The sequence below is a fragment of the Halomonas sp. GT genome (assembly GCF_002082565.1).
Classification (GTDB): domain Bacteria; phylum Pseudomonadota; class Gammaproteobacteria; order Pseudomonadales; family Halomonadaceae; genus Vreelandella.
In genome coordinates, this window is sequence record NZ_CP020562.1 from 2,412,564 (window position 1) to 2,470,234 (window position 57,671).

Genomic DNA, 57,671 nt, shown 5'->3' on the forward strand with positions numbered 1-57,671 from the left:
ATATAGCGCTCGGATTCGGTATCCAACGCTGATGTTGCTTCGTCCAAGATTAGAATTGGCGCATCTTTAAATATCGCCCGGGCGATTGCCAGACGCTGACGTTGCCCACCGGAGAGCATTACACCATTTTCACCCACTACCGTGTCATATCCCTGGGGCAGCTTCTCAATAAACTCACTTGCGTAAGCCGCCTGGGCGGCCGCTTCAATAGAGGCTGGATCTGGATTGCTAACGCCATAGCCAATGTTATCTGCGATGGTTGCATTGAATAGCGTGACTTGTTGCGATACCAACGCAATATGCTGACGCAAAGGGCCCAATGCATAGTCATCGGCATTTACCCCATCTATCAAAATACGCCCTTCACTAGGACGATAAAAACGCGGCAGCAGGCTGACTAATGTTGATTTACCGCTACCAGAGCGCCCAACAATCGCGACTAACTCACCAGGGGCAACACTAATATTAATGTCGTGCAATACATTAGGTTGATCATCAGCATAGCGGAAACTGACGTTATCAATCACCACGCTACCTGTTAACTGACGAGGGATGCTCTTACCTTCATCTTGCTCAGGGGTCAGGTCAAGCAAGCCAAAAAGCTCAGAAGCCGCCGCAATGCCTTTCTGAATCTCGCTATTCACTTCAGTGAGTTGTCGAACGGGCTTGATCATCAGCGCTGCTGCGGTAATAAAGGCGACAAACTCACCCGGCGTCATGTCAGCCATAAACGCTGGAGCCATGGCAAGCCAAACCAAAATTGCCATGGAAATTGCTACCAGCATCAAAATCACTGGCGAGCTCACGGCACGCGTCATCGCCTCTTTCATGCTTTGGCGACGATTTTCTTCGCTTACCCGCTCAAAGCGCTTTTTTTCGTACTCTTCAGCGCCATGCGTGCGCACGACACGATAACCAGAGAGCGCTTCAGAAGCGACGTGAGTGACATCTCCCATAGAATGCTGGATACGCTTAGAGATACGCCTGAAACGTTTACTGGCATAACTCACCACAACAGCAATCACGGGTGTTACGCCTAGAAATAGCAGCGTTAACATCCAGTTAGTCCACAACAGATAGCCGATCAGTCCGATAACGAACAGACCTTCACGCAGAATGATAGTGACGGCTTTCGTGGCAGCACCTGCAACCTGCTCTACGTGATACGTTACCCGAGATACCAAATGACCACTGGAATGATGATCGAAAAACCGCCCTGGTAAATGCAGTAAGTGCGCAAATACGTCACAGCGCAGCGTGTGAATCACATAACGTCCAACATAAGACATAAAGTAAGTGCTTAAAAATGTCCCTACCCCCCGTGAAGCAAACATAATCACCACAAATAGAGGGAGCAGTAACCGGAAGGTAGCATCGGGGTTTTGAATGCCATCAATAAGTTGCTTCATCATTTCAGCTAATGCCGTACTGGAGGCGGCATAAATGATAAAACCGACTATCGCTAACGCAAACGCACGCCAATGAGGTTTGACGTAAGTTAATAATCGCTTGTAGAGAACCCAACCTGAATCAGTCACACGCGCTCCTGGCTATAGTGTGCAATTGTCAGAATTCTACCTTATGGCGTCCCGCATCAACACCGCTTACGAACGCTCGGTTGTTTTCGCATGGGTATGATCTGAACAGGCTGAGTGGCGATTAGGCTAAATTCGAGAGCGCCATCATGGGCGGTACTCCATAAACAACTCTGCTGTTGACGAAAGCGGCGCACTACCGCGTCAGCCGGATGGTTAAAAGGATTATCTTTCCCAGCACTAAAAATGACATGTCGTGGACGGCTTACTTGAACGAACTGCGCACTCGAACTCGTGTTGCTGCCATGATGCCCAGCCACTAACACGCTAATCGGCGTAATAACATTCGCTAAGATTCTCCTTTCAATGTCCTTGCTCACGTCACCCGTGATCAGCAAACGTTGCTCACCGGTGCTTACCTGAAGTACACAGGAGCGATCATTTGAGGACAGTACATTATCCCCCTTTGGAGGCCATAGTATCTGGTAGTGAATGCCATCACGTCGCCACTGCTGTCCTTGAACACACTTTGTACTAGCAACAGGTAGAAGCTCTCCACGGGGTGCCCACCATTGCGCTACCTGATGGTCTTTTAAGAGCGCACTAACTCCACCGGCATGATCAGTATCGGCATGACTGACAATAACATGATCGAACGATTGGTTTGGAGGCCAAAGGGTTTGCAGCGGCATAAAACCACTGCGAAAGCGAGGCCCCGTGTCGTACAGCAATCGGTAGTTAACACTACGTAACTCAATTAATTGGCCTTGCCCAACGTCATAGACAATGACACGTAACTCGCCCTGGTTAAGCTGCTCGTTTGCTGACCACCATGGAAAGCTTAAAAGTAGTAATGTCGCACCAACACGTAGCCACCCCGGAACATTAGGGAGCCCCCAACATAGCGAGATTAATAACAGCGCACCTACTAGCGGGAACACCAGTATTGACGGTGGCTGCCAAAGCGGTGCCCACTGCACGGTAACGACTAGCAACTGATGAAAAATCTGCAGTGCCAGCTCAAAACACCACCATACAAAAAGCCCTATCCCAGGCAGTGGCGACAGCACCCATCCCAATAACGCACTAGGCACCATAACGGAGCTGACCCAAGGTACAGCAACAAGATTCACCAAAGGTGCCGCAGGGGCGACTCTCCCAAACGCCACCAGCACCGCTGCCGCCATTAGCGGTGCGATGAGGAGTTGAGAACGCAGTAATGCCCAACACCACCCCTTCAGCCCTTGTGGTCGGGGACGACCTTGCCAAATAATAATCAACCAACCTACCGCAATAAACGATAGCCAAAGACCGGGCCTCCAGAGTGCAAGCGGATCAACGACTAACACTATCCCAAGTGCAAGCCACCAAGCTTGCCAAGCGCCTGGTGCATGGCGTCCGCTAAGCACCCACAAGCCTAACAGCGTCATGATCATGGCTCGCATGGCAGGAGGCGCTAGTCCAGCTAACATGGCGTAACCCACCGCCGCCGCTCCTGCTAGCCACCAGGGCCAAATACGCAGACGCCAATTGGTAGGCGTCATCAGCCGGGCACTAAAACGAGCAAGCAGCAGCACAAATGAAGCGACAAGCCCAACATGCAATCCAGAGATAACCACTAAATGCGTCGTACCCGTTGCATTGAGCAAGGTCCAATCATCTTGGGTCAACTGCTCACTATCACCCAGCGTTAGCGCCGCAAGCCAGCGCCGAGTTCGTTCTTGTAATGGTTGGCTAGACAGCGTTTCTATTGCTTTCTGACGAAGTGTTTGCGTAGCCCCCGACAAGCGTTCAGGCGTAGGCTCTTGCCGCACATAGCCCGTTGCATGTATGCCTTCGCGCCATAACCACTGCTGAAAATTAAACGTATGCGGGTTAGCAAAGCCACTGGGAGGGCGTAGCCGCAGCGTCATCTGCCAGCGCTCTCCAACAAGGTAGCGCTGGTCACCATAGGCACTTACTCGTACGCTACGCAGTCCACTACAGCTGGGAAGTCCTTCAGGAGAGAGGCAAGAGTCAACTGCCAGACGCATGCGTGACGACCCCGCTTCCGTTTGCACATTGATTACTCGAGCCTGCAAGGTGACATCTTCACCACTGAGCCCAGGTGGCAAACGGTGCCCCCACTCTTGCTGTACGCCAACAAAAACCCAGCTAGAAATTAACAACCAAATCAATAAACTACGGCGAAAAACAACCCAAAAAAGCGCCACCACCAACACACTTGGCAAGAGAACCTGTAGATGCGCTTCAGGACCGCTTAACCACGCTGCTAGCGCACCCATCAATACAGCCAAGGCAGCAGGTAGTGCAGCACCTAATTGCATAGTCCCTCCTTGGAACTGGATCATTCATATCCGCGCCATAGCCGAAGCACGCTGCTATATGGATAATAGGATGCACCAATTAAATGAGTACCTGACATGCCGCGCCGTTTCCTGCAGCGCTACATGCCAAAACCCGACACATTAAGGCAACAGCGTTCACTACGCTTTATTGCGCCATTAATTGCAGACCCTGGGTTATGGCTTTTAACACGTCGAAGCGTTGCAAACGCATTCAGCGTGGGGCTTTTTTGCGCCATGCTGCCTATACCATTTCAGATGGTAGTGGCAGCACTAGGGGCAAGGTTTAGCCGTTGTAACTTGGCACTTTCAGTAGGGTTGGTGTGGATTACGAACCCACTCACCATGCCGGTTATTTTTTATTTTAATTATCGGATTGGTACGTTTCTGTTAGAAGCTCCAGTGAGAGAAGCGCCATCGCGCATATCAACACGCTGGATTGCAGAACAAATGCACGACATCATGCCACCGCTGATGCTTGGATCATTAATTTCAGCCGTACTTTTAGCCATTATTGCCAATATCGTCATACGGTTAATTTGGCGCTGGCATGTTTCCCATCATTGGAAACGCCGCCGCCTGAAGAGACGGCAGCGCCGGGCTCGTATTGAGTCAGAGTTCGACGACTAATCCCTCGAATTAATCGTTGCTCTGCTCTATTAACTGCCCACCATCCAGCTTCAACACACGATCCTGATGAGCAGCCAAGCTGACATCATGAGTCACAATAACAAACGCACAGGCGCTCTCTTTCGCCAATTCGTCCATAAGCGCTAATATGGTTCCTGCTGTGGTTTGGTCAAGGTTCCCGGTAGGCTCATCCATCAGCACAAGACTAGGGTCTGTCACTAACGCACGAGCAATGGCCACCCGCTGACGCTCACCACCCGAAAGCTCGCCAGGTTTATGATCAGCTCGCGCCTTCATGCCCACCCGTTCAAGCAACTGCATAGCGCGCTGCTCCGCTGCTTTTTTAGACTGACCGCGAATAATTAACGGAAGCGCGGCATTCTCTACCGCGGTGAACTCAGCTAGCAAGTGATGAAACTGATAGACAAAGCCGATATAGCGGTTCCGAAAACGACCTAGTGCCGCTTCGTTAAGACCAGCTAGCGGCTCGCCAGCAATCACTACGCTACCAGCACTGGGACGATCAAGTCCTCCCAGCAGGTTTAACAGTGTTGTTTTACCTGAGCCTGAGCTCCCCACAATGGCAACGCGCTCTCCAGCATGGACCTTAAGCTCGAGCTGATCTAATACGGTGAGATCCTGGGGGCCTTCGTTATAAACCCGTGTCAGGCTGTTACATTCCAGCATAACTGCTGCTGAGTGCTGTGTACTTGAGGTCATCGTTGCTTCCTTATTCATAACGCAGTACGTCGGCAGGCTGAACCCGAGCGGCCCGCCAAGCGGGATAAAGCGTCGAGAGGAAGGTCAGACCAAAGGCAGCGATGACAATATCTCGCACATCGCCCCACTGTAGCTGAGAGGGCAAGTCACTAATAAAGTAAACTCCAGCATCTAAGAACTGAATACCGAAAGTTGTTTCAAACCAACTGATCAAATCAGAGATAGTCAGTGCCAGGAGAACACCTGCAGCCACGCCAATCGCAATACCGATCAGACCGATGGTTAGCCCTTGCACGATAAAAATACCCATGATCGAACGTGGGGTGGCACCTATGGTACGTAAAATGGCGATATCCGCTCGCTTATCGGTCACGACCATCACTAGCGTAGATACTATATTAAATGCGGCAACGGCAATAATGACCGTCAGCAGCAACGCAATCATGCGCTTTTCCATCTGAATCGCTTGAAATAGACTCCCATGGGAAGCAGTCCAATCCGTGCCGCGGTAACCTGAGCCAAGCTCGTTAACAATCGCTTGAGTTTCACTACCAGCCACAAACAGGTCATCTAACTCTAGCCGTAAGCCACCCACCGCATCGCCCAAACGCGCTAACGTTTGCATATCTTCAATATTGGCATAGGCCAAATTAGCGTCTAAATCAGCGCCTACACTAAAAATACCGCTAACAGTAAATCGCTTTAGTCTTGGAAAAACTCCAGCGGGCGTAATCGATGCTTCTGGAACAAGTAGCGTGACTCGATCACCTACACCTACGCCCAAGCGACGTGCCAGCATAGATCCCAGCACTACGTTCCACTCGCCAGGCACCAGATCGGAAAGCTGACCTTGGCGCATATGCTCACCAATAATCGACACTTGACCTTCCCAGTCCGGATGAATGCCATTCACCATGGCGCCTTGGTTTCTACCACCCGCTGAAAACATACCCTGCTGTTCAACATACGGCGCTGCACCAATAACTCGCTCTCGTTCAACAAGCTGTTCTGCTAACGCTTGCCACTCAACTAACCCTTCTCGTGATTCAATTTTAGTATGAGGCACCATTCCCAAAATTCGAGTACGAAGCTCGTGATCAAAACCATTCATCACCGACAGCACAAGAATGAGCACTGCCACGCCAAGCATTAACCCCAGCATTGAAGTTAACGAAATAAACGAAATAAAGTGGTTCCGGCGTTTAGCGCGCACGTAGCGCAGCCCCACCAGAAAAGGCAAACGATCAAGCATGGCATCATTCCTTAGTAATAAGCGTCCATGGTACGGTTTTTTTAGCATGGGTGCATGTGCGAACGCTGCGTTAGAGTAACAAGTCTGCCTACCGTTCCCTTAAGCACGGTATCGCTTGCATGTTGGTAAACAAGCCCCTAAATTGCGCCCATTCCCCTTGTCTTTTAGAGGTCGCCTCTAGGGCAAGCATTTTTTCTATTATCATTTTCTTCGACTATTAAGAGCATCTGTGACGTTGGCTAACAAGACTTACCGTTTATTGCCTGAGTGGCACCCCCAAGACGGCTTGCAACTGACTTGGCCCCGTCCAGACGGCGACTGGGCATCGCTGTTATCACGTATTGAAGCAACGCTTGAGCGTATAGTGATTGCCACAACACGCTATCAGCGCGTGTTAATCAGCGTTCCTGATGACGCCACCCAGCGCCGCTTGGCTGCTACGTTTGGGGCCTATGGCATTTCCCAACAACAATTCATACTCATTGTCGCTCCCACTGATGACACTTGGGCCAGAGACCATGGGCCAATCACCGTGGTAGACGAAGCACAGCAGCCACTCATGTTGGATTACACGTTTACCGGCTGGGGTGGTAAATTTCCTGCCGAGCATGACAATCGCCTCACCCAATGGTTGGACGATGCAGGGGTCTGGAACTGCCCCATCACTCCGCGCAGCTTGGTGCTAGAAGGCGGCGCTATTGAAACCGACGGAGAAGGCACGCTGCTAACCACAGAAGCCTGCTTACTGAACCCAAACCGCAACCCGTCACTTTCGCGTACGGATATTGAAACCCAGTTAGCGGAAGATTTTGGCGTCGATCGAGTCCTATGGCTAGCAAGTGGGCATCTTGAAGGTGACGATACCGACAGTCATGTTGATACACTCGCACGCTTTTGCAACGCCTCTACCATTGCGTATGTCCGCTGCGACGACCCCACCGACTCTCACTATCCAGCGCTAAACGCAATGGAGCAAGAGCTCATGGCGTTTCGCCAGCGCAACGGTGAACCCTACCAATTAATTGCTTTGCCGTGGCCACAGGCCTGCTTTGATCCTGAAGACGGTCATCGCCTCCCGGCTACCTACGCGAATTTTTTAATTATCAATAATGCCGTACTGGTGCCTACGTATGGCGATCCAGCCGACCTAATCGCGCTGCAAGCGTTGAGTATTGCCTTTCCAGAACACACCCTGATTCCTATCGAGTGTAATAGCGTCATTCGCCAGCATGGCAGCCTCCACTGTTTAACCATGCAGCTACCGAAAGGCACCCTTGCCCCTGCGCTTAGTCAATCCTAAGGAGCCATCATGTCTAACAGCTTAACCGTCGGTGTTGTTCAACAGCCAGCGTGGCCAGATAAAGCACGTAGTCTTGCAGCCAGCGAAGCAGGCATACGCTCAGTTGCTAGCCAAGGCGCTCAATTAGTATTGCTGCAGGAGCTGCATGCCACGCACTACTTTTGCCAGTACGAAGACCCTGCACTGTTTGATTTGGCTGAACCACTAGACGGCCCTACTGGTCAGCACCTAGCTGAATTAGCTAAGGAGCTGAATATTGTGCTGGTGGGGTCGCTGTTTGAAAGGCGTGCGGCGGGGCTTTACCACAATACAGCCGTTGTTTATGACCGCGCAAAAGGACGTGTTGGGGAGTACCGTAAAATGCACATCCCGGATGATCCGGCCTTTTACGAAAAGTTTTACTTTACCCCTGGCGATTCTGACGACGGACGTGGCCAAGGCTTCACGCCCATTGACACCTCTGTTGGGCGGCTAGGTGTCTTAGTTTGCTGGGATCAATGGTACCCGGAAGCGGCACGTTTAATGGCACTAAGTGGTGCGGAGCTACTTCTCTACCCAACGGCCATCGGCTGGGATCCAAATGATGATGACGCTGAAAAAGCCCGCCAGAAAGATGCTTGGACAATTATACAGCGCTCCCATGGCGTCGCTAACGGGCTGCCCGTATTGGTCGCGAACAGAGTCGGCTTTGAGCCCGACCACTCTGGTGTTGGTAACGGCATTGCGTTTTGGGGAGGAAGTTTTGTATGCGGCCCGCAAGGAGAAATGCTAGCGCATGCAGGGGAAGAGACACAGCAACTAGTGGTCAATATTGATATGGCGCGTAGCGAGAACACCCGGCGTATTTGGCCTTATTTGCGCGACCGCCGCATTGATGCCTACGGTGATCTAACACGTCGCTATCGCGATTGATAACCAACTCGCTGGATAACTAACCTCGCCTGATAAAACATAAACTGACAAAAACATAGACGCCTGCTCTCATCGAGAGCAGGCGCAGCGTTCAAAAAACTAACCTGTAGCGATTGGTTTTATTTCCAAAAATCACGAATAGACGCAATTCCCTGAGCACCAACAGCGCGTGCATGGTTAGCATCAAAGCGGGTCATGCCACCCAGTGCAAACACCGGCATGCCAGCACGTTCAACTAGCTGCTGGAAGTCATGCCACCCCAATGGGGCTACCTCAGGATGAGACGGCGTAGTGCGCAACGGCGACAGCGTGACAAAATCACAACCTAAAACCGCAGCCTGAGAAAGCTGTGTTTGATCATGAGTCGACGCCGAGAGCCATTTATTTTCTGCAATTGGGCGTCGCTCAAGGTCCATTAACCGTGCGCTCGTTAAATGAATTCCGTCAGCATCAATAGCGTCAAGCAATGCTGGCTCGCCGTTCAACAACAACTTTGCATCATACTGACGACAAAGGCGCAGGGCGCGCTCAGCACGGGCAATGTATGCCGCTTCATCAAGATTTTTTGCCCGCAGCTGTACGAGCCTTACACCATCTTCACTGAGCGCTCGTTCCAATAAGCTATCGAAACGTTCTTCGTCAGCTTCCTCGCCAGTAATCAGATAGTCAGTGGGCAACATCACCGCACGCAAAATAGGCAAGTTAGCAGCAGGGAAAGGGTAATTTACTAACTCTTCCATGGGCACCCAGCGTACTGCCTGCCCCTCTCGGCCAAACGGCTCACCCGCAAACTCCTGCACTTGCCAAACATCCAGAAGGATATGCTTATCAGGATACTCATGATGAACGCGGATAAGTGGCCGGGCTCGTACAATCTCAACACCAAGCTCTTCATGAAGCTCGCGCTTGAGGCCTTCAAGCCCCGTTTCATAAGGCGCCAGCTTGCCACCAGGAAACTCCCATAGACCGCCTTGATCAACATTAGAGGGCCGACGCGCAATCAGAACCCGCTTTTGATCGGCGCTGATCATTGCAGCCGCCGCGACATGAACTCGTCGTTTTACCATTACACTCATTACGTCTTTACCCACTTTTTGCGCGCCGCCCTAAACAAAGACGGCGCTATCTCACTGCATTAGCACGTCACTGCAACTGTTTTTGGCTACTTTTCAGTACGCTTCAGCTACGGTAATCCGCGTTGATAGTCACATAGTCATGAGATAGGTCCGAGGTCCACACAGTGGCACTCTCTTCACCACGACCCAAATTAATGCGAATGATGATTTCTTCCTGCGCCATGACGGCGCTGCCCGCTGCTTCTGTATAACTGTCGGCACGGCCGCCCTTTTCAACTAAGCGAACGTCACCCAAATCAATGACAACTTGATTGACATCGAACGACTCAACCGGCGCGCGCCCAACAGCGGCTAAAATACGCCCCCAGTTAGCATCAGAAGCGTAGAGCGCAGTCTTCACCAGTGGCGAGTGAGCAACAGTAAAAGCAACATCCAACGCTTCCTGCCGAGTGGTCGCCTCATTCACCTGGAGCGTCACAAACTTTGTCGCTCCTTCGCCATCACGAATAATCGCTTGGGCAAGCTCGGTCATCACGCGTTGTAGCGCATTGCGGAAAATGGCCACCTGCTCCCCGCTTTCAACTCGAGCGCCTGTACCCGTCGCCGCCAGCATGCAAGCATCGTTGGTTGATGTATCGCTATCGACAGTGATGCAGTTAAAAGATCGATCCACCGTTTCACGTAATAAACTCGCTAACAACGGCTGCTCAATCGCCGCATCCGTCACCACAAAACCCAACATGGTAGCCATATTGGGCTTAATCATGCCTGACCCTTTGGTAATGCCATTGATCGTAACCCGCTGATCACCGATTGAAACGGTTATCGTTGCACCTTTGGCTCGGGTATCAGTGGTCAGAATCCCCTCACCGGCCTGCTGCCAAGCAAGACTAGTATCCGCTAGGGAACTTAGCGCATTAGGCATACCGGCAAGCAGGCGTGCCATCGGTAGAGGCTCGCCGATCACACCGGTTGAAAAGGGTAAGACCTGGCTTTTATCAACACCCATTTGCTCAGCAAGCGCTTTACAGCTGGCATAAGCGTCCTGCAAGCCCGATGCGCCAGTACCAGCATTGGCATTGCCAGTATTTACCAGCCAGTAGCGAGGAACATGCCCAGCGCTTGCACACTCTTCAAGGTGCGCTTTCGCAACGACCACTGGAGCAGCACAAAACGCATTGCGAGTAAAAACCCCGGCTACCGTGGCAGTTTCAGGTAACTCAATCACCACTACATCACGGCGATCTGGCTTTTTAATACCTGCCATTGCACTGCCCAGGCGCACCCCGTTAAGGGGTGGCAATTCCGGAAAAGCAAGATTTCCCACCGCCATGTTTTTCTCCTTTGCGCTCAATTTCGCCACGCGTGATTAGCTTAGTTTTCCACAGCACTGCTTATACTTTTTACCGGACCCACATGAGCACGGATCATTGCGCCCTACTTTTGGCCCTTCACGACGCAACGGACGTCCGTCAGCCCCAGGTGCTTCCTGTGAAACATCTTCCGGCTGGGCGTTAGGATCATCGTGGCGACTTGCCGCTGTCGCACGTTCCCGCACTGACTCTTCACGGCGCTTCTGCTCTAGCGCATCAACCTCTTCAGGCTGGCGAACCTGCACGTGGCTTAAAATTCGCGTAACGTCAGCTTTAATGTTCGTTAGCAGATGCTGGAACAACTCGAAGGATTCACGCTTGTACTCCTGCTTAGGATTCTTCTGGGCATAACCACGCAAGTGAATGCCACGACGCAGGTGATCCATCGACTGAAGATGCTCTTTCCAACGGGTATCCAACACCTGGAGCATTACCTGTTTTTCAAAACGGCGAATTAACGTGGCGCCAGCAGCCTCAATTTTGGCTTGATACGCATCGCGGTGCATCGCTTGTAAACGCTCACGCAGTTTCTCTTCACTGAAGCGCTCGTCTTCTGCCGCCCATTGCGTAACGGGAGCATCAAGATTGAATTCAGTTTTAAGATGCGCCTCTAACCCAGGCAAATCCCACTGCTCAGCCAAGCTCTGAGGTGGCACATAATCACTGATGGCATCTTCCATGACTTCTTCACGAATACCGATGACGGCGTCGGAAACCTCATCAGCGGACAGAATTTCATTACGCTGTTCGTAGATAACTCGACGCTGATCATTAGCGACATCATCGTATTCAAGCAGTTGCTTGCGGATATCAAAGTTGCGCCCCTCTACTTTTTTCTGGGCACGCTCGACAGCGTTAGACACCATCTTGTGCTCAATTGCCTCACCGCGTTCTAGTCCAAGAGCCAGCATCAGGCGCTTCACTCGGTCAGAACCAAACAAACGCATCAAACTGTCTTCTAACGAGAGGAAGAAGCGTGTAGAGCCTGGGTCGCCTTGACGTCCCGCACGACCACGCAGCTGGTTATCAATACGACGGGACTCATGACGTTCAGAACCAACAACATGCAAACCACCTGCTTCTAAAACACCGTCATGGCGCTTTTGCCACTCCGCCTTGAGAGCTTCAATCTGTTCTTGGGTGGGATTTTGCAGCTTAGCCGCTTCTGCTTCCCAGTTCCCCCCGAGGACGATATCGGTACCACGTCCCGCCATATTCGTTGCAATAGTAATGGCGCCCGGACGACCTGCTTGAGCGATGATTTCTGCTTCGCTTTGGTGTTGTTTAGCGTTCAACACATTAAACGTCAGGCCAGCTTCGCGCATTAGGCGGGCTAGGTACTCTGAGGTTTCAATCGACGCTGTACCAACGAGCACAGGGCGTCCGGCTTCAGTTTCGGCCTTCACATCTTTAATAATCGCTTCGTATTTTTCTTCAGCACTCAGATAGACCAAATCATTCAGATCTTTACGAGCAAGCGATCGATTCGTTGGAATGACGACCACATCCAGGCCATAAATTTGCCTAAATTCGAATGCTTCGGTATCAGCGGTGCCGGTCATGCCAGCGAGCTTTTCATATAAACGGAAGTAGTTCTGGAAAGTAGTCGATGCCAGTGTCTGGCTCTCTCGCTGAACCGTCACTCCCTCTTTCGCTTCAACCGCTTGGTGCAACCCTTCTGACCAACGGCGCCCCGGCATAGAACGCCCAGTATGCTCATCAACGATGACAACCTGGCCTTCAGAAACGATGTAGTCAACGTCTAAATGATAAAGGTGTCTTGCGCGTAGCGCGGAATGCATATGTTGAAGCAAGTTTAGGTTTTGTGCGGCATAAAGCGATTCACCCTCGCCTAAGAGCCCTTCGGCACGCATTAGCTCTTCAACTTTGTTATGACCCTGCTCGGTAAGTTCTACCTGCTTTTGTTTTTCATCAAGCAGGAAATCTCCCGTGACTGGCGCATCGCTGTCCTCCGAGGCTTCACCTTGTTCTAACTGCTGAGCCAGGCGATTCACAATGCCGTACAAATCGGTATTTTCATCCACTGCGCCCGAGATAATTAACGGCGTACGAGCTTCATCAATTAAAATAGAGTCGACTTCATCGACGATGGCGTAATGCAGACCACGCTGCACTTTATCCTCAAGCGAGAACGCCATGTTGTCGCGCAGATAATCGAAACCAAACTCATTGTTAGTGCCATAAGTGATGTCACACTGATAGGCATGGCGCTTCTCTTCACCCGTTTGGCCAGCAAAGATAACGCCTACCGATAACCCAAGAAACTCATACAAGGGCCGCATCCATTCAGCATCACGGCGGGCTAGATAATCATTAACGGTGACGACATGGACACCCTTACTTGGCAGCGCATTTAAATATACGGCAAGCGTCGCCACCAGGGTTTTACCCTCACCGGTTTTCATTTCCGCTATACGGCCACGATGCAACGTCATACCACCGACCATTTGGACGTCAAAGTGGCGCATTTTCATTACCCGTTTACTAGCCTCACGCACGACGGCAAACGCTTCTGGTAACAAACTATCAATAGACGCGCCTTCTGCTAACTTTTGACGTAACAGCCCTGTTTTTGCTTGCAACTCAGCGTCACTTAACCCTTCAAGTGCTTGCTCTAAAACGTTAATACTGAGCACGCTTTTTTGCATGCGCTTAACGTCGCGATCATTTTTAGAGCCAACGACTTTACGTAACAAATTATTAATCATGAAAGTTCCAAATCTTCTCGAGCGCCCCGGTCAGGTACGCCCTTTTATATAAGGCAAATAAGGTAAATTTAGTGAACGTACAGCTGAGCTGGCGGGCCACGAGGATTCAGCACATCAATCGCGGCAACCAACTGATGGGGGATACGAAGAAAATAGCGGATACAGCGCAAGACGGTAGGATACACACACGCTTGTTTTCGTACCCAGTGGCGCAGGGCGCAGCGCTTCTTAGCGATCCATTCAGACTGGGCACGCAGCATTGCTGGCACCCAAAAACAGATAATCACCCCGCGCTCACCGCCACGCAATGCATCTGAAGGATGTAAACTAGCAGGTAATAAACAACTCACTAGGAGGCCTGCCAGCCACCAACGCGCTAGGCCGTTTCGGCGTTGCCGCCGCGGCGAAGCAGACAAAACATCTGGCGTTGATGACATGCTGTGGACTGGCTCCCGAGCGTGTTAGGCTCTATCAATTAAAAGTCTATAGAAAAACGCTGGTGGCAATCGTGAGTGTGGCTTAGCCAACAACGTTCCAGGAATTAAGTTAATGAGTATAAAGGTTAAGCGTTCCCGCGCACAGCCCATTACCCAACTGCTGACCAAGTCTGGTAGCGCGGGACAGCTTATGCGACAGTCTCGTTTGATTGATCAGGCTCAACGTCATTTACGCGCCCACCTGCCTGAAGCAATGCGTGAGCATATTTTCGTCGGGGGCTTTCGAGACGGACGATTGACGTTAATAAGCGGCCAAGCAAGTTGGCTAACGTGGCTGCGCTATGAACAGCCGCAATTGCTAGTCTTACTGCATCAGTTGCCAGGGTTTGAAGGCGTTACCGGCTTCACCCTTAAAGTGCGACCCGTTCGGCCAATCGAAAGCCCTAAACGTTACACCCGCACCCTCTCAGAAAGTGCTGGAAAAACGCTAACCGAATGCGCAAAAGACACTGACAACCCCTCGCTTAGAAACGCCCTGGAGCGTCTTGCGGCACATGCACCAAATGACTCAGATAATAAACGTTAATAGCCACGTTACTGCCAGCGCCAATACGCAAAAAGCACCGCCAGAGCGGTGCTTTCTACTAGTGCAGTCATACTATTCACACGTCTGGCAGACGTTCAAGCTACGCCATTGCAGGTGCCGAATAAGAGATCGGTGCGACCGCTTTATCTTCTTCAAAGGTGACCACTTCATAGGCATCGGGCTGCGCCAACAACTCGCGGCACAACTGATTATTAAGCGCATGGCCTGATTTAACACCTTGGAATTCGCCAATCAGACTGTGACCAAGCTGATACAAATCACCAATAGCATCCAGCACTTTATGCTTGACAAACTCATCGTCATAGCGCAAACCGCCTTCATTAACAATGCGATAATCATCCACAACAATGGCGTTATCTAAGCTACCGCCAAGCGCAAGATTATTGGATCGCAAAAATTCGAGATCGCGCATAAACCCGAAGGTACGTGCACGAGAAACCTCTTTCACAAACGACGTTGTTGAAAAATCGATTAACGCAGTTTGTTTCTGCTGCTCGAACACAGGGTGATCAAAGTCGATTGCAAACGAGACTTTAAACCCTTGATGAGGCAAAAAGACGGCTTCTTTGTCGCCATCACTGACGGCAATACGACGCTTAATTCGGATAAATTTCTTAGGTGCATCTTGCTCTAAAATGCCCGCGGATTGAATTAAGAACACAAAGGGGCTCGCGCTACCGTCCATGATAGGCACTTCAGGAGCACTAACATCGACATAGGCGTTATCAATACCCAGTCCCGCAAATGCCGACATCAGATGTTCGACCGTCGCAACTTTCACACCCTTGTAAGAAAGAGCAGTGCATAATGTGGTGTCTTCCACCAATTCAGCACGTGCCGGCACGTGAACCACAGGCTCTAAATCGGTTCGGATGAACACAATTCCGGTATTAGCCGGCGCCGGGCGCAAAGCCAGGTGGACTTTTTTACCAGAGTGCAGACCCACTCCGGTGGCGCGAATGACGTTTTGTAGTGTGCGTTGTCTGATCATGGGCAGTGGTCGAACTCTAATGTCGGCGGTTACCGGCAGAAAAGTGCCGACAAGTACCGCTAGGGGAAGAAAGTTAAGAAACAGTGTTCACTTTAACAGCAAACAAGCGTTTTAACCAATAAAACTCTTGTTTGCTGTTTCAATGAACCCGATAGCGTCAATCAATCTGCCTGACGACGTAAAAATGCGGGGATGTCCAAATAATCATCGGCATCAGGGGCTCGACGCTTTTCAGGACGGGGTTTCGCAGCTGCCTCAGGCGCCTCTTTGCGTGCCGTTGCTTGCTGACGCATGACAGTTGGCTGTTGCAACTTGCGGTAATCTGAGGACGCTTCAGCAGCAGACCGGCGCGCTGGCTCACGTGAAGCAACTTTACCCTTGCTACCATCCAGCCCAGCAGCTACCACAGTGACGCGCAGCTCATCAGACATTTCCATGTCGATAGAGGTGCCCACCACAATCGTTGCCTCCTGAGAAGCAAACTCTTGAACAGTGGCGCCTACATCATTGAATTCACCAATCGACAAGTCAGGGCCAGCAGTAATATTGACCAGGATGCCGCGAGCGCCGTGCAAATCGATGTCTTCAAGCAGCGGGCTACGAATGGCTTTTTCAGCCGCTTCGCGAGCACGATTCTCGCCAGTTGCTCCACCGGTACCCATCATCGCCATGCCCATTTCTGACATAACGGTTCGCACATCAGCAAAATCGACGTTGATAATGCCTGGGCTGGTAATCAGCTCAGCAATACCCTGAACGGCTCCCAACAGCACATCGTTAGCAGCGCTAAAGGCGGTTAGCAGTGTTGCGTTCTTACCTAAAACAGAAAGCAGTTTTTCGTTTGGAATAGTGATCAACGAGTCAACATGCTCAGAAAGCTCTTTCATGCCCTCTTCAGCGGCGCGCATGCGCTTCGGCCCTTCAAACGGGAAGGGGCGAGTTACCACGGCAACCGTCAAAATACCCAATTCTTTAGCAACCTGAGCAACGACAGGCGCACCACCGGTACCTGTACCGCCACCCATACCCGCAGTGATGAACACCATGTCTGCGCCGGTTAATAGCTCAGCGATGCGATCACGGTCTTCCATAGCTGCTTGGCGGCCCACTTCAGGATTGGCACCCGCCCCGAGCCCTTTGGTAATTTCGCCACCTAGCTGCAAGACTGTTTTTGCAGATACCCGTTTAAGCGCTTGGGCGTCGGTGTTAGCGCAGATAAATTCAACGCCTTCAATATTACTTTCGACCATGTGGTTGACTGCGTTGCCGCCGCCACCGCCAACACCGACCACTTTGATGACCGCACTGCTCGAGGGTGCGTTATCTACCAATTCGAACATAAGCCCCGTCTCCTGAACCGCGCTTGCGGCCCTGTCAGAAATTTCCTTTGAACCAGCCTTTGATTCTTACCAGCGCCGATTGACCTTCCTTGATATCACGCCGGACGACTTCGTTGCGCCCTTTATGCGCAGCAACGACTCCCCCGTGGCTTTCTAGGCCTTGCCCATGTCGCGCTTCTTGCAATGCATAATGCAACAAACCCACACCTGTTGCATAAATAGGATTGCGTACCACATCAGCCAGGCCTTTGACATTCTGCGGACAAGCAATACGAACAGGCATATGAAAAATTTCTTCTGCCAATTCGCTAACCCCTTCCATACGCGAGGTGCCACCAGTGAGCACAACACCAGCAGCCACCATATCCTCATAGCCACTACGGCGTAATTCGTCTCTCACCAACGTAAATAGCTCCTCGTAACGCGGCTCAACCACTTCAGCAAGTGCCTGTCGTGATAAATCACGAGCCGGACGATCTCCTACGCTGGGAACTTTAATCATTTCGTCGCTTGCAGCCAGCTGTGTCAGTGCGCAAGCGTATTTAACTTTAATCTCTTCAGCATGTTGCGTTGGCGTGCGCAATGCCATCGCTATGTCATTAGTTACTTGGTCGCCTGCTATAGGGATAACGGCAGTATGACGAATGGCCCCTTCACTAAAAATGGCCATATCAGTGGTCCCACCTCCAATATCCACCATACAAACGCCTAATTCTCGCTCATCCTCGGTGAGGACAGCCATACTAGAAGCTAGCTGCTCAAGAATAATTGCGTCAACGTCTAAACCACATCGCCGTACACATTTCTCAATATTTTGAACGGCGTTCAATGCCGCTGTCACAAGGTGAACCTGTGCCTCCAAGCGGACCCCTGACATTCCTAGAGGTTCACGGATGCCACCTTGGGCGTCGATTGAGAACTCTTGGGGCAATACATGAAGTACACGCTGCCCTTCAGAGACTGCGCGAGCGCGAGCTGAGTCGATGACTCGCTCGATATCGGACGGAGTGACTTCCCTTTCTTTAATAGCAACCACACCATCTGAGTTCATTGAACTGATGTGGCTGCCGGCAACGCCAACGTAGACAGAGTGAATATCACAACCCGCCATTAATTCCGCTTCTTCAACAGCGCGTTGAATAGATTGCACTGTTGATTCTATATTAATGACCACGCCACGCTTCATGCCACGTGATGGATGAGAGCCGATACCCGCTATCTCAATCCCACCATCATCGGTGGGTTGACCGACTATCGCGACGACTTTGGACGTTCCAATGTCCAGCCCGACAACCATATTGGATGCGTTGGGTGAGCCTGCCATGAGTCGGATAATCTCCTAGAAAAATTTTAAAAGAAACTTGTTAGTCGTAACTGCGCTGAATTGTTAAAACGGCGATACAAAATCATGCGAAATAACAGTGACGCCTATCGAACTATCCAGCCAAATGCTGACCGTGATTAAATAAATAGCCCGTAAAAAAACATCAGCAATAACATAGTATAGAAACAATACTCACAATACGACTAGCGCACGCCTACGATAATCGCCTTTGGGCGCGATTTAAAGCCTATTCATGGCTTTTCGCTGTTGGCAACCACTTACATTTACCTACTTCTTGCACATTGTAAGTCGCTTATTACTCATCTTCTTCTGCAAAGTCACTTTCTCCGTGCCAAGCAACTGCAACACCATTCGGGTAACGTAAGTCGATATAGCGAATATGATTCCCAACCTGAGCAAGCTCACGCTGCCATGATGCCGATAAACGAGCTAATCGAATTTCATGCTGACGCCTTCCTAACATTACCCAAGCACCATTACTTAACTGAAGCCGCCATGCACCACGGGGCTCTAAACGTAATTGGGAAAGTGACAGCGACAACCCCTGAAAGTGAGGTGTTAAGCGGCGATAATAAGTCAGCACTTCCTCTCCACTTCCCGTCGGCCCAGCCAAATCAGGAAGCCCTTGAGGCACACCTAGTGGCGCAAAGGCAAACGATTCACCTTTGGGGTTAAGTAGAAAATCATCGTTCCAGCGGGCCACTGGCGTTTGCTCTACCAGCTCAAATACAAGTGCATTTGGCCACTCTCTGGAAATTCTAACTTCATTCAGCCAGCCAATTCTCAACGCACGCCTACGAAGCTCACCTAAATCTGCTGAGAGCCAAGTTGCCTCTTGAACGAGCGGCGCTAGCTGAGTACGGAGATAATCAGCACTCACATACTCCCACTCGCCACGAATAGATACACGCTCAATAGGCCTATCTAACCATAACCACAGGGCACGCCCACCAGCACCTAGCAATAATGTTAGCAATATGAGGCCTAACCATGCATTACGCTTTTTCATGAGCAGCTGCGTTGAACCGCAGTATTCAAGATGCGTAACACTAGCTGATCAAATTCTATGCCTGCATACGCCGCCGCTTGAGGCACCAAACTGTGATCCGTCATGCCGGGGACTGTATTAACTTCAATCAGCCAAAACTTGCCCATTGCGTCGCGCATTACATCTACACGCCCCCAACCCTCACCACCTACGGCATCAAATGCTTTCTTGCATAGTTCTGCCAAAGCCTGTTCATCAATAGCTGATAAGCCGCAGGGAAGATGATACTGGGTGGTATTAGCAATGTATTTCGCTTCGTAATCATAAAAACCGCCAGGAACTTCGACACGAATAGCTGGCAGTACATCATTGCCAAGCAGAGCAACGGTATACTCCTCACCCACAACGAAGCGTTCAGCCATGACACGGGCATCATAGTTCGCTGCCTCATGATAGGCAGCCTCTAACGCCTCCTGGGTTTTAACAATACTAATCCCCAGCGTAGAGCCTTCGTGGACTGGCTTCACCATCATTGGCAAACCTAATTGCGACACCACCATGGGCCAATCAGATGACTCACTGAGCATAATACTTTCAGGCGTGGGCAACCCTACCGCTTGCCAAACCTGCTTCGTGCGTTGCTTATCCATTCCTAACGCGGATGCCAGTACACCACTGCCGGTGTAAGGTAGGCCTAAAAGCTCTAGCGCTCCCTGTAACGTGCCATCTTCACCACCACGACCATGAAGAGCCACGAAAACAGCCGTCGGCGCCAGGCGTTCTAGCCCTACTAAACCTGCTTCTTTTGGATCGTAGCCAATAGCATCGATACCTTGACGCTTTAACGCACCAAGCACAGCAGCACCGCTTTTAAGCGACACCTCGCGTTCTGCTGAAGTACCACCGTAAACAACGACGACACGTGCCAAGGGATCATTCAGTGACATTGCTGCACTCATAGCTCTACCTTATCTAGCGATAACTTGGCATGCGCGAAACGAAGTGAAATACCACCCACATCACCAGCGCCTTGAGTAATAAAAATATCCCCGGGACGCAGAAGCTTGCTTAACAATGCAGGTAACTCCTGCTTATGCTCAACGAACAATGGATCGACTTCTCCTCGCTGACGAATAGACCCGGCAAGGGTGCGACCTTCCGCGCCTGGAATCACGGCTTCCCCAGCGCTGTAGACGTCCAGTAATACGAGCGTATCCACTTGAGAAAGCACCCGAACGAAATCTTCATAAAGATCGCGGGTGCGACTGTAGCGGTGCGGTTGGTACAGCATGACCAATCGACGTTCCGGCCAACCAGCACGAACCGCCTGGATAACCATGTCAACTTCACGGGGGTGGTGTCCGTAATCGTCTACTAACATGATATCGCCATCAGCATTAGGGGCACTGAAATGGCCATGCACTTGAAAGCGGCGCCCTACACCGGCAAAACTTGCCAGCCCACGAAGAATAGCATCGTCACTTACCCCGGCATCCGTTGCTACAACAATCGCCGCCATAGCGTTTAGCGCATTGTGGCGACCAGGCATTGCTAGCCGAATAGACAATGGAGCAGCTTCACCGGGGCGTACTGCGGTAAACGAGACGTCACCTCCTTGCTGAGTAAAGTCCACAATGCGGTAGTCGGCATCTTCATCGAAACCGTAGGTCACAAACTGGCGCTTCACCTGATCACGCAACGACCGGATATTAGCGTCATCAATGCACAGCACTGCCAGCCCGTAAAATGGCAAATTATGAAGAAACTCAATGAATGTGCTCTTTAAACGCTCAAAATCGCCACCATAAGTGGCCATGTGGTCTGCATCTATGTTTGTCACAATAGAGACCATTGGCTGAAGGTGCAGAAACGACGCATCCGACTCATCAGCCTCAGCGACTAAATAATCCCCTTCCCCCAACCGGGCATTAGCGCCAGCGCTGGTGAGCTTTCCACCAATCACAAAGGTGGGATCTAACCCGCCTTCCGCCAGCAACGTCGCAGTCAAGCTGGTTGTAGTCGTCTTGCCGTGTGTTCCTGCGACAGCAATACCATGGCGAAAGCGCATTAGCTCAGCTAGCATTTCAGCACGCCTTACTACTGGCACACGATGCTCATGGGCCCAACGAATTTCAGGATTAGTTACATCAATAGCGCTAGAGACAACGACGACATCAGCTCCCGCCACATTCTCTTCAGCATGACCGATTGCAACGTTAACACCACACTGACGAAGGCGTTCAATGACATTTGATTCCTTCATATCGCTGCCGCTGACGCTGTAGCCCTGATTAGCAAGCACCTCAGCGATCCCACACATACCTGCGCCACCGATGCCAACAAAGTGCAAACGCTTAATACGGCGCATACCCGGGCCGCTTGGGCGGACACCTGAGTGTAACGCGTTATTAATAGAATCGGTCACGCAGTCTCTCCTTGTTTTACTAACGCTAAACATCCCTTTGTAAGACGCTCAGTCGCCTCTAAGTAAGCCGTCTGACGGGCTTTAAAAGCCATATCTGACAATACGCTCGGGACTAATAGCTCATCTAAATAGTGTGTTAATCGCTCGGGGGTAAGCTCAGACTGTGTGACACAAAGTGCCGCCCCGGCTTTTACTAAAACGTCAGCATTGACCCGCTGATGATCATCAACAGCAAATGGAAACGGCACTAGCAAGGCAGGCTTTGCAGCTGCGGCAAGCTCTGCCACTGTTAGCGCTCCGGCACGACAAACGACTAAATCTGCCCACTCATACGCAGCCGCCATGTCATCAATAAAGGGAGTGACATCTGCCACAATCCCATGCTCAACGTAGGCGCTTGCCGTCGCCACATCTCGGTCTTTACCCGCTTGGTGGCGAACATCAGGGCGACGCTCAGGAGGCAAACCTGCCAACCCAGGCGGTAAACGTTCATTCAATGCGACCGCCCCTAGAGAACCCCCAACAACTAATAACCGTAGCGGTCGAGCGGCTAGCTCAGCAGCACCCCTAGGATGCTCACCCAGTGCAGCAATATCTTCTCGCACGGGATTGCCAATCACTTCTGCCTTGTCACCAAAAGCCTCGGTAAACGCCGCGTAAGTATGTGTCGCTAATTTCGAGAGCACTTTATTGGTCAGCCCAGCAATAGCATTTTGTTCATGTATCACCAATGGCACCCTGGAAAGCCACGCCGCCAGCCCACCAGGGCCACTGGCAAATCCACCCAACCCAACCACCACATCAGGATTGAAGCGACGAATTACCTTTCGTGCTTGCAGTACAGCTTGGGATAGATTCAGCGGTGCCTTCAGCCAGCCAGCGACGCCTTTGCCACGCAAACCGCTTATGTCGATGGTATGAAGCGTGATACCTGCTTCTGGTACCAAGCGATTTTCGATCCCTCTTGGGCTTCCCAGCCATTCAACGTCGACATTGTGGGCTTTGAGCGAACGTGCTAATGAAAGCGCCGGAATAACATGACCTCCGGTACCTCCCGCCATAATTAAAATGCGTCGACGTGCGTTCGTCGTCACAAACAACTCCTTGAGTAGTTACGATAACCGAGGTTCATGGCGTGACTTGTAGGGTGTCGATACGCGACGTGGACGGTGACGCGTTTCCGCATCTACACGCAGCAACAAGCCAATCATTATACCGGTTACCAATAAACTTGAACCGCCATAGCTAATCAGCGGCAATGTTAGCCCTTTCGTTGGCAACAGCCCGGAGCTAACCGCCATATTGATAAAGGCCTGAGCTGCGATAACGAAACCTATGCCATAGCTGACATAGGCACCAAACAAATGGCCTGCCAATTCTGCACGACGACCAATCAACATTGCCCTGGTAATGAGTAACGTAAATAGCAGTACCACGAGAATGGCACCAATCATGCCAAGTTCTTCTGCGATGACAGCAAAAATAAAGTCTGTATGAGCTTCAGGCAGGTAGTGAAGTTTTTGAACACTATTACCTAAACCAGTACCGGTCACATGCCCACGACCGAAAGCAATCAACGCCTGAGTAAGCTGATAGCCAGTCGCAAACTGATCAGCCCATGGGTCCAAGAAGCTCGTCCAACGCGCTAATCGGTAAGGCTCCATAACAACCATCATGACGGCACCAGCAGCCAATACGCCACCACTACCAAATAGTAAGGTAAGCGAAGCGCCGCTCATCATTAACATACCAATAACGCACACGGTATATACCACCATGCCGCCAAAATCGGGAGCAAGAAAAAGCAGCCCCGCCGGAACGGCAAGCACCGCTAGAGGTCGCCACATACTTAATGCACGTTGGCGCAGGTCATAGGTAAAGCGGGACATGAAGGCTGCCATGTAAAAAATCAAACCGATTTTTCCAAGCTCGGAAACTTGCAGGCTAGGCAAGGGACCAGGTAGTGAAATCCAGCGCTTGCTGCCGTTAACTTCCTGCCCAATCACCAGCACCAGCACCAGCATGATAATGCTTACTAGCAAAATTAGCGCTGCGTTTTGCCGCCATGCTTCCAAAGGGACACACAGCATAAAAAAACAAGCTAATATAGACAGGAATAGAAAAATGCCATGCTGACGGGCGTAGTGATAGCTATTTTCAAGTAGACCTACCGACGCTGAACTTACCATCACCCAGCCCAACCCAGCTAACGCTACGGCGGCGACGATTAACCACACATCGGAGGGTAAATGTCGCGTTGTCAAAGTATCGCGGATACGCTGCAATCGACTCATAACCTCTCTCCTGAGTGATTATGCTGTTTATGCTTTTGCTCAACCCAATATCGAAAAGCATCGCCTCTCGCTTGGTAATTGACAAACTGATCTAGACTTGCACAGGCGGGTGACAGCAATACACAGTCGCCGGGCTCAGCTATTTCCCAGGCCACTTCCATCGCTTGAATTAAATCGTTTACTAGATGAACGGGAACAGCAGATGACAAAGCGTCTTCAAGACGGAGTGCGTCAGCGCCAAATAGCACCGCAGTTTTAGCGCACTCTGCTAATGGCATCGTCAGTGGGGAAAAGTCAGCACCTTTACCGACACCACCGGCCAATAGTATTACTTTCCCTGTCAGCGACGCGCTAATGCCTTGAATCGCTGCCAGCGTAGCGCCAACGTTAGTGCCTTTTGAATCATTCACCCACATAACGTCATTGATTCGAGCGATTACTTCACTACGATGGGGCAGCCCCTTGAAAGCAGTTAATGCTTGGCACATTGGTGCTTTTGCGAAGCCCAACGCCTTACCCATTGCCAATGCTGCTAGTGCATTGGCATAGTTATGTCGCCCTGCCATGTTAAGAGCTTCTGTGCTAAGCCAAGCAGTATCACCATGGAACAGCGTTAACTCGCCGCCTTTTTCAACTAACCCCCAGTCATTACCTGCGGGTGCGAAGGCCGTGAAACGCTCTACATGATCAACGGACGACTCTGGCCAAGTGAGCGCGTCATCTGCATTGACAATGGCTGATTGCGCACCGCGAAAAATACGCTGCTTAGCGCGGCGGTATCCCACCATATTTCCATGACGATCTAAATGATCTTCACAGAGGTTTAAAAAAGCAGCCGCTTTAGCACCCAAATGAGGCGTTGTTTCCAGTTGAAAACTTGAGAGCTCAAGGATGTAAAGCTCTGCATCTGGGCATTCAACTAATAAATCCAATGCAGGCGTGCCCAAATTGCCACCCACTGCAGCTTTAACACCAGCGACTCTAGCCATCTCGCCGAGTAATGTCGTAACAGTTGACTTGGCATTAGAGCCAGTAATGGCGGCGACCGGCGCATTCACAGCGCGAATAAACAAAGCAATCTCGCCTACCAGCACGGGCTCCCGCGTTGCTGGGTTATGACGCTCCAGTAAGCCATCAAGTCCTGGCGAATGAGGATCTACACCAGGGCTTACAACCACTTCGTAGGCATCTGTAAAATCAAGCGCCGTTAACGGGCCACAATAAACCTCAACACCAGGGTTTTCGTTCTGGAAGGCACGTAAACCCGGAGGCTCTGCTCGCGTATCTGCCACCATAAATGGCGTGCCTTGGCGAGCTAAATGCCGGCAGATAGCGCGCCCTGAAACTCCAAGCCCAACAACAACGGTGACTCCATTTGCGACTCGCACGATGACTGGCTCCTTTGTGCATCACGCTAATAACGGCAACTCTGCCGCTATTACTCTGCTAATCATCGAACTTTAAGCGTGGCCAGCCCTAACAGCACCAGCACTACGGTGATAATCCAGAAACGCACAATTACCCGCGGCTCTGGCCAACCTTTCAACTCATAGTGATGGTGCAACGGCGCCATACGGAAAATACGCCGACCGGTAAGCTTATAAGAGCCAACTTGAAGAATCACCGACACTGTTTCAAGTACAAATATACCGCCCATAATAAATAGCACAATTTCTTGACGCACAATAACGGCAACAACACCAAGTGCTGCACCTAGTGCTAGCGCCCCCACATCCCCCATAAACACCTGAGCCGGATAAGTGTTAAACCATAAGAAGCCCAGGCCAGCACCAGCAATAGTGGCACAAAAAACGGCTAACTCGCCGGTACCATGAATAAAAGGGATATGTAAATAGTTAGCAAATACAGCGTTTCCACTTGCATAGGCAAATACAGACAAGCCCATTGCCACCAGCACAGTAGGCATAATCGCCAAGCCATCAAGGCCATCGGTGAGATTGACTGCGTTAGAGCTGCCGACAATTACAAAGTAAGTTAATACGATATAGAAAACGCCAAGCGGCAGCGCAATATCTTTGAACATCGGGATCAATAAGCTAGTTTCAGCCGGCGTAGCGGCCGTAAGATATAGCACCAACGCAGCGCCAATACCCACCACCGACTGCCAGAAATACTTCCAACGAGCAGGCAATCCGCGCGGGTTCTTTTCGACCACCTTGCGATAATCGTCGACCCAACCAATAGCCCCGAAGCCTAATGTGACCAATAACACTATCCAAACATAATGGTTGGTTAAATCGCCCCAGATCAGTGTACTGATAGCAATAGCCAGCAAGATCATTGCCCCACCCATAGTGGGCGTACCCGCTTTAGACAAATGAGACTGGGGGCCATCATCACGTATCGCTTGGCCAATCTGACCTTCCACTAGCCGACGTATAACCCAGGGACCAAGCCACAGACATAGCATGAGAGCCGTTAGCGCTGCGAGAATGACACGTAAGGTTAAATAGTTAAAAACTTGGAAAGCAGATTGATATTGGGCTAGAAAATTCGCCAGGTGAAGTAACATGAACGGCGCTTACCTTGTTTCATCCGCACGTAGCGCAGCAATGACATTTTCCATGCCTGCACTACGCGATCCTTTCACCAAAAGCGTGGTGTCAGGCGGCAGAGTATTAATAATATGACGCACTAGCGTCTCGTGGTCGTCAAAATGCAGCCCGCGACCGAAGGCTTCACTTGCTGAACGGGCGGCATCACCAAAGGTCAGCAATGTGTCGATACCCAGTGACGCTGCGTAATGACCAATCTCAGCATGCAGGGCATGAGACTCGCTGCCCAACTCCCCCATTGCGCCAAGCGCGCACCAGCGAGGCTTAGGAAAGGTCGCTAACGCATCCAGCGCCGCTTTTACAGCACCAGGATTTGCGTTATAAGTGTCGTCTAACAGCGTCGTATTGTGCACGCCCGGCACAACGCTTAAACGACCAGATAACGAGGACAATGCGCTTAGCCCCGTTACCACTTGCTCTGGCGTAACGCCTAATGCAAGAGCCGCCGCAGCGGCTGCCAAGGCATTACTTACATTATGCTTACCAATCAAAGGTAGTTGTACGTCACCCAGCACGTGGCCACGTTCAACAAGCGTAAAAGCATACCGCCCCAAAGAGTCACAGGAAAGTGCTGACGCGTGAACGTCGGCGTCGTCATGTAAGCCGTAGCTTACAATTGTCTTGTTTCCCGCAGAGGCTGACCAAAACTCAAAGTAGCGGTCATCACGGTTTAACACCGCAATACCGCCCTCAACCAGCCCTGCTAATATTTCGCTTTTGGCTTGGGCAATTTGCCCCATACCACCAAATTCTCCAACATGCGCACCTGTCACATTGGTAATGATGGCAACATTTGGGGAGGCCAATTGGCTGGTCCAGGCAATTTCGCCCAGATGATTAGCCCCTAGCTCAATCACGCCTACCTGATGGTGCGTTGCTAAACGCAGTAACGTTAGCGGCGCACCAATGTCGTTGTTTAAGTTGCCCTCTGTAGCAAGCACACTGCCTAATGGAGAAAGTAGCGCGGCGGTCATCTCTTTCACTGTTGTTTTACCACTGTTGCCAGTGACAGCCACCAGCGGCAATTCACAGTGCTGACGCCAAGCCCGAGCCAGCAGACCAAGACCCAACCGAGTATCTGCGCAGACCAACTGAGGAAGCAAACTGCTTACCGGGCGCTCAACCAGAGCTGCTGCTGCACCTTTATCAAGCGCTTGCTCAATAAAATCATGGCCATCAAAGCGCGGCCCTCTTAAAGCAACAAACAGACACCCAGGCACAATATGGCGCGTATCGGTAATGACTGCCGTCACCGTTAACTCGCATAAAGCTTGCGGAACAGAAAGCTTTAACGCAGAGGCAATACTAGCTAACGACCAGTTCATCACATGGCAGCCCTAAGTTTGAAAGCTTTTAACACTTGCTCACTATCTTGGTAGTCATGACGCACGTTACCGATGTGCTGATAGGCCTCATGACCTTTTCCGGCCACCAAGATAACGTCCTGGGGATCTGCATGCTGGACCGCATGATAAATCGCCTGACGACGATCACCTATTTCAGTAAATGCACCCTCAGCAGAAAAGCCAGAAATAATTTGTTGGCGAATTTTCTCGGCAGATTCATTACGCGGATTATCGTCAGTAACGATCACATGATCAGCTCGTTTTTCAGCCACAGCGGCCATTTCAGCTCGCTTCCCAGCATCACGATCACCACCACAACCGAATAAACACCATAGCTTTCCAGCCTTCCCCAAATGCTCTTTCAGCGCGTCAAGAGCATTGGCTAATGCATCAGGTGTATGGGCATAATCGATAACAACACTAGGCGCATTAGCCTCACGATATAGCGCCATTCGTCCAGGCACTGGGCCTAACTTAGTTGCCGACTCAAACAACGGGTCTAATGGGTCGCCTAACCCATAAAGCACACTAATGGCTAGCAACACATTGTCTAGGTTAAACCGCCCCATTAAACCAAGATTAAGTGTTTTTTCACCTTCTGGCGTAGCCACCAGGGCCTGTTGACCATGCTCATGTGGATGCCAGCCAAGTACGCGAAGCGTCACTGCTTCATCATCGCCTACTGCTAGCACACGCACACGACTATCACTACCCGCCAACATCAGCCGCGCAAGAGGATCATTTGCATTAACGACCGCAAGCATAAGCTCGGAACGCCGGAACAACTTTGCTTTTGCAGCGGCATAAGCCGCCATACTGCCATGATAATCAAGGTGATCTCGTGTCAGATTGGTAAACACTCCCGCGACCACGTTCACTGCGTCAAGACGGCGCTGTTCAAGGGCATGTGAAGAGGCCTCAAGGGCTACTCGACTTACCCCTTGGGCAGCTAAATCAGCCAGCGTCTCTTGCATTGCCAGTGACCCAGGCGTGGTAAGGCCGGTGTCGACCAGGTGACCAAGACGGCCAACGCCTAGCGTCCCTATTACACCAGCAGGCTTGCCAAGCAATTCACTTAACGCTGCTATGTAATGAGTAACAGAGCTTTTCCCATTGGTGCCCGTCACTCCAATCACCTGAAGGTCTTTGGGAACAGAAAACAGTGTGCGACCTAGTTCACCAAGCCGCAAAGACAGATGAGGCAAATAAAGTATCTCCCCGTCCAGCGAAACACCACCTTCTTTAGTGTGCGCCAAAACAAGTGATGCACCCGCCGCCAACGCCTGATCAATAAACTCATAACCATCACGCTGACTACCTGGCACCGCCACAAACACATCGCCCGCCACTAACTTACGCGTATCAGTCACTAAGCGAATTTGTTCCGGCAATTCGGGCAGTTTCTTGGGTAAAACGGCATTAGGCCAAACCTTCTTTAACGCTACCAATAAACTCTCAGGGGACAACCTCATGTAATCTCCTTATGCTACTCGACCTCATGATCAGGCGGCACGTCCAGTAAGCGTAGGGCATTACCTGTAACGCTAGAGAACACTGGAGCAGCCACTGCTCCACCATAAAACTCGCCGGCTCGAGGATGATCAATCATAACGACAGTAACAATACGTGGGTCAGAGATAGGCGCAATCCCTGCGAAAACACTGCGGTAAGCATCGGTGGTATAACCCTGCTGCCCTATTTTACGCACGGTGCCTGTTTTTCCTCCCACACGATAACCTTCAACGCGGGCTCGGCGCCCACCGGTATAGGCGGCGACCGATGTTTCTAAAATATTCAGCAAATCATTGGCAACGGTGGGCGATATAGCAGGACTCCCCTGAGGGGGCTCCGAAAGCCTCAATAGCGAAGGCGGTAGACGAACGCCATTATTGGCTAGCGCTGTGTAAGCACTGGCCAGCTGAACCGCTGAAACTGAAAGGCCGTAGCCATAGGAGAGAGTCGCTCGCTCACTTCGAGACCAGCGAACAGGCGCTGGCAAACTGCCTGTCGCCTCTCCAGGAAAGCCTGTTCCTGGCGCTTGACCCAAGCCTAGTTGATTATATTTTTCCCAAATGGCCGTGTCGCTTAGCTGTAGCGCTAGACGGGACATGCCAACGTTTGAAGATTTCTCTAGAATTCCTGCCAAATCTAACTCGCCGTAATTACGGAAGTCTCGAATAGTGAACTGATCCAAACGCATCCAACCAGGCGACGTATCCACCACAGCGTCGCGATTTACAACGCCACTTTCCAGTATCGCAGCCATCGCAAGGGGCTTCATGACAGACCCAGGCTCAAACACATCAACCAGTGCCTGATTACGTAAGCCTCGCGGATCCAGCCCAGCTCGATTATTCGGGTTGTAAGAAGGCAAGTTAGCCATCGCTAACACCTCCCCCGTACGTGCATCAAGCATTACTAACACACCACCATCCGCTTCATGCTCAGCGACAGCTGCACGCAGCTCACGATAGGCCATATACTGAATACGCTGATCAATCGCCAGTGTTAACTCACCGCCGGGCTGTGCCTCACGAATAACACCAAGTTCACGCACTAGGCGACCACGTCGATCTTTTATGACTCGTCGTTGTCCAGGATGCCCTGCTAAATAGGGCTGAAAGGAAAGCTCTAACCCCTCTTGTCCCACATCATCTACATTTGTAACGCCCAACAACTGCGCCGCCACTTCACCAGCGGGATAATAACGCTTATATTCACGCTGCTGATAAACACCAGGCGTACGTAAATCTAATATGCGCTGGGCAGCATCTGGCGTCATTTGACGACGAAGATACATAAACTCTCGACTGCTGTACCGAGAGACGCGAGATTCAAAGTCATCGAGCGACATGCCTAAGGCTTGTGCCAGCATTACCCGCTGAATGGCATCGGTGGGTAGCTCTTGGGGGTTTGCCCAAAGGGTCACAACAGGCGTTGAGATAGCCAGCGGCTCACCATTACGATCGGTGATCATACCGCGGTGCGCCGGTATTGCTTCATGGCGAAGTGTTCGGGCATCGCCCTGGCTTTGTAAAAAAGGACGATCAATCACCTGAAGTAGCGTAATCCTGCCAACTAAAATGGCCGACGCTACCATTACAATGATGAGAATAAATAAAAAACGCCCGCCAGCTAATGGCGGCGCGATAGGCATTTGGCGGGATATCCCTCCCCGACTCTCGCGCTTCATGGTCGAATCACCTCGACGTCATTCACATCGGGAATGCGCATTTCAAGCCGTTCCGTAGCAATTTGCTCTACACGGGCAGGAGTAGACCACGCACCCTCTTCTAGAAGCAGCTGCCCCCATTCTGTTTGCAGCTGATTTTTTTCCTGCTCTAACTGTTGTAGCTGTGCATACTGCACTCGCGTCATGTGCGTGGTAGCGACCACTAGACCACCGGTAACAACACAGGCTATAAACAGCACCATAAGGATAACCGGCCAAGCGCGAAAACGTAGCTTGAAAGGCCATTCGGTGCGCAGCGTTGACAACCAACGCTCAATCCGATCCATGCTCATCATCAAACTCGTTTACGGGCGGCTCGCATGACGGCACTGCGCGCCCGGGGGTTAGCGTCTACCTCTTCATCACTTGGGCGCATTCCTTTACCCAAAGCTTCAAGACGGCGATTTAGCTGATCATCGCGAATCGGCACGCCCCGTGGCAAGTGCGTATCACCACGTACATGGTGGCGAATAAAGCGTTTTACACGACGATCTTCAAGAGAGTGAAAACTGATAACAACCAAGTGCCCACCGGGAGCCAGCGCTTCCAGCGCTCCTTCAAGCGCTGCATCCAGCTGATCGAGCTCACCGTTTAAATAAATACGCAGCCCCTGGAACGCTTTGGTAGCAGGATGACGCCCCTTTTCCCAAGCAGGGTGAGCCACTTTTAATACTTCTGCCAAATCGACGGTATGAGTAAAAGGTTTCTCTACACGTCGCGAAACAACGGCACGAGCTAATCGCTTTGCGTAACGCTCTTCACCATAGGTTTTAAACACATTAGCAATATCACTTTCGCTCGCACGGGCTAAAAACGCAGCGGCACTCTCTCCTTGAGTAGGGTCCATACGCATATCAAGAGGCCCATTACGCATAAAGCTAAAGCCACGCTCTGGATCATCTAACTGAGGAGAAGAAACGCCGATATCCAGCAATACACCTGATAGCTTTCCGTAAACCCCTTGCTCTTGTGCATATTCAACTAACCGAGCGAACTCCCGCTGGGTTATGTCGAAACGAGGATCATCGATATCTTTAGCGGCTGCTATTGCTTGAGGATCACGATCCATGGCCATTAGACGACCTTGTTCGCTTAAGCGAGAGAGAATAACTCGAGAATGCCCGCCTCGCCCAAACGTGCCGTCCAAATAAATACCATTGGGATTATGAACAAGTGTATCTACCGCCCCTTCTAATAAAACGCTGGTGTGGCGAAAATGGGAAGTAACCTGGTCAGCGTCAGGAGAAGGCATGTTAATCTCACACAATGTTAAGAAAGGTACGAATGACGCACCTTTTATGGAAATGGGGAGTCGGCCGATAAGCCGGGTTCTGTCTTGGACAGTCATTCCTCTAGGCGCTGCGTCACCACAGCGCTCAAGCAACCTACCCGGATCCAGCGCGGGCCACGCCATTGGATCCCTATTTGGTCTTGCTCCGAGTGGGGTTTACCATGCCACGCACTGTTGCCAGGCGCGCGGTGCGCTCTTACCGCACCCTTTCACCCTTACCGGCCTCGAAAGGCTTAGGCGGTCTACTCTCTGCTGCACTTTCCGTCGGCTTACGCCGCCCAGGCGTTACCTGGCACTCTGCCCTATGGAGCCCGGACTTTCCTCCCCCAACCACTTTTACAAGCATGTTAGCGGCGACTGTCTGGCCAACTCCGGCGGCAAGCATACCAGTGCCCCGCCGTCGCCTCAATGCTCACCTTTCAATGCTTGCAATCTTGCATACCATTCTTGCTTTCGGCCACCTAGCATTTTTGCAGCAACACCAGCCCCTTGCTTGACACCAACACCCTCTGCCAACATTGCCTTAAGCAGCTCATCGGCGGTAATAGATTGCTCATCGCTTTGAACAGCAGGCGGCGCCCCAGCGATCATCACAACAAACTCTCCGCGACTCTGGTTAGAATCTTGCCTAAGCTGATCAAGCAATGATGAAGGTGAGCCCTGCAAAAAGGTTTCATACGTTTTGGTCAATTCACGCGCAAGGACAACGGCTCGCTCAGGCATTTGCTCACATAGCGACTCTAGCGTGTGCTCAATACGGTGAGGCGACTCGTAAAAAACCAGCGTTTCTTCTCGGGACTGCCATTTTTCTAACGCTTGCCGCCGCGCACTCGGCTTGGAGGGCAAAAACCCACCAAATGTAAACCTATCAGTTGGCAATCCAGCCGCTGAAAGCGCACTAACCAACGCGCAAGGACCAGGAAGCGGGACGATCTGCCTCCCCCTCAATCGTAGCTCTCTTACCAGCACGAAACCTGGATCACATATAAGCGGCGTTCCCGCATCACTGATTAGGGCAATATTTTCTCCCGCCATTAAGTAACCATCCAGCGTATCAACTCGTCGCGCTTCATTATGTTCATGCAATGAAAGCATCGGCGTATTAATGCCTAAATGCGCTAACAAGCGGCCGCTGTGACGTGTATCCTCAGCAGCAATACGTGATACATCTGCTAATACCCGAGCAGCGCGTGGCGATAAGTCTTCCAAATTCCCAATTGGTGTGGCAACCACGTACAATATGCCCGGATGTTGGTGTGTCATTGTGACTCCCGATTTGTTAATGGCCTGCACTGACGGTGCGCTATGCTTGTGCAATGGTAAAATTATCTGCTCATTGAGCGGCGGCAGCGCAAATGGAAACTAAGGAAGGATACATGAAACAGTCAATACGTGGATTACTAGCCACTGCCTTCATGGCGCTTCTGATTACAGGGTGCGCTATGCAACCCCCAAGCGTCGTTGACCGCGTCCCTGACCAGGATGCAAGTCGACTGCTCAGTCAAGCAGAGCAACAAGCGCCAGAGCAAGCAGCCAAAACCAGGCTGGAAGCGGCGAACATTCTTGCTAGACAAGGGCAACGTGAAAACGCTTTTGACGCAGCCGATGCGGTTGATGAAAACATACTTTCAGAATCGGATCGGGTGCGCTGGGCTATGCTGTTCTCTGAACTTGCTCGTGGCCTAGATAACCCCCGCGCCGTTCTACGCGCAACCCAAGTGCTTGACGACGAACTCCCCATGCAAGAAAACCAACAAAAGACTCTCGCAGAACGCCAGCAGTGGGCACGTCAAGCACTAGATCAAGCAGAGCCCACCAAAGCAACCATACCTGAATTAGAGGGCGTCGACATACGCCGCATTGCAGTGGCATTACCAGAATCTGGGCCACTAAGTAGCGTGGCTAACGCTATCGCCTCCGCCATGCGCCGTCATCACGACTTGCGCGGAGATAATGTACAGCTTAATTTCATTGATGCGTCTCAATATTCATTAGATGAGATTTACCAACGTGCCGAGCAAATGAATGCTCAGATTCTGATCGGCCCAATTGACAAAGATCAAGTCACCCAACTTGAGCAGCGCAATAGTGTACCGCTACCTACGCTGGCTCTGAACTACGGCAACAGTGCAAGCAATCAAGCCCCTCAACTTCTTCAGTATGGTTTATCTGCTGAAGATGAAGCCCGCCAAGCAGCCCGCCGAGCCTTTCAGGATGGCCATCGTCAAATGTCCATCATGGTTCCTGATAATGCCTGGGGACGGCGCGTAGGCGAAGCTTTCTGGAATGAGTGGCAAGGTCAAGGCGGTGAAATCACCAATGCCGTCCGTTATGATCCGAGCAATGCCGTGGCTAACGCGGTGAGAACAGCCTTAAATGTCAGTGGCGAGCGCGCCCGCCTTGGGAACATTGATGCGCTATTCTTACTGGCGCTTCCCGAGTACGCAAGGCAAGTCCCCCCCACTATGGACTACTATTACGCCCCCAACCTGCCCGTTTATGCCACCTCTCATCTTCATGAAGGACGTCTACAGGCACGCTTAGACCAAGACCTAAATGATGTGATGTTTATCGATATTCCCTGGCAAATACCTGATGCAGCGGTTGGTGGCGAAGAAGCACTGCCCTTTTATTCGACCTATGAAGAGCTTCGAAACGAATCAGACGCTTCAATGTTCCGCCTGATGGCAATGGGTGTGGATGCCTACGAACTTGGCATTCGCTTATCAGACCTATCAGCTCTTGACGGCATGAATGGAAGCACTGGCACTCTTCGCCTATCGGGTGATGGCAGGGTTTCTCGAGAATTACCATGGGCCAAATTCCAAAATGGCGTACCGTCGCCCATTTTGATTCCCGGCCTGCTGAACGATGACCAATAATCATCAGAGTTCCAATACACCACAAACAGCACGGATACGGGGAGCAGCCATTGAGCAATTAGCCGCTAAATGGCTGCAGCAGCATGGTCTAACGCTTGTCACTAGCAATCATCACGTCAAAGGCGGCGAGCTAGATCTTGTAATGAAAGACCAGGATACCCTGGTCTTTATTGAGGTTAAGCATCGCACCACTACCCGTTACGGCCACCCTTTAGAAACCGTCACTGCACAGAAGCGACATCGCCTGATACGAGCGGCCAAGCTCTATATCGCTAGACATGCTGTTTCAAGTCCGTGTCGCTTTGATATTCTAGCAATCACAGGCACGCCTCCCACGCTTGAATTTCAGTGGGAAAAAGCGGCTTTTGATGCTTACTGATACTTTCAACTAGGAAGCCCTAATGGACTTTCAATCACGCATACTTAATCACTTTAACGCCAGCATAGACACGAAAACATATGCCAGCGAGGTGCTGCCGCCATTTATCGAAGTCGCCAGCCAAATGATGGTTCAGTGCCTAGTTAATGAAGGTAAGGTTCTTGCCTGTGGCAATGGCGGCAGCGCAGGCGATAGCCAACACTTTTCTTCAGAGCTACTAAATCGCTTTGAACGTGAACGCCCCAGCCTACCCGCCCTAGCACTGACAACCGACACCTCAACGCTAACCTCAATAGCAAATGACTACAGTTATAATGAGGTATTTTCCAAGCAGATCAGGGCACTAGGTCAGCCTGGAGATGTTTTATTAGCCATTTCCACTAGTGGTAACTCAGCTAACATCGTTCAAGCTATTCAGGCGGCCCATGATCGCGACATGACGGTAGTCGCCCTCACCGGCAGAGATGGCGGGAATATGGCGTCACTACTTGGCCAGGATGATTGCGAGATTCGTGTCCCAGCGACATCAACAGCGCGCATCCAAGAAGTTCATCTACTCGTCATTCACTGTTTATGTGATTTAATTGACGAACAGCTCTTTGGCGGCGCCGACTAAACAGATAGCACTAAGGCAGTTTAAACTGAGAGCTGATTAAACTATACAGACTTACTCAAACAGGTAGATTAATAGCTACTTACTTAACATTTTGAAAGGAGTCATCGCTATGGCCCTGCGCTATTCTTCACACAAATTGATTGCCGTTGCGGCACTTAGCATTATGTTACTCGCCGGATGTGCTAATAACGCGGCATCTAATCCTTCTAATTATGGTCAGCGCAGTAGTGATGTCGAAGCGATTGACACAACTATTGAGCGTGAAGCACCACGCGCACTGGAGCGCTCAGACGCTCGACTGAGAGATGCACGCATAAGGGCGCATAGCTATAACGGCTCATTACTGCTGGTAGGACAGGTACCCAGCGAAGAACTACGCAACAAAGCTGGAGAAGTCGCTGGTTCTCTACGGGGTGTTAACCAAGTACACAACGAGCTCAATATTGCTGCCAATTTACCCGCAAGCCAACGCCTAAATGACACTTGGCTAACCACCAATGTCATGAGCCAACTTGCCGCCAATGACCGTATCGACTCATCAAAACTGAAAATCACTACAGAAAACGCGAATGTGTATCTAATGGGCATGGTGACTCGAGAAGAAGGTGACCGAATTGCTAATGCTGTATCATCCGTTGGCGGCATCCAGCGAATCGTTAAAGTCTTTGACTACATCGATTAATTAATACGCAGCCATAAAAAAAACCTCGTCTCGGTGAAAAGCCGAAGACGAGGTTTTTTATTTACCAACTGTTTTACCAAGAAAAACCGTCGTTAAAAAGTGGAATTAACAACTTGGCTAAAACACACGCTACTTAACTACGCGTAGCGTCGGTTTCTTCTTAGTCTTTTTAGACGCCTGATCAGACATCTCCCCCCCTTTCTCAGGAACAGGCTCTGTTACCGTCAACTCGGGCTTAGACGATTCATCAAAAGAACCTGAAAAATCATCATCTAATTCTGCATCATCAAACTCAGCAACACCCAGCTCCGGCTCATGCCCGAACACCATTCCTGCACCATTTTCACGAGCGTAGATCGCAATAAGCGCAGGCGTTGGGATCATTACTTGCATAGGCTGGCCACCGAAACGAGCATTAAACCCCATGGCCTGATTTTCCATAAACAAGTCACGCACAGCGGTCGGTGCGACATTCAACACAATTTGCCCATTTTGAACAAACTGACGCGGCACTTCTACGCCAGGCTGGGTAGCATCAACCACCACATAAGGTGTTAGCTCATTATCTAACAACCACTCATAGAGAGCTCGGGCGAGATAGGGACGGCTCGATTTCATAAGACTCCCTCCTCCTGACAAATATGCCTCTTCTCCCGATTAAGGAAAAGAGGCAGCATGAATTCAAGCGCGCATCTCTTTTTCACGCTCGTTTAAAGATGCCTTAAACGCTTCACGTTCGAATACCCGCGACATATAGCTTAGTAGTGGCTTTACCTGCTTCTCAGGCAATTCAATATTCAGCTCGGGCAAACGCCACAAAATCGGCGCTAAGCAGCAGTCTACAAGCGTAAACTCTTCACTCATAAAATAAGGCATGTCTTCAAAGATAGGCGAAATCCCAATGAGGCTTTCGCGCAACTCTTTACGCGCCTTCTCTGCATCTTTTTTACCACCGGTGCGTATTTGCTCAAGCATCGGGCACCACTCACGCTCAATACGATGCATCCACAAACGGCTTTGCGCCCGCGCCACCGGATATACAGGCAACAGAGGAGGATGAGGGAAACGCTCATCCAGGTATTCCATCATGACCTTAGACTCATAAAGCACCAGGTCACGATCCAGCAGCGTAGGCACGCTGTTGTAAGGGTTGAGGTCTGCTAACTCTTCAGGTGGTCGCTCGTCATTAACATCAACGATATCAACCGCCACCCCCTTTTCAGCCAGAACAATGCGCACACGATGACTAAAATGATCATCATTACCAGAGTAAAAGATCATCGACGACCGCTTGGCCACAACACCCATGAAAGCATCCTCGCATCAAAACAATCTTTGATAATAACACGCCAGCGCTAGCTTATGGGAAGGTAACCCGCTTTGCATTACGACTGACTAGATAAACAAAAGGCGCACGGCTTACGCCGTGCGCCCGACATGCCTGTCATCACTTAATTATTAATGGATGTCTCGCCAGTACTCACGCTTGAGCAAGTAAGCAATCACACCAAAAATGAAAATGAAGATCAGCACTTTAGGTCCCAGCGCCTGAGCCTGAAGCTTAGAGGGTTCGCCTACATAAGCCAGGAAGTTAGTAAGATCATACATCGCTTCCTCAAACTCAGCAGGCTCCATAGAACCTGGCTGAGTCACTTGCAGCACATCACAAGACTGATACTTACCCGATAACGGATCGGGTGATTGACCCGCTACCGGCTGATCCGTTTCTGAGCACACCAGCTCTTGTACGCCCTGCAGAGGCTCCAATACGTTGGGCATCGCAACCAAGTCAAATACCGTATTGTTAACACCGGTAGGACGACTCGGATCCTTGTAGAAGCCCAGCAGATAAGAGTAGATCCAATCCGTTCCACGCACGCGCGTTTTTAATGACAGGTCCGGAGGCGGAGCACCAAACCAAGACTCTGCATCACCACTATTCATCGCAATGTGCATCTGATCATTAAATGCCAAATCAGAGGAGAAAATCAGATTCTCTTCAACTAAATCTTGAGGCATTCCCAAATCATCAGCCGCACGAGCAAAGCGCTGATACTGGAGCGAGTGACAGCCCATGCAGTAGTTAACATAGAGCTTCATGCCATTTTGCAGCGAGGCTTGATCGTGCAGATCAGGATCCATCGAATGAGGTACGCTTGCAGCCGGTGCTGCCATCGCTGTTACTGGCACTAACGCGAAAAGGAGTCCAAATAGATACTTTTTCATTAGCCAGTCACCCTTTCCGGAACGGGTTTAGTCTTCTCCAGCTTGGTGTAGAACGGCATCAAGACGAAGAAGGCGAAATAAATGACGGTGCATACTTGTGCCAGAATGGTTCGCCCCTCGGTTGATGGCAATACACCCAAAACACCGAGAATAACGAAGCTGATCGCAAATAGCAGCAGCATAACTTTCGACATCCAGCCTTTATAACGCATAGAGCGCACCGGACTACGATCCAGCCAGGGTAGAACAAACAAGATCGCGATCGCGGCCCCCATGAATATAACGCCCAGGAACTTAGCGTCTAAGCCAAACACCGAGAAAGTGATCGCGCGGAGAATGGCGTAGAAAGGCGTCATATACCAAACGGGTGCAATATGATCAGGCGTCTGCAGCGGGTTTGCTGGGTCAAAATTTGGCCTTTCAATAAAGTAGCCGCCACCCTCTGGGAAGTAGAACACCACCACACAGAAAACAAACAGGAAGACCGCAACACCCACCAAGTCTTTTACCGTGTAGTAAGGATGGAAAGGAATTCCGTCCAGCGGAACACCGGCCTCATCTTTCTTCTGCTTAATATCAATGCCATCTGGGTTGTTAGAACCCACTTCGTGTAGCGCAATGATGTGCAACACAACAAGCGCTAAAATGACGATTGGCAGAGCAACCACATGCAGTGCAAAGAAACGGTTGAGGGTAATACCTGAAATCAGGAAGTCACCACGCACCCACTGCGCCAGGTCAGGACCAATACCAGGAATCGCTGAAAACAGCGAAATAATAACCTGGGCGCCCCAGTAAGACATCTGGCCCCATGGCAACAGGTAGCCCATAAAGGCTTCCGCCATTAGCACCAGATAAATAGTCATACCAAATACCCACACTAGCTCGCGAGGCGCCTTGTAGGAGCCATACAAAAGACCACGAAACATGTGCAGATAGACGACAAGAAAGAAGGCAGAGGCGCCAGTGGTGTGCATATAGCGAATCAGCCACCCCCACTCCACATCACGCATGATGTATTCGACAGAATCGAATGCACCTTCAGCAGAGGGGTTAAAGCTCATGGTTAACCAAACGCCAGTCAAGATTTGGTTAACCAACGCCAGAAGCGCTAACGAGCCAAAGAAATACCAAAAGTTGAAGTTTTTCGGCGCGTAGTATTTGGAAAGATGCTCTTGCCACATTTGAGTTGCTGGGAAGCGATCATCTACCCACCGCATGATGCCTTTTTCCGCCTTGGCTTTATTCGGATTACCCATTAGGCAGTCTCCTCATCTTCGCCGACGACAATGATGTCATCATTTTCAAAGCGGTAGGGTGGAACCTCAAGGTTGGTCGGCGCAGGTACGTTACTGAACACGCGACCGGCTAAGTCAAAGCGAGAGCCGTGACATGGGCAGAAGAAACCGCCCGGCCAGTTGTCCACCCCCACGCCTTCGGCATTGGGCTCAGGCCGAAACAGCGGCGAACAACCCAAATGTGTACAGATACCAATCAGCACGCCTATTTCTGGCTTGATAGAGCGCAAACCACCTTGGATATAGGTTGGCTGCTGCGGCACTTCCGAATTAGGATCCGCTAAGGTATCAGCACCCAACGCTTCAGTTCGCTCAATCATTTCAGGCGTACGATTAATAATCCAAATCGGCCGACCACGCCACTCAACGGTCATACGCTGCCCAGGTTCTAGCTTCGATATATCAGCTTGAACAGGCGCACCTGCCGCTCTTGCCTTGGCACTAGGCTGCCAAGAAGCCACAAAGGGGACCGCAACCCCGACAGCGCCCACCGCCCCCACAACGGAGGTGGCGCCTACGAGGAAACGGCGCCGACCTTTGTTTACGCCGTTATCTGCCATTTCTGGTTTCTCCCATCAGCTTACCCGTTCCGCCGCAAAGGCGTCTTGCGACGACGAATATCAAATACGCTCTATGTTAAAAAAACAAAGCGCTCTGCACAAGAACAACCGCCCGTGACCATGGTGGTATAAGCGTTATAATTTTTTGATATTCCAATAAAAAGCGCCCAGGTCTTTGACCTGGGCGCTTTTGCCGCATAGCGTAAAATTAACGCTTAGAGAACTGCGGACGACGACGTGCTTTACGCAGACCGACTTTCTTACGCTCGACCTGACGAGCATCGCGGGTTACATAACCAGCGGCGCGCAACGTCGGACGCAGATCTTCATTGTAGTTCATCAGTGCGCGAGTGATACCGTGACGAATGGCACCTGCTTGAGAGGAGCCACCGCCGCCTGCAACAGTGACGAACACGTCAAACTGATTCAGCGTTTCAGTCAACTCAAGCGGCTGACGAACAACCATACGACCAGTAACACGACCAAAATACAAGTCGAGGTCTTGATTGTTGACAGTAATTTTGCCAGAGCCCGGCTTCATAAACACGCGAGCGGTGGAAGTCTTGCGGCGCCCGGTACCGTAATACTGCTGTGTCATGGCGAAGATTTCCTCAGATGTTCAGTTCAAGCGGCTGTTGGGCAGCATGCGGATGCTCGGCACCGGCGTACACTTTTAACTTGGAGTACATGGCGCGACCCAAAGGACCTTTCGGCAACATGCCTTTAACGGCAGACTCAATAATGCGCTCGGGGGCATGATCAAGCATTTTGTCGAATGTCATAGAGCGCAGACCGCCCGGGTAACCAGTGTGGCGGTAATAGGTCTTAGCCTTCGCCTTATTGCCGGTTACATGGACTTTTTCAGCGTTGATAACAACAATGTAGTCACCAGTATCAACGTGAGGAGTAAATTCGGGCTTATGCTTGCCACGCAGGCGGCGAGCAATCTCGGTTGCCAGACGACCGAGCGTTTTGTCCGTAGCGTCGACTACATACCAGTCGCGCTGGACGGACTGCGGCTTAGCACTGAACGTCTTCATGGATAAAATCACCAGATTAAGTGTATTGGGTAGCTCACATTGCCAAATAAGCGATGAAGCACCATCCCTATTTTTTTTGGTTGCTAGAAATATCCAGCAACATGCAGCGAGGCGGCATTCTACAGCAAGCGTAGCAGCAAGTTAAGTACCACTACTCTTTTTTATTTATGTCGCCCTTGTTAATACCGTTTTCTGACATCGTATTTACAGCGACACGTTCACAAACTAACTCCTGACATCCAACATTATGGCTTATGGGGCAACGCTAAATACTCCTTAGACTGCATTTCCTGCAGACGCGACAGCGTTCGCTGAAATTCAAACGTCAACTTGCCATCGCTGTACAGCGCCTCAACCGATACCTCTGCTGACATCAATAGCTTAACTCCACGATCATAAAATTCATCAACCATATTAACAAAGCGGCGAGCCTGATCGTCTGTCTTTGCATTCATCTGAATGACGTTAGATACCAAAACCGTATGAAATTCTCTGGCAAGCTCGATGTAATCATTTTGACTACGCGGCCCATCACAAAGCTCAGCGAATTCAAACCATGCTACATCGTCGTGGAGACGACGCGTCTTCAAAACGCGATGATTGATCTCTAGGGGCGCCCCCTCCTCGCCCTCATTGCCCGCTATTTCTCTGAAGCTTCTATTTAGTTCCTGCTCAGCCGCCTCATCAAGCGGCGCATGAAAAATCTCAGCACGCTCCAGGGCTCGCAAACGGTAGTCAATACCAGAATCAACGTTGACGACCTCACAGTGACGATTCACTAGCTCAATGGCAGGAACAAACCGCGCACGCTGCAACCCATCTTTATATAGGTCGTCCGGCACTATGTTTGATGTCGCCACTAATACAACACCACGCTCAAACAGCGCCTCAAGCAAATTAGCCAAGATCATTGCATCAGTAATATCTTTGACGAAAAACTCATCAAAGCAGATGACGCGAGCCTCAGCAGCAAACTTGCCAGCAATCAGCGTCAGCGGATTCTTTTCGCCCTTATAGTGAGTCAACTCATTGTGGACACGCTGCATAAAGCGATGAAAGTGGGTGCGCATTTTTTCAGGGAACGGCAGAGCCTCATAGAAGGTATCAACTAGGTACGTTTTTCCACGCCCCACACCTCCCCAAAAATAGAGCCCCTTAACGTCAGATAACGCCGGCCCACTTACATTGCTCTTTTTACCAAGCAACCCAGCAACTTTTGCTTTTAATCCTTTACTGGCAACAACGGCTTTAGGAGCGTTAGCTGGCGTCGCTAACAACTCATCATAAAGACGCTGAAGATGCTTAACCGCTTGCTCTTGAGCAGGGTCGTACTGAAAATCGTCACGTTTTAAGTCTTCTTGATACCGCGCAAAAGGCGTTAACCGGTTCGCCTGCTCACTGGCTTGACGTGCAGATAATGATGACATCAACTCGCTCCCGCAGCGCACATCGTGAACGAAACTGTGACGTTGTAAGAACACAGCCTGCTCAAATAAAAGAAAGATATTATACGCTGCATAATGACGAAGCGCATGAGCGGATTGACCCAACCAACGGATACGCGCCTATAATGGTCATGCTTTGTTAAGCTGTTTGTTAAGCTGTTTGTCAAACCCCGCCATGCGTTTGGTGGCGTGCATCACCTCTAGGGAGAATACTGTGGAAGCAAGCTCGCCATTCACTTTTGCGATTATCGGTCTTGTTGTTGGATTCGTTATCGGATTAGCGTGTTATCGCCTGTTTAGCAAAGGCCAGCGTGACCACGCCACACTAAAGCAGGCACTACTTGAGCGTGAACATCAAATAGCCGAGCTCAAGAAAGGTATGGGTAGCCATCTATCTGGCGTCCAGCAACACTTAATTAATATCCGCCATGAAGCAGATCAGCTAGAACAGCAAATGGAGAACGAAGCTGCCGAATGGAAGCTGGAAGCAGCCATAACAACTCCCTCAAATGGATCCACGCCAAGCAATGAGGGTGAAGGAGATGTTAACACTCCACGTGATTATGCTGACGGCAAAAGCGGAACGCTCTCAGAAGACTTTGGCTTAAAAGATAGCTCAAAGGAGCAGGATACACCTACCCCGCAACCGCCTCGCTATTAATAAATAATAAGGTTAAAGCATCCGCACAGAAAATCGATGCGGATGCTTTATGTAAGCTAGCGCTATGCTGGATTGTCGATATCAACAAATCGATGTTCAATACCATACTCACTCGCCAACCACTCACCCAGCGCCTGAACACCAAAACGTTCAGTAGCATGATGTCCAGCAGCAATGTAATGAATCCCCATTTCTCTAGCCAAATGGGTCGTGCGCTCTGATATTTCCCCAGACACGAAAACTTGCGCCCCTGCGTCATAAGCCGCCGTGATCATATCCTGAGCACCTCCAGTACACCATGCGACCCTCTCTACAAGGCCAACTAAAGGCGACTCGACCACTAAAGGTGTTCGATGGAGTACTGAGGTTAATTGAACACCCAGCTCAGCGACGCTTAGCGGCTCAGCCAACCGACCGGACCACAACAATCCTTCGCCAAGCTCACCATCAATGCACCCCTCTACCTTCCACCCCAAACGCTTTGCCAGTTCGGCATTATTGCCAAACTCTGCATGTGCATCTAATGGCAAGTGATATGCCAGTAAGCTCATTTCGTTATCAAGCAGTGTTTTAATTCGCCTCTGCTTCATCCCAGTAATGGCTACCGGTTCGTTTTTCCAGAAATAACCATGATGCACTAACACCATGTCCGCACGCCAAGCGACCGCCTCCTCTAATAACGCCTGACATGCTGTCACTCCTGACATTACCCGCGTTACGGTATCACTTCCCTCTACCTGAAGGCCGTTAACGGTAAAATCTTTAAACTGCGATGACCGCAATTGATGGTCGCAAGCAGCGACTAGTTGGTCGCGATGGATCACTCTGACTCCTTAACCAATTAACAGGCTATCGTGAGGAACATCTCAATAAAGTGTTACGATGGAAACATTGTAAATCTCGCTTCGCGTTATCGCGAACCTCGCGACTATTTAGACTATCATCCGCTGAGGAATTTTCGCATGCACCGCTCTGTGCTGCCCTATATATGGCCGATTATCACCGGGCTATTGCTCGCCGCTTTGGTGCTACTTGCTTTTCCAGAGCATCTGCCCAATCCATTTCGGCAAACACCACCGGCAACCGTCGAACCCCCTTCTTCGCTAGTACCTACCAGCGGAGAGCCAGCAGCAAGTCGACCTGCCCCTGAAATCAGACAAGCGGAACCACTCAATCGTAATCAAGGGCCTGCAAGCTACTCCAACGCCGTTAATCAAGCGGCGCCAGCCGTCGTCAATATCTATTCGTCACGCATTGTTGAACGCGATCAACACCCATTAATGTCCGATCCTTTTTTCCAGCAATTTTTCAGTGGCGACGATGCAACCACTCATCAGCGAATGCTGTCGAGCCTAGGCTCTGGCGTTATCGTCAGCCATGACGGCTACGTGCTAACCAATCATCATGTGATTAATGGCGCTGACCAGATACAAGTAGCACTTCGCGACGGTCGAGAAACACTTGCGGAGGTCATTGGCACTGACCCAGAAAGCGACCTTGCCGTTTTACGAATCACCCTTGATGACTTACCAGTAATTGAACTTACTGATTCAGAACAAGTGGCCGTGGGCGATGTAGCACTCGCTATTGGCAATCCTTTCGGTGTTGGACAAACAGTTACCATGGGCATTATCAGCGCCACAGGGCGCAGTCACTTAGGCTTAAATGCCTATGAAGACTTCATTCAGACAGATGCGGCAATAAATCCGGGTAACTCCGGGGGGGCGTTAGTAAATCCTGACGGCGCTTTAGTGGGCATTAATACGGCTATCTTCTCACGATCAGGAGGATCACAAGGGATTGGTTTCGCGATCCCAGCCAACCTTGCCCACAGCATTTTGAACGAGCTTGTAACTCGCGGTCGCGTCATCCGCGGCTGGCTAGGCATAGAAGCACAAGCTCTTTCCCGCGAATTGGCCGCATCGTTTGGATTAAGAACCCCTCAAGGCGTCATCGTCGCTGGCGTCGTGAAAGATGGGCCTGCCGCCAAAGCAGGCTTACAGCCCGGCGATGTCCTATTGTCTATTGATGGCCAGGTGATTCTGGATGCTCGAGTGACAATGAGCGCGATTGCTTCCATTCCACCCGGCACAAAACTACCGCTGACGGTCGTACGAAGCGGTGAGCGCATGGACATGACACTTGAGGTAGGAGAACGGCCAGTGCCGACTAATGCGACGTCTGGAGAGCATCAGAGCGACTCGTAAGTCGCTCTGAAGTATATCCACGCTTGCTCAGACAGGTTTTTTCAGACGGCGCTTTTTCAAACACTGCTCAATCGTTAATACGATACTCAGCTGAACGAGCATGAGCCGTCAGTGATTCGCCTCGAGCAAGTACCGATGCTATTTTACCAAGTTCAGATGCACCGCTAGGCGAGCAATGAATAATAGATGAGCGCTTCTGGAAATCATACACCCCAAGTGGTGACGAAAAACGGGCTGTTCCAGACGTGGGCAACACATGGTTCGGCCCTGCACAATAGTCACCTAGCGCTTCAGAAGTATGCCGACCCATAAAGATAGCCCCAGCGTGACGCACTTCATCAAGCCAGTCACCAGGCGCCTCTACAGAAAGCTCAAGGTGTTCCGGTGCAATACGGTTGATCAATTCAATGGCTTCGCCTTGATCTTGACATAGGATTAATGCCCCACGACGCTGCAGCGAAGCACGGGCAATACCTTCACGCTCAAGTGTGGGCAATAATCGTTCGATTGCAGCCTCTACGGCGTCGAGATGCGCAGCGTTCCAACTAACAAAAATCGCTTGGGCATCCTCGTCGTGCTCAGCCTGGGAAAACAAGTCCATCGCCAGCCAATCTGGGTCTGTCTGGCCATCAGACACCACCATGATTTCAGAGGGGCCGGCAATCATATCAATACCAACCTGACCAAATACCGCGCGCTTAGCAGTCGCCACGTAGATATTTCCAGGCCCTACGATTTTATCTACCCGCGGAACGCTTTCCGTACCATAGGCAAGCGCCGCGACCGCCTGTGCGCCACCAATCGTGAATACATAGTCGACGCCCGCCAGATGCGCTGCTGCCAGCACAAGATCATTCAGCACACCGTCCGGAGTCGGCACCACCATCACAATCTCGCGCACGCCGGCCACATGGGCAGGGATAGCATTCATTAATACCGAGGAAGGATATGCGGCTTTTCCACCTGGCACATAAATCCCAGCGCGATCTAAAGGAGTGACCTTTTGACCCAGTACTGTCCCATCAGCCTCTTCGTATTGCCACGAACTGGGCTTTTGGCGCTCATGATAACGCTTAATGCGGTCAGCGGCAGCAGACAGGGCATTACGCTGCTCAGCAGGCAGGTAGTCAAAAGCCTTTTTCAGCTGCTCAGGAGATAAGCGTAGCTGCTCCATACTCTCGACTGACAGGCGATCAAAGCGATTAGTTGCCTCGACCACAGCACTATCTCCACGCTGCTTAACATCTGCCAATATCTCTTCAACACGAGCCTGTACTGCCTTATCAGACACCCCCTCCCAATCCAGCAGCGCATCTAAATGCTGATGGAATGCCCCATCAATAGTCGAGAGACGGGCAATGGTGGCTGTGGACTTATCGCTCATGGTAAACCTCGCGTCATTCAATAGGCTGAGTCTGGCGCTTTTTAACCGCACTTTCCAGGCGGGCTAATAATGGCTTAATGCGGTCATGCTTCATGGTCATGGCCGCTTTATTAACCACTAGACGGGTGCTGATATGGGCAATAAGCTCCCGAGGCTCCATTCCATTGGCGCGTAGCGTATTGCCGGTATCCACGATATCAACAATTTCATCGGCCAAGTTCATCAGGGGAGCAAGTTCCATCGCCCCATAGAGCTTGATCACTTCGGCTTGAATACCCTGCTCTGCATAATAGCGCCTCGCTACGTTTACAAATTTGGTAGCTACACGACGACGCGCTTCAGCAGGCGGCTGACCTGTCACACCAGCAGTCATTAGCTTGCAACGAGCAATATCCAAGTCTAAGGGTTCGTATAGCCCTTCAGCGCCATGCTCAAGCAGAACATCTTTACCCGCAATTCCAACATCCGCGGCACCCAACTGCACATAAGTCGGCACGTCGGTTGCCCGTATGATCACCAGCTTTACATCTGGCAAATTAGTATCAAACAACAGCTTACGGCTTTTACCCAAATCTTCTGCCGGGGTAATTCCCGCATCCGCCAACAGCGGCAGCGTTTCGTCCAAAATACGCCCTTTTGAAAGGGCTAGAATCAGTTGCTTACTCATTGTTTAGGCCAATGGTTAATAACATGGCTTAACCGGGAATACGGCGAATGCGCGCACCCAGTAGCTGTAATTTTTCCTCGATGCACTCATAACCTCGATCGATATGATAAATACGATCCACAAGTGTTTCGCCTTCAGCCATCATTGCCGCAATCACCAATGATGCTGACGCACGAAGGTCGGTAGCCATTACCGGCGCACCTGAAAGCTTTTCTACGCCTTCAATTAGTGCCGTATTACCTTCAAGAGCAATATTCGCCCCCATCCGGTTTAGCTCTTGTACGTGCATAAAGCGGTTTTCAAAGATGGTTTCCACCACCCGTGAATGCCCCACGGCGACAGCATTCATCGCTACAAACTGTGCCTGCATATCGGTAGGAAAGGCAGGATAAGGCGCGGTGCGAATATTAACCGCTTTTGGACGCTTGCCATGCATATCCAACGCGATCCAATCATCGCCACTGGTAATCTCAGCACCAGCTTCTTCAAGCTTAGCAAGCACCGCTTCTAAAATATCGGCACGGGTGCGCTTTACTTTCACGCGGCCTCCCGTCATGGCAGCTGCCACAAGGAAAGTACCCGTTTCGATGCGATCAGGCATGACATCGTGCTCGCAGCCGTGCAGCGTCGCAACGCCCTCAACCACGATAGTGTCAGTACCATGCCCACGAATATTAGCCCCCATCTTGATCAAACACTCGGCGAGATCGACAATTTCCGGCTCGCGCGCAGCATTTTCAAGAATAGTGGTGCCCTCTGCGAGGGTTGCCGCCATCAACAGATTTTCAGTACCCGTTACCGTCACTGTATCAAAGAAGATAGTCGCTCCTTTCAGGCGACCATCTACTCGAGCACGAATATAACCTGCTTCAACACGGATCTCTGCGCCCATTGCCTCAAGGCCACGAATATGCAAGTCCACCGGGCGCGAACCAATGGCACATCCCCCTGGTAGAGATACATCGGCCTTACCGAAATGTGCTAACAACGGGCCTAACACCAGAATGGAAGCGCGCATCTTCTTAACGAGTTCATAAGGAGCATGACACTGCGTCACCTGAGAGCCGTCAAGCTGAATACTGAGTTTCTCCCCCATCACAGGCTCGACACCCATTCGCCCTAGCAACTCCAGCGTAGTAGTGATGTCTTGCAAATGAGGCAAATTACCAATAATTACCGGACCATCTGCCAAAAGGCTGGCACACAAAATTGGCAATGCCGCATTCTTAGCGCCGCTCACCCACACTTCGCCATCTACCGACCCATTGCCGGTAATGATTAATTTATCCATAGGTGACCGCTACTATGCGTTTTCCGGTGCAGTTTGCCACTGCGCCGGAGTAAACGTTTTGATACTAATGGCGTGGAGAGCGCCGGATGCAATTTCGTCATTTAGCGCCGCATAGACCAGTTGCTGACGCTTTACAGGAGAAAGACCTTCAAAAGCTTCGCCAACCGCGATCACCTGAAAATTGCAGCCTTCACCCTGGATATGAAAATCACATCCATCGATGCGGGACTCAAGCAGTGCTTTTACCTCGTTGGGTTGCATAAGACAGGAAACTCCTTTGGGTCATTGAATTAGGTAATTGAAATAGGTGGGGACGTTGAATAAGTGAGGAACAAAGGAACATGATAAAGAAAAGCGGCACGCTTGGCGATGCCAGACGCTCACTCACGCTTCAGCGTTGGGCGAACCAATTAAAGCATCAAGCTCAGCAAGCGACGTTAGCCGCTCAAGCGGAGCAGACAATGCAATCGACGTAACGACAATCCTCAGCGAGTGACAAGCACGTAGCCATTCAAACAACACGCTAATCGCCGCGCTACTTGCCTTTGAAACGCCTGAAAAATCGAGGACAACATCAGTTAACCGAGCACTTTCAAGCCATTTAACGCCCGCAGCGGCCACGTCGGCCGCTGCATTGACATTAAGATCTCCCTCAACTGCCAACGCACAAGACTGCGCATTTAGCGAAACATGGGGCGTAGATAACAACGTCGTCACGCGTTGCCCCCTTGCTCAAGCTCGTCGACGCCAATTTCGGGTGACCAGCTACGAATTACCGCGTCATAGTCGCGGTTATTTTCGCGCATTGATTGATCAAACTGGTTGCGGAAGGTCAGTCCTAAATTGATGCCATTAACAATGACATTAACCACTTTCCACTCGCCGTCTGAAAGTCTCAGGCTGTAGCTAACGGGGTAAATTTGGCCATTAGTAGCTACAACTTCCATATCAACACTGGCTTGATCTTCGTAGCGCTGCCCGCGCTGATCCGCCAGCACTCTCAGTTCATCATAATCAAAAGTCACGAGACCACGCGTGTACGTGTCAATCAAGGTTTGACGAAAAACATTGGCAAACCGACTGCGCTGTTCTGGTGTCGCATTGCGAAAGTAACTTCCCATTACGCTGGCGCCGATATAACGAAAATCCGCCACATCATTAAGACTGTCGTTAACTAACGCTTTAAGCTCATCAAGATTATTGGCGTAATAATCTTCTCTGCCATTAATCTGCTCCATGAATTCATTGACGTTGTCACGAACCAACGCCTCTGGCGATTTCGACTGAGCCTGAGCAGCGAACGGCAGCAGGGCAACCGCTAGCGACAACAAAAAGAGCAAACGACGGGCCAACATTACGCTATTTTCTTTCATTAAAGTCACCTCATGACAACTGACAGCACCCACGGTGCTTAGTTAGTAACCATATTGGATACAAATTGCTGGATAAGTTCTTCGAGTACCAAGGCAGACTGTGTATCTCGAATAACATCGCCCTCTTCAAGCACTTCAGGAGCACCGCCAACACTCAGGCCAATATACTGCTCACCGAGCAGTCCCGCCGTCAAAATAGCCGCAGTAGTGTCTTGTGAAAGCTGGCCTTTAAGGTCGCTATTGAGGCTCAGCACCACCCGCGCATCATACCACTCAGTATCAAGTTCAATGGCCTCTACCCGACCCACAGTGACACCGGCCATTGTGACCCGGGCACGCGGTTTCAGGCTGCCTATATTGGAAAAGCTTGCCTCAAGACGAAACGTATCCGAAGGTGCTGAAAGCGTCATCCCACTAACGCGCAAGCCCAAAAAAACAAGACCCAGAATGCCCGCAAGCATAAACAGGCCAACGCCAAACTCCATGGTTTTACTGCGCTTCATGTTATTGCTCCACCCATTAAAGGCCGCCAAACATAACGGCGGTCAATACAAAATCCAGCCCCAAAACAGCAAGCGATGAATACACCACCGTACGTGTGGTCGCACGTGAAATACCTTCAGATGTAGGCACCAAGTCATACCCTTGGAACACCGCAATCCAGGTAACGACCACTGCAAATACAAGGCTTTTGATTATTCCATTACCGATATCATCAACAAACGAAACACTAGCCTGCATGTTGCTCCAGTAAGAACCTTCAAAAACCCCCAGCCACTCCACACCAACCAAATAGCCACCCCAAATTCCCACCACGCTAAAACCAACGGTAAGAATGGGTAGTGCAATAAAACCTGCCCACAACCTTGGCGCCACAACCCGGCGCAGTGGATCAACGCCAATCATTTCCATGCTTGTTAACTGCTCAGTCGCCTTCATCAGGCCAATTTCCGCCGTTAACGCAGAGCCCGCGCGCCCAGCAAACAATAATGCAGCGACCACCGGCGCTAGCTCTCGAAGAAGCGAAAGAGCCACCATCTGGCCGAGCGCCTGCTCTGCCCCAAAGTCAACCAGGATGGTGTATCCCTGCAGCGCAAGCACCATGCCTATAAATAGCCCTGACACCAGTACAATAGCCAGAGATAGCACACCAACAAAGTGAACTTGGCGCAGCCACAGCGACCACCCCTCCCGTGAAGGCACCCCTACTGCCGACTGCGCAAGAAAGACACCTGCACGCCCTAGCGACTCTAAGGAATCACACCCCTTCTGCCCCAGCCGGGCAACATTCGAGATAGCATGTTTGATGTTTGATTGCATTTAACGCACCTTCCCTGCAGAGGCTTGGCCTAGAATATCGCGGTAAAGTGTCTCAGCGGGATAGTGAAACGGCACCGGCCCGTCTGGCTCTCCATGAATAAACTGGCTCACTCGGGGATCCTGGTTCGTATCTAAGTTAAGTGGCGTGCCAGAGGCTACCACCTGCCCATCAGCAATGAGGTACAGATAATCCGCAATACTGAGGGTCTCTTTAATATCGTGTGAAACGATCACAGACGTAAGCGACAGTGCCTGATTAAGCCGTTTAATTAGTTGTACAAGAACCCCCATAGAAATCGGGTCTTGCCCGACAAAAGGCTCATCATAAAGGATCAACTCTGGATCAAGCGCTACCGCCCGTGCCAGCGCCACACGCCTTGCCATCCCCCCCGAAAGCTCAGCAGGCGACAAGTGCCTAGCTCCGCGCAAACCGACTGCCTGTAACTTGAGAAGCACCAGGTCACGTATCATAGGATCAGGCAAGTCAGTATGCACCCGAAGCGGAAAGGCAACGTTTTCATACACATCAAGATCTGAAAATAGTGCACCGCTCTGAAACAGCATGCCCATGCGCTTACGCAGCGTAAACAAGGCCTTACGCGACAGGCGATGCACATCTTGACCGTCGATTAGCACTCGCCCGCGATCAGGCGTTAATTGTCCACCAATTAACTTTAAAAGGGTCGTTTTACCGGTACCGCTTGGCCCCATGATAGCCGTTACTTGGCCACGCGAAATCGTCATATTGATTCCGCGAAAAATATCATGATCACCCCGCGAGAAGTACAAATCTTCAATTTCGATGAAGGGAGCATCTGTCATGGGCTAGCTGGCCTTGATGGTCGTCTTGCCGCAACAGCATCAGTATAATGCTGGCTACGCACGAGTTAGTTAAAAACAGATAGTTCAAAAAAACAGGTAGTTTAAAAGAACAGACAGTTTAAAAAACAGTGTTTTCGAAATATTATCGAACATCGTAACGTAACACTACTCACAGTAACAGAGACGCTTATTGCGACGGCTATAAAGAGTAGGATACGCGCCTTACCTACAAACCGCGTCAAGATGTTATTCTTATCGACCTACTTTTGACCGCCTATGAAAAGAGACGTCCTCATGCGCCAGCCACTATCGACACCTAGCCCACTGCGTGAAAGTGCGCTGCGCACATTGCAAATCGAGCAAGCCGCTATCGGTGGACTTCAGGCAAAGCTTGATGAGAGCTTTGACCACGCCTGTGAACTTATCCTTGCCTGCCAGGGCCGCGTAGTGGTAACTGGCATGGGTAAGTCCGGACATATTGCGGGCAAGCTTGCCGCAACATTAGCAAGCACCGGCACGCCTGCTTTTTTTGTACACCCAGGTGAAGCCAGTCATGGCGACCTCGGTATGATCACCCGCGCAGATGTTGTACTAGCGCTCTCGAATTCTGGCGAAACCGCAGAGGTCACCGCGCTGCTTCCCCTGTTGAAACGCTTAGGAACCCCCCTTGTCAGCATGACTGGACGCCCTGGTTCCACATTAGCTAAACACGCCGATGCTCACCTTAATAGTGGCGTCGAGCGGGAAGCCTGCCCTCTCGACTTAGCGCCGACTAGCTCAACTACTGCAGCACTTGCCTTAGGCGATGCTTTAGCCGTGGCATTATTGGAGGCACGCGGCTTCACTGCGGAAGATTTCGCGCTTTCACACCCAGGCGGAAGCCTCGGCAAACGCTTACTTTTGCGTGTAAAGGATTTAATGCACAACGGATCACGCCTCCCCCAAGTAGCATTAGGCAGCCCGCTAAGGGACGCACTGCTGGAAATTACTCGCCAAGGGCTGGGATTTACCTGCGTAGTCGATAGCGAAGGACGCCTTGCCGGTGTTTATACCGACGGTGACTTACGCCGAACACTGGATCAGTTTCATGATTTACGTGATGTCCTAGTTGATGATGTTATGACACGCCCTGGAAAGCGTATCGGCCCCGATGTGTTAGCGGCTGAAGCAGTACGCATCATGGAAGACAGTCGAATTACCGCACTGGCAGTCGTGGATGATCAGCAGCGCCCCATTGGTGCACTGCATATGCATGACTTACTTGCTAGCGGTGTCATTTAATCGTTCTTTTCAAAAATTAATAACGGAGGCTTCATGGCCCTACCTGACGCTCTACAAGACCGGATTCGCCGCGTAAAATTACTTGCCATTGATGTTGACGGCATACTTACCGATGGTCGCCTCTATTTTCAAGCTGACGGTATCGAAATCAAAGCGTTTCATACCCAAGATGGCCATGGCCTCAAACTATTGAAGCGTGTCGGTATTCATGTTGCGTTAATTACTGGACGTGATTCCCCTATGGTCAGCCAACGTGCTGCCTCCTTGGGTATTAGCCATGTCTACCAAGGGTGTGAAGATAAACTCACTACGCTACGCGCGCTATGCCAACGCCTTGATATCACGCTAGAACAAGTTGCTTATTGTGGTGACGACCTACCAGATCTTGCTCCTATCAAACGATCTGGTGTCGGCATCACCGTCCCTAATGCTCCGGATTATATGCATACCCATGCAGACTGGATCACCGACCGGCTTGGTGGCCACGGCGCTGTACGTGAAATCTGCGACACTTTATTGATGTCTCAAGGCCATTGGGACGCTGTCTTAGATACGTATCTACACGGCCAATCGTAATGCGCTTTTGGGTTAAGAAACGCGTTTGGATAACCGCCATGGTACTTGCCTTAGGTGGCGTGCTGGTGTGGCTAGATCCGCGCGGCCCTCAAGACCAATCAATCGACCCTGAGGCTCGCGCTCAAGAGCCCGGCCATGTATTAGAAAATGCAGAAATAACTCTGTTTGGTGACACCGGTGCTATCCAACAATCGCTGACGACGCCACGCTTAGTCCATACCCCTCAAACGGCAATGACCGATGTCATCTCACCCAGGGCGATACTATTTGATAGCGAAGAGCGTCAATGGCTAGCGACAGCGGAGACCGGCACTCTAAATACTGACACGCAGGCACTCACTTTAGCTGGCTCAGCCCAATTACTTGCACCTGATGAAGGCTGGCAGTTGAATACAGAGTTACTACATTATGATGGCATCACCCGTCATGCTTGGAGCGATGCCGAAACCATACTTCAGCAACCGCCACAGCGCATAGACGCTACACGTATGGATGTATGGCTGGATGATAGCCAGATCCGCTTAACCAATAACGTGCGCGGCGTTCACCCGCCTGCCACTCGTTCTCAGTAGGAGTCGCGATGAACGCTCTTATTCGCACGGCACTCTTCGTCATTGCGCTACCCATTTCAGCGGCAGCGCTACCGGTTATGGCGCAAAGCCAAGCCCCCGTAGAAGTAGAGGCTGACCGTTTAGATCTCGATCAACGAGCAGGCACCGCTGTGTATTCTGGCAACGTCGATATTCGGCAGGGCAATATGCAGCTGCGCGGCGATCGCGTGGAGATTCAACGCAACGATGCTGGCGAACTATCGCGCGCTGTTGCAACCGGTGGACGCGCCTATATACGCAACCAGCTCGAAGACCAAGCAAGCCCAATGGAAGGCTGGGCGAAGCGCATTATTTATCATGTTGCCGAGCGTCGGGTAGAGCTAATTGACCAAGCGGAACTGACTCAGCAAGCAGACCGTTTTGAAGGTGGGCGATTAGAGTATTTTATCGACCAAGGTGTGGTTCAGGCACGTTCCGATGTTAGTGGTGGTGAACCACAACGTATCCGCATGACTCTTCAGCCGGAACAATAGGAGTGCCCAGTGGCGACAAATAACGCAGAGCCTGCACCTCAAACCACAGCCTCAGAACCAGCATCAGAAACAGCGCCGATAAAAACACTTTATGCCCATCACTTAGCCAAAAGCTATAAACGCCGCCGTGTCGTTAAGGATATTAATCTAGAGATATCTCAAGGCAGCGTGGTAGGGCTGCTGGGGCCCAATGGCGCAGGCAAAACGACATCGTTTTATATGATCGTCGGTTTGGTAAAGTCTGACGCTGGAAAGGTTGGCATTGATGAGCTTGATTTAACCCATGCGCCCATGCATGAACGTGCAATGGCAGGCATTGGATACTTGCCTCAGGAAGCTTCTATTTTTCGCAAACTTTCCGTCGCTGACAACATCATGGCCATTCTGGAAACTCGCAAAGAACTCGATCGTAGCGCCCGGGAGCAGCGCCTTGAGTCGCTACTGGAAGATTTCCACATCACACACATTCGTGACAACTTCGGCATGAGTCTTTCGGGCGGAGAGCGTAGACGTGTTGAGATTGCTCGCTCCCTCGCGACAGAGCCTGCCTTTATCCTGCTTGATGAGCCGTTTGCCGGCGTTGATCCAATCTCAGTGGGCGATATTAAAACGATCATTCGAGCCCTCAAAAAACGTCATATCGGCGTGTTAATTACTGACCATAACGTCAGGGAAACACTAGATATTTGCGATATCGCCTACATTGTAGGTGACGGCCATATCATCGCCAGTGGTCCACCTCAGGAAATTCTCAACAACCAGCGGGTTAGAGACGTTTATTTGGGGGCTGATTTCCGCCTGTAAACAGTCACCTGCAGAAAAAATAGTATTGGTGGCATGCTTATTGCACTTGCACCAAGCCATAACTCGCACTAGGGTGGAGCTTTCTGATTAACGAGTGGTTCTCAGATGGTCATGAAAGCTTCTCTTCAATTGCGTATCGGTACACAGCTGACCATGACACCTCAGCTGCAGCAGGCCATTGCCCTGTTACAGCTATCAACGCTGGACCTCCGTCAAGAAATTCAGCAGGCACTTGATGCCAACCCTATGCTTGAGCAGGAAGATGAGTTCGGCGAACAGGCCGTTAGTGAACCCCAGGAAGCTGAATGGTCTGAAAGCATTCCTAACGA

At 50.9% G+C, this 57,671-nt stretch carries 58 protein-coding genes and 1 other RNA gene (2 of these 59 cut by a window edge); 16 read left to right on the plus strand and 43 right to left on the minus strand.

Features of this window, described 5'->3' with window-relative positions; translation table 11 throughout:
• Window positions 1–1,538 carry the 5' portion of a lipid A export permease/ATP-binding protein MsbA gene (gene msbA, locus B6A39_RS11310; protein WP_083005655.1) on the minus strand. 199 nt of this gene lie to the left of the window's left edge, so only the first 1,538 of its 1,737 coding nucleotides appear in the window; its start codon is at window positions 1,536–1,538; the stop codon falls past the left edge of the window.
• A 56-nt stretch (window positions 1,539–1,594) separates the two neighbouring features.
• A complete protein-coding gene (locus B6A39_RS11315; RefSeq protein ID WP_083005659.1) occupies window positions 1,595–3,862 on the minus strand; it encodes a DNA internalization-related competence protein ComEC/Rec2 in 2,268 nt (755 codons plus the stop codon).
• Window positions 3,863–3,958: 96 nt separating this feature from the next.
• On the opposite strand from B6A39_RS11315, the gene B6A39_RS11320 reads away from it, so the two are divergent.
• Window positions 3,959–4,510, plus strand: a complete 552-nt coding sequence (locus B6A39_RS11320) for a DUF2062 domain-containing protein (protein WP_083005663.1) — start codon at window positions 3,959–3,961, stop codon at window positions 4,508–4,510.
• A 9-nt stretch (window positions 4,511–4,519) separates the two neighbouring features.
• Here B6A39_RS11320 and B6A39_RS11325 read toward each other — a convergent pair whose 3' ends face one another.
• Window positions 4,520–5,230, minus strand: a complete 711-nt coding sequence (locus B6A39_RS11325; RefSeq protein WP_083005667.1) for an ABC transporter ATP-binding protein — start codon at window positions 5,228–5,230, stop codon at window positions 4,520–4,522.
• Window positions 5,231–5,240: 10 nt separating this feature from the next.
• A complete protein-coding gene (locus tag B6A39_RS11330; RefSeq protein WP_083005671.1) occupies window positions 5,241–6,482 on the minus strand; it encodes a lipoprotein-releasing ABC transporter permease subunit in 1,242 nt (413 codons plus the stop codon).
• Window positions 6,483–6,711: 229 nt separating this feature from the next.
• Between B6A39_RS11330 and B6A39_RS11335 the strand changes: the two genes are divergently transcribed.
• Together B6A39_RS11335 and B6A39_RS11340 are read left to right on the plus strand one after the other, a co-directional pair.
• Window positions 6,712–7,782: an agmatine deiminase family protein gene (locus B6A39_RS11335; protein WP_083005675.1), complete on the plus strand. Its 1,071-nt coding sequence runs from the start codon at window positions 6,712–6,714 to the stop codon at window positions 7,780–7,782.
• Window positions 7,783–7,791: 9 nt separating this feature from the next.
• Window positions 7,792–8,694 (plus strand): carbon-nitrogen hydrolase, encoded by a 903-nt coding sequence (locus tag B6A39_RS11340; protein ID WP_083005678.1) that lies wholly within the window; start codon window positions 7,792–7,794, stop codon window positions 8,692–8,694.
• 119 nt (window positions 8,695–8,813) lie between these two features.
• Here the strand turns inward: B6A39_RS11340 and B6A39_RS11345 are convergent, their stop codons facing one another.
• From B6A39_RS11345 to B6A39_RS11360, 4 genes are all read right to left on the minus strand, one after another.
• Window positions 8,814–9,761, minus strand: a complete 948-nt coding sequence (locus B6A39_RS11345; RefSeq protein WP_083005681.1) for a Nudix family hydrolase — start codon at window positions 9,759–9,761, stop codon at window positions 8,814–8,816.
• A gap of 112 nt (window positions 9,762–9,873) precedes the next feature.
• On the minus strand, window positions 9,874–11,103 hold the full coding sequence (gene argJ, locus B6A39_RS11350; protein ID WP_083005684.1) for a bifunctional glutamate N-acetyltransferase/amino-acid acetyltransferase ArgJ: 1,230 nt from the start codon (window positions 11,101–11,103) through the stop codon (window positions 9,874–9,876).
• 36 nt (window positions 11,104–11,139) lie between these two features.
• Window positions 11,140–13,872 (minus strand): preprotein translocase subunit SecA, encoded by a 2,733-nt coding sequence (secA, locus tag B6A39_RS11355; protein ID WP_083005688.1) that lies wholly within the window; start codon window positions 13,870–13,872, stop codon window positions 11,140–11,142.
• A gap of 68 nt (window positions 13,873–13,940) precedes the next feature.
• Window positions 13,941–14,309 carry a hypothetical protein gene (locus B6A39_RS11360; protein WP_083005691.1) on the minus strand — a complete coding sequence of 123 codons (369 nt, stop codon included), beginning with the start codon at window positions 14,307–14,309 and terminating at the stop codon, window positions 13,941–13,943.
• A 112-nt stretch (window positions 14,310–14,421) separates the two neighbouring features.
• Between B6A39_RS11360 and B6A39_RS11365 the strand changes: the two genes are divergently transcribed.
• Window positions 14,422–14,895: a DUF721 domain-containing protein gene (locus B6A39_RS11365; protein ID WP_083005694.1), complete on the plus strand. Its 474-nt coding sequence runs from the start codon at window positions 14,422–14,424 to the stop codon at window positions 14,893–14,895.
• 100 nt (window positions 14,896–14,995) lie between these two features.
• On the opposite strand, the gene lpxC is transcribed toward B6A39_RS11365, so the two are convergent.
• From lpxC to rsmI, 17 genes are all read right to left on the minus strand, one after another.
• The gene (lpxC, locus tag B6A39_RS11370) at window positions 14,996–15,907 is read right to left on the minus strand and encodes a UDP-3-O-acyl-N-acetylglucosamine deacetylase (RefSeq protein WP_083005698.1); all 912 of its coding nucleotides are present in this window, start codon (window positions 15,905–15,907) and stop codon (window positions 14,996–14,998) included.
• Between the two features lie 161 nt (window positions 15,908–16,068).
• Window positions 16,069–17,247 carry a cell division protein FtsZ gene (ftsZ, locus tag B6A39_RS11375; protein WP_083005701.1) on the minus strand — a complete coding sequence of 393 codons (1,179 nt, stop codon included), beginning with the start codon at window positions 17,245–17,247 and terminating at the stop codon, window positions 16,069–16,071.
• Window positions 17,248–17,281: 34 nt separating this feature from the next.
• Window positions 17,282–18,571, minus strand: a complete 1,290-nt coding sequence (ftsA, locus tag B6A39_RS11380) for a cell division protein FtsA (protein ID WP_083005704.1) — start codon at window positions 18,569–18,571, stop codon at window positions 17,282–17,284.
• Window positions 18,572–18,887: 316 nt separating this feature from the next.
• Complete coding sequence (locus tag B6A39_RS11385) at window positions 18,888–19,601, minus strand: cell division protein FtsQ/DivIB (RefSeq protein WP_083005707.1); 714 nt, start codon at window positions 19,599–19,601, stop codon at window positions 18,888–18,890.
• Entirely contained in the window at window positions 19,598–20,539 is a 942-nt protein-coding gene (locus B6A39_RS11390) for a D-alanine--D-alanine ligase (RefSeq protein ID WP_083005710.1), read from the minus strand. The genes B6A39_RS11385 and B6A39_RS11390 overlap by 4 nt, the downstream gene beginning before the upstream one ends.
• Window positions 20,536–21,948 carry a UDP-N-acetylmuramate--L-alanine ligase gene (murC, locus tag B6A39_RS11395; protein WP_083007895.1) on the minus strand — a complete coding sequence of 471 codons (1,413 nt, stop codon included), beginning with the start codon at window positions 21,946–21,948 and terminating at the stop codon, window positions 20,536–20,538. The genes B6A39_RS11390 and murC overlap by 4 nt, the downstream gene beginning before the upstream one ends.
• Before the next feature lie 53 nt (window positions 21,949–22,001).
• Window positions 22,002–23,099 carry an undecaprenyldiphospho-muramoylpentapeptide beta-N-acetylglucosaminyltransferase gene (gene murG / locus B6A39_RS11400; protein WP_083005714.1) on the minus strand — a complete coding sequence of 366 codons (1,098 nt, stop codon included), beginning with the start codon at window positions 23,097–23,099 and terminating at the stop codon, window positions 22,002–22,004.
• 18 nt (window positions 23,100–23,117) lie between these two features.
• The gene (ftsW, locus tag B6A39_RS11405; RefSeq protein WP_083005717.1) at window positions 23,118–24,299 is read right to left on the minus strand and encodes a putative lipid II flippase FtsW; all 1,182 of its coding nucleotides are present in this window, start codon (window positions 24,297–24,299) and stop codon (window positions 23,118–23,120) included.
• On the minus strand, window positions 24,296–25,690 hold the full coding sequence (gene murD / locus B6A39_RS11410; protein ID WP_083005721.1) for a UDP-N-acetylmuramoyl-L-alanine--D-glutamate ligase: 1,395 nt from the start codon (window positions 25,688–25,690) through the stop codon (window positions 24,296–24,298). The genes ftsW and murD overlap by 4 nt, the downstream gene beginning before the upstream one ends.
• A 59-nt stretch (window positions 25,691–25,749) precedes the next feature.
• Window positions 25,750–26,832, minus strand: a complete 1,083-nt coding sequence (gene mraY / locus B6A39_RS11415) for a phospho-N-acetylmuramoyl-pentapeptide-transferase (RefSeq protein WP_083005724.1) — start codon at window positions 26,830–26,832, stop codon at window positions 25,750–25,752.
• A gap of 9 nt (window positions 26,833–26,841) precedes the next feature.
• Window positions 26,842–28,200: a UDP-N-acetylmuramoyl-tripeptide--D-alanyl-D-alanine ligase gene (locus B6A39_RS11420; RefSeq protein WP_083005728.1), complete on the minus strand. Its 1,359-nt coding sequence runs from the start codon at window positions 28,198–28,200 to the stop codon at window positions 26,842–26,844.
• Entirely contained in the window at window positions 28,200–29,693 is a 1,494-nt protein-coding gene (locus B6A39_RS11425; RefSeq protein WP_083005731.1) for a UDP-N-acetylmuramoyl-L-alanyl-D-glutamate--2,6-diaminopimelate ligase, read from the minus strand. The genes B6A39_RS11420 and B6A39_RS11425 overlap by 1 nt, the downstream gene beginning before the upstream one ends.
• Window positions 29,694–29,707: 14 nt before the next feature.
• Window positions 29,708–31,414: a peptidoglycan D,D-transpeptidase FtsI family protein gene (locus B6A39_RS11430; RefSeq protein ID WP_083005733.1), complete on the minus strand. Its 1,707-nt coding sequence runs from the start codon at window positions 31,412–31,414 to the stop codon at window positions 29,708–29,710.
• Window positions 31,411–31,746, minus strand: a complete 336-nt coding sequence (gene ftsL, locus B6A39_RS11435) for a cell division protein FtsL (RefSeq protein WP_083005736.1) — start codon at window positions 31,744–31,746, stop codon at window positions 31,411–31,413. Before ftsL ends, B6A39_RS11430 begins: the two co-directional genes overlap by 4 nt.
• 2 nt (window positions 31,747–31,748) lie before the next feature.
• The gene (rsmH, locus tag B6A39_RS11440) at window positions 31,749–32,705 is read right to left on the minus strand and encodes a 16S rRNA (cytosine(1402)-N(4))-methyltransferase RsmH (RefSeq protein WP_083005739.1); all 957 of its coding nucleotides are present in this window, start codon (window positions 32,703–32,705) and stop codon (window positions 31,749–31,751) included.
• Window positions 32,706–32,757: 52 nt separating this feature from the next.
• Window positions 32,758–33,117: RNase P RNA component class A (gene rnpB, locus B6A39_RS11445), an RNA gene on the minus strand.
• Window positions 33,118–33,149: 32 nt separating this feature from the next.
• Entirely contained in the window at window positions 33,150–34,007 is an 858-nt protein-coding gene (gene rsmI / locus B6A39_RS11450; RefSeq protein ID WP_083005742.1) for a 16S rRNA (cytidine(1402)-2'-O)-methyltransferase, read from the minus strand.
• A gap of 113 nt (window positions 34,008–34,120) precedes the next feature.
• Between rsmI and B6A39_RS11455 the strand changes: the two genes are divergently transcribed.
• The 4 genes from B6A39_RS11455 to B6A39_RS11470 all read left to right on the plus strand — a co-directional run bounded on the left by B6A39_RS11455 (window position 34,121) and on the right by B6A39_RS11470 (window position 37,303).
• The gene (locus B6A39_RS11455; protein ID WP_083005744.1) at window positions 34,121–35,626 is read left to right on the plus strand and encodes a penicillin-binding protein activator; all 1,506 of its coding nucleotides are present in this window, start codon (window positions 34,121–34,123) and stop codon (window positions 35,624–35,626) included.
• Window positions 35,616–36,005, plus strand: coding sequence for a YraN family protein (locus B6A39_RS11460; RefSeq protein WP_083005747.1), 390 nt, complete (start codon window positions 35,616–35,618; stop codon window positions 36,003–36,005). The genes B6A39_RS11455 and B6A39_RS11460 overlap by 11 nt, the downstream gene beginning before the upstream one ends.
• 22 nt (window positions 36,006–36,027) lie before the next feature.
• Entirely contained in the window at window positions 36,028–36,621 is a 594-nt protein-coding gene (locus tag B6A39_RS11465) for a phosphoheptose isomerase (protein WP_083005749.1), read from the plus strand.
• Between the two features lie 109 nt (window positions 36,622–36,730).
• On the plus strand, window positions 36,731–37,303 hold the full coding sequence (locus tag B6A39_RS11470) for a BON domain-containing protein (RefSeq protein WP_083005751.1): 573 nt from the start codon (window positions 36,731–36,733) through the stop codon (window positions 37,301–37,303).
• Window positions 37,304–37,432: 129 nt separating this feature from the next.
• Here the strand turns inward: B6A39_RS11470 and B6A39_RS11475 are convergent, their stop codons facing one another.
• The 8 genes from B6A39_RS11475 to zapE all read right to left on the minus strand — a co-directional run bounded on the left by B6A39_RS11475 (window position 37,433) and on the right by zapE (window position 43,854).
• Window positions 37,433–37,921 (minus strand): ClpXP protease specificity-enhancing factor, encoded by a 489-nt coding sequence (locus B6A39_RS11475; RefSeq protein WP_083005753.1) that lies wholly within the window; start codon window positions 37,919–37,921, stop codon window positions 37,433–37,435.
• Between the two features lie 63 nt (window positions 37,922–37,984).
• Window positions 37,985–38,611 (minus strand): stringent starvation protein SspA, encoded by a 627-nt coding sequence (sspA, locus tag B6A39_RS11480; RefSeq protein ID WP_083005755.1) that lies wholly within the window; start codon window positions 38,609–38,611, stop codon window positions 37,985–37,987.
• A 150-nt stretch (window positions 38,612–38,761) separates the two neighbouring features.
• Window positions 38,762–39,529, minus strand: coding sequence for a cytochrome c1 (locus B6A39_RS11485; RefSeq protein WP_083005757.1), 768 nt, complete (start codon window positions 39,527–39,529; stop codon window positions 38,762–38,764).
• Window positions 39,529–40,788, minus strand: coding sequence for a cytochrome b (locus tag B6A39_RS11490; RefSeq protein WP_083005760.1), 1,260 nt, complete (start codon window positions 40,786–40,788; stop codon window positions 39,529–39,531). Before B6A39_RS11490 ends, B6A39_RS11485 begins: the two co-directional genes overlap by 1 nt.
• Complete coding sequence (gene petA, locus B6A39_RS11495) at window positions 40,788–41,387, minus strand: ubiquinol-cytochrome c reductase iron-sulfur subunit (RefSeq protein WP_083005764.1); 600 nt, start codon at window positions 41,385–41,387, stop codon at window positions 40,788–40,790. The genes B6A39_RS11490 and petA overlap by 1 nt, the downstream gene beginning before the upstream one ends.
• A 208-nt stretch (window positions 41,388–41,595) precedes the next feature.
• Window positions 41,596–41,985 (minus strand): 30S ribosomal protein S9, encoded by a 390-nt coding sequence (gene rpsI / locus B6A39_RS11500; RefSeq protein ID WP_009721994.1) that lies wholly within the window; start codon window positions 41,983–41,985, stop codon window positions 41,596–41,598.
• Window positions 41,986–41,998: 13 nt separating this feature from the next.
• Window positions 41,999–42,427 carry a 50S ribosomal protein L13 gene (gene rplM / locus B6A39_RS11505; protein WP_009721993.1) on the minus strand — a complete coding sequence of 143 codons (429 nt, stop codon included), beginning with the start codon at window positions 42,425–42,427 and terminating at the stop codon, window positions 41,999–42,001.
• Between the two features lie 245 nt (window positions 42,428–42,672).
• Window positions 42,673–43,854, minus strand: coding sequence for a cell division protein ZapE (gene zapE / locus B6A39_RS11510; RefSeq protein ID WP_083005768.1), 1,182 nt, complete (start codon window positions 43,852–43,854; stop codon window positions 42,673–42,675).
• 232 nt (window positions 43,855–44,086) lie between these two features.
• On the opposite strand from zapE, the gene B6A39_RS11515 reads away from it, so the two are divergent.
• Window positions 44,087–44,533, plus strand: a complete 447-nt coding sequence (locus B6A39_RS11515; protein ID WP_083005771.1) for a ZapG family protein — start codon at window positions 44,087–44,089, stop codon at window positions 44,531–44,533.
• A 62-nt stretch (window positions 44,534–44,595) separates the two neighbouring features.
• On the opposite strand, the gene B6A39_RS11520 is transcribed toward B6A39_RS11515, so the two are convergent.
• Window positions 44,596–45,357, minus strand: coding sequence for a Nif3-like dinuclear metal center hexameric protein (locus B6A39_RS11520; protein ID WP_083005774.1), 762 nt, complete (start codon window positions 45,355–45,357; stop codon window positions 44,596–44,598).
• Window positions 45,358–45,495: 138 nt separating this feature from the next.
• Between B6A39_RS11520 and B6A39_RS11525 the strand changes: the two genes are divergently transcribed.
• Window positions 45,496–46,740, plus strand: a complete 1,245-nt coding sequence (locus B6A39_RS11525) for a Do family serine endopeptidase (RefSeq protein ID WP_083005776.1) — start codon at window positions 45,496–45,498, stop codon at window positions 46,738–46,740.
• A gap of 67 nt (window positions 46,741–46,807) precedes the next feature.
• On the opposite strand, the gene hisD is transcribed toward B6A39_RS11525, so the two are convergent.
• The 9 genes from hisD to B6A39_RS11570 form a co-directional block, all read right to left on the minus strand.
• A complete protein-coding gene (gene hisD / locus B6A39_RS11530) occupies window positions 46,808–48,124 on the minus strand; it encodes a histidinol dehydrogenase (RefSeq protein WP_083005780.1) in 1,317 nt (438 codons plus the stop codon).
• Between the two features lie 13 nt (window positions 48,125–48,137).
• Entirely contained in the window at window positions 48,138–48,791 is a 654-nt protein-coding gene (gene hisG / locus B6A39_RS11535; protein ID WP_083005785.1) for an ATP phosphoribosyltransferase, read from the minus strand.
• A gap of 28 nt (window positions 48,792–48,819) precedes the next feature.
• Window positions 48,820–50,082 (minus strand): UDP-N-acetylglucosamine 1-carboxyvinyltransferase, encoded by a 1,263-nt coding sequence (gene murA / locus B6A39_RS11540; RefSeq protein WP_083005789.1) that lies wholly within the window; start codon window positions 50,080–50,082, stop codon window positions 48,820–48,822.
• Window positions 50,083–50,094: 12 nt separating this feature from the next.
• Window positions 50,095–50,343 (minus strand): BolA family protein, encoded by a 249-nt coding sequence (locus B6A39_RS11545; protein ID WP_038485481.1) that lies wholly within the window; start codon window positions 50,341–50,343, stop codon window positions 50,095–50,097.
• Between the two features lie 123 nt (window positions 50,344–50,466).
• Entirely contained in the window at window positions 50,467–50,799 is a 333-nt protein-coding gene (locus B6A39_RS11550; RefSeq protein ID WP_083005792.1) for an STAS domain-containing protein, read from the minus strand.
• Window positions 50,796–51,455, minus strand: coding sequence for an MlaC/ttg2D family ABC transporter substrate-binding protein (locus tag B6A39_RS11555; protein ID WP_083005795.1), 660 nt, complete (start codon window positions 51,453–51,455; stop codon window positions 50,796–50,798). Before B6A39_RS11555 ends, B6A39_RS11550 begins: the two co-directional genes overlap by 4 nt.
• A 38-nt stretch (window positions 51,456–51,493) precedes the next feature.
• Window positions 51,494–51,958 carry an outer membrane lipid asymmetry maintenance protein MlaD gene (gene mlaD / locus B6A39_RS11560; protein ID WP_083005798.1) on the minus strand — a complete coding sequence of 155 codons (465 nt, stop codon included), beginning with the start codon at window positions 51,956–51,958 and terminating at the stop codon, window positions 51,494–51,496.
• A gap of 16 nt (window positions 51,959–51,974) precedes the next feature.
• Window positions 51,975–52,775 carry a lipid asymmetry maintenance ABC transporter permease subunit MlaE gene (gene mlaE, locus B6A39_RS11565; protein WP_083005800.1) on the minus strand — a complete coding sequence of 267 codons (801 nt, stop codon included), beginning with the start codon at window positions 52,773–52,775 and terminating at the stop codon, window positions 51,975–51,977.
• Window positions 52,776–53,597: an ABC transporter ATP-binding protein gene (locus B6A39_RS11570; protein WP_083005803.1), complete on the minus strand. Its 822-nt coding sequence runs from the start codon at window positions 53,595–53,597 to the stop codon at window positions 52,776–52,778.
• A gap of 294 nt (window positions 53,598–53,891) precedes the next feature.
• On the opposite strand from B6A39_RS11570, the gene B6A39_RS11575 reads away from it, so the two are divergent.
• The 6 genes from B6A39_RS11575 to B6A39_RS11600 form a co-directional block, all read left to right on the plus strand.
• The gene (locus tag B6A39_RS11575) at window positions 53,892–54,878 is read left to right on the plus strand and encodes a KpsF/GutQ family sugar-phosphate isomerase (protein ID WP_083005806.1); all 987 of its coding nucleotides are present in this window, start codon (window positions 53,892–53,894) and stop codon (window positions 54,876–54,878) included.
• Between the two features lie 33 nt (window positions 54,879–54,911).
• Entirely contained in the window at window positions 54,912–55,454 is a 543-nt protein-coding gene (locus tag B6A39_RS11580; protein ID WP_083005809.1) for a KdsC family phosphatase, read from the plus strand.
• On the plus strand, window positions 55,454–56,026 hold the full coding sequence (lptC, locus tag B6A39_RS11585) for an LPS export ABC transporter periplasmic protein LptC (RefSeq protein ID WP_198036711.1): 573 nt from the start codon (window positions 55,454–55,456) through the stop codon (window positions 56,024–56,026). Before B6A39_RS11580 ends, lptC begins: the two co-directional genes overlap by 1 nt.
• 8 nt (window positions 56,027–56,034) lie before the next feature.
• Window positions 56,035–56,538, plus strand: a complete 504-nt coding sequence (gene lptA, locus B6A39_RS11590) for a lipopolysaccharide transport periplasmic protein LptA (protein WP_083005813.1) — start codon at window positions 56,035–56,037, stop codon at window positions 56,536–56,538.
• A 78-nt stretch (window positions 56,539–56,616) separates the two neighbouring features.
• Window positions 56,617–57,342: an LPS export ABC transporter ATP-binding protein gene (lptB, locus tag B6A39_RS11595; RefSeq protein ID WP_083007897.1), complete on the plus strand. Its 726-nt coding sequence runs from the start codon at window positions 56,617–56,619 to the stop codon at window positions 57,340–57,342.
• Window positions 57,343–57,447: 105 nt separating this feature from the next.
• Window positions 57,448–57,671, plus strand: the 5' end (the start) of a protein-coding gene (locus B6A39_RS11600; RefSeq protein WP_083005816.1) for an RNA polymerase factor sigma-54. Its footprint extends 1,192 nt past the window's final position; the window shows 224 of its 1,416 coding nt (coding positions 1–224); its start codon is at window positions 57,448–57,450; its stop codon lies beyond the right edge, outside the window.

Bases quoted from the DNA above. Each gene is read 5' to 3' on its own strand.
- lpxC (WP_083005698.1), bottom strand. From the start codon at position 15,907: ATGATCAGACAACGCACACTACAAAACGTCATTCGCGCCACCGGAGTG.
- B6A39_RS11475 (WP_083005753.1), bottom strand. From the start codon at position 37,921: ATGAAATCGAGCCGTCCCTATCTCGCCCGAGCTCTCTATGAGTGGTTG.
- hisD (WP_083005780.1), bottom strand. From the start codon at position 48,124: ATGAGCGATAAGTCCACAGCCACCATTGCCCGTCTCTCGACTATTGAT.
- B6A39_RS11340 (WP_083005678.1), top strand. From the start codon at position 7,792: ATGTCTAACAGCTTAACCGTCGGTGTTGTTCAACAGCCAGCGTGGCCA.
- B6A39_RS11365 (WP_083005694.1), top strand. From the start codon at position 14,422: ATGAGTATAAAGGTTAAGCGTTCCCGCGCACAGCCCATTACCCAACTG.
- rpsI (WP_009721994.1), bottom strand. From the start codon at position 41,985: ATGACACAGCAGTATTACGGTACCGGGCGCCGCAAGACTTCCACCGCT.
- B6A39_RS11490 (WP_083005760.1), bottom strand. From the start codon at position 40,788: ATGGGTAATCCGAATAAAGCCAAGGCGGAAAAAGGCATCATGCGGTGG.
- B6A39_RS11425 (WP_083005731.1), bottom strand. From the start codon at position 29,693: ATGAGGTTGTCCCCTGAGAGTTTATTGGTAGCGTTAAAGAAGGTTTGG.
- ftsL (WP_083005736.1), bottom strand. From the start codon at position 31,746: ATGAGCATGGATCGGATTGAGCGTTGGTTGTCAACGCTGCGCACCGAA.
- secA (WP_083005688.1), bottom strand. From the start codon at position 13,872: ATGATTAATAATTTGTTACGTAAAGTCGTTGGCTCTAAAAATGATCGC.
- B6A39_RS11420 (WP_083005728.1), bottom strand. From the start codon at position 28,200: ATGAACTGGTCGTTAGCTAGTATTGCCTCTGCGTTAAAGCTTTCTGTT.
- lptC (WP_198036711.1), top strand. From the start codon at position 55,454: ATGCGCTTTTGGGTTAAGAAACGCGTTTGGATAACCGCCATGGTACTT.
- ftsW (WP_083005717.1), bottom strand. From the start codon at position 24,299: ATGAGTCGATTGCAGCGTATCCGCGATACTTTGACAACGCGACATTTA.
- B6A39_RS11345 (WP_083005681.1), bottom strand. From the start codon at position 9,761: ATGGTAAAACGACGAGTTCATGTCGCGGCGGCTGCAATGATCAGCGCC.
- murA (WP_083005789.1), bottom strand. From the start codon at position 50,082: ATGGATAAATTAATCATTACCGGCAATGGGTCGGTAGATGGCGAAGTG.
- B6A39_RS11430 (WP_083005733.1), bottom strand. From the start codon at position 31,414: ATGAAGCGCGAGAGTCGGGGAGGGATATCCCGCCAAATGCCTATCGCG.
- B6A39_RS11580 (WP_083005809.1), top strand. From the start codon at position 54,912: ATGGCCCTACCTGACGCTCTACAAGACCGGATTCGCCGCGTAAAATTA.
- B6A39_RS11470 (WP_083005751.1), top strand. From the start codon at position 36,731: ATGGCCCTGCGCTATTCTTCACACAAATTGATTGCCGTTGCGGCACTT.
- murC (WP_083007895.1), bottom strand. From the start codon at position 21,948: ATGCGCCGTATTAAGCGTTTGCACTTTGTTGGCATCGGTGGCGCAGGT.
- lptA (WP_083005813.1), top strand. From the start codon at position 56,035: ATGAACGCTCTTATTCGCACGGCACTCTTCGTCATTGCGCTACCCATT.
- B6A39_RS11525 (WP_083005776.1), top strand. From the start codon at position 45,496: ATGCACCGCTCTGTGCTGCCCTATATATGGCCGATTATCACCGGGCTA.
- mlaE (WP_083005800.1), bottom strand. From the start codon at position 52,775: ATGCAATCAAACATCAAACATGCTATCTCGAATGTTGCCCGGCTGGGG.
- B6A39_RS11460 (WP_083005747.1), top strand. From the start codon at position 35,616: ATGACCAATAATCATCAGAGTTCCAATACACCACAAACAGCACGGATA.
- B6A39_RS11555 (WP_083005795.1), bottom strand. From the start codon at position 51,455: ATGAAAGAAAATAGCGTAATGTTGGCCCGTCGTTTGCTCTTTTTGTTG.
- B6A39_RS11360 (WP_083005691.1), bottom strand. From the start codon at position 14,309: ATGTCATCAACGCCAGATGTTTTGTCTGCTTCGCCGCGGCGGCAACGC.
- rsmH (WP_083005739.1), bottom strand. From the start codon at position 32,705: ATGCCTTCTCCTGACGCTGACCAGGTTACTTCCCATTTTCGCCACACC.
- zapE (WP_083005768.1), bottom strand. From the start codon at position 43,854: ATGTCATCATTATCTGCACGTCAAGCCAGTGAGCAGGCGAACCGGTTA.
- rsmI (WP_083005742.1), bottom strand. From the start codon at position 34,007: ATGACACACCAACATCCGGGCATATTGTACGTGGTTGCCACACCAATT.
- rplM (WP_009721993.1), bottom strand. From the start codon at position 42,427: ATGAAGACGTTCAGTGCTAAGCCGCAGTCCGTCCAGCGCGACTGGTAT.
- B6A39_RS11465 (WP_083005749.1), top strand. From the start codon at position 36,028: ATGGACTTTCAATCACGCATACTTAATCACTTTAACGCCAGCATAGAC.
- B6A39_RS11570 (WP_083005803.1), bottom strand. From the start codon at position 53,597: ATGACAGATGCTCCCTTCATCGAAATTGAAGATTTGTACTTCTCGCGG.
- ftsZ (WP_083005701.1), bottom strand. From the start codon at position 17,247: ATGTTCGAATTGGTAGATAACGCACCCTCGAGCAGTGCGGTCATCAAA.
- B6A39_RS11575 (WP_083005806.1), top strand. From the start codon at position 53,892: ATGCGCCAGCCACTATCGACACCTAGCCCACTGCGTGAAAGTGCGCTG.
- hisG (WP_083005785.1), bottom strand. From the start codon at position 48,791: ATGAGTAAGCAACTGATTCTAGCCCTTTCAAAAGGGCGTATTTTGGAC.
- ftsA (WP_083005704.1), bottom strand. From the start codon at position 18,571: ATGGCAGGCTCACCCAACGCATCCAATATGGTTGTCGGGCTGGACATT.
- mraY (WP_083005724.1), bottom strand. From the start codon at position 26,832: ATGTTACTTCACCTGGCGAATTTTCTAGCCCAATATCAATCTGCTTTC.
- B6A39_RS11315 (WP_083005659.1), bottom strand. From the start codon at position 3,862: ATGCAATTAGGTGCTGCACTACCTGCTGCCTTGGCTGTATTGATGGGT.
- B6A39_RS11390 (WP_083005710.1), bottom strand. From the start codon at position 20,539: ATGAGTGCAGCAATGTCACTGAATGATCCCTTGGCACGTGTCGTCGTT.
- B6A39_RS11385 (WP_083005707.1), bottom strand. From the start codon at position 19,601: ATGAAAAAGCGTAATGCATGGTTAGGCCTCATATTGCTAACATTATTG.
- mlaD (WP_083005798.1), bottom strand. From the start codon at position 51,958: ATGAAGCGCAGTAAAACCATGGAGTTTGGCGTTGGCCTGTTTATGCTT.
- B6A39_RS11330 (WP_083005671.1), bottom strand. From the start codon at position 6,482: ATGCTTGATCGTTTGCCTTTTCTGGTGGGGCTGCGCTACGTGCGCGCT.
- argJ (WP_083005684.1), bottom strand. From the start codon at position 11,103: ATGGCGGTGGGAAATCTTGCTTTTCCGGAATTGCCACCCCTTAACGGG.
- B6A39_RS11485 (WP_083005757.1), bottom strand. From the start codon at position 39,529: ATGAAAAAGTATCTATTTGGACTCCTTTTCGCGTTAGTGCCAGTAACA.
- petA (WP_083005764.1), bottom strand. From the start codon at position 41,387: ATGGCAGATAACGGCGTAAACAAAGGTCGGCGCCGTTTCCTCGTAGGC.
- sspA (WP_083005755.1), bottom strand. From the start codon at position 38,611: ATGGGTGTTGTGGCCAAGCGGTCGTCGATGATCTTTTACTCTGGTAAT.
- B6A39_RS11320 (WP_083005663.1), top strand. From the start codon at position 3,959: ATGCCGCGCCGTTTCCTGCAGCGCTACATGCCAAAACCCGACACATTA.
- B6A39_RS11455 (WP_083005744.1), top strand. From the start codon at position 34,121: ATGAAACAGTCAATACGTGGATTACTAGCCACTGCCTTCATGGCGCTT.
- B6A39_RS11325 (WP_083005667.1), bottom strand. From the start codon at position 5,230: ATGACCTCAAGTACACAGCACTCAGCAGCAGTTATGCTGGAATGTAAC.
- B6A39_RS11545 (WP_038485481.1), bottom strand. From the start codon at position 50,343: ATGCAACCCAACGAGGTAAAAGCACTGCTTGAGTCCCGCATCGATGGA.